Origin of the sequence: Paenibacillus sp. LHD-38, from assembly GCF_031157315.1 — a bacterium.
In the GTDB taxonomy this organism is placed as follows: Bacteria; Bacillota; Bacilli; order Paenibacillales; family Paenibacillaceae; genus Pristimantibacillus.
Window position 1 is genome coordinate 1 of record NZ_JAVIFU010000052.1, and the last position, 46,267, is coordinate 46,267.

A 46,267-nucleotide genomic window follows, 5' to 3' on the forward strand; every position below is an offset into this window, starting at 1 on the left:
TTCCATGGTTCTTCAAGTGCTAATGCAACTTTGAACATATCCGCAATTAAATTATCGTTGCTACTTAATGAGGTCCACATCGTCCTTACCACCCTATTAATATTCTTACCAGGCAGTATGGACAAATTCACTATTAAACAGACATCAGCCATTCACTGTAGCGAGGAAGCCTTTTATTTCCTGTTGGGATATGCCTTCTACCATATCGCATTCGCGCGCGAGAAGGAATATTACGAGAGAAGGAACAAGAAACGGGTGGCTATTCTGTTCTCCTTCGGCACGCTGTGGGCATTCGTGTCCGATTTTCTTGGCTTTGTCTGGCTGTCGATGGGGGAGTGGAAGTTCGATCTGGTGAGCAACGGAACATGGAAACTTAACGCGGTTATTATTTTGGGCCTCGTTGCGGTCATTATTTATTACACGGTTAAGTACGGCTTCCTCGGCATTAAGCTCAGAATCGAGCGCGAGCGGCTGGATTATTCGATGCGGGCGTTGACGATGGGCGTATCCATTTTGAACCATTCCATCAAGAACGAAATCCAGAAAATCAATTATTTGACGGAGAAGACGCAGGGCTTCATTCATTCCGGCCAGTCCGAAAAGTCATTGCAGTCGATCGACCAGATTCATTCGGTGACGGCGCATCTGCTCGATATGGTGGGGAGAATCAAAGAGAAAGCAGACGATATCGTGATTAACGAAGGACGCATCTGGGTGAAGGAGCTATTCGACGCCGTCCTGCATCCGATGCAGCCGCTGCTGGAGAGACGCTCGGTCGAGGTCGTGCAGATCCAGGATGAAGGCGGCGAGCTGACCTGTGATTTGCTGCATCTGAAGGAGACGCTGTCCAATCTGGTCCTTAATGCTGTAGACGCCATGGAAGAGACGGGCGGCACGATTACTCTCCGGGCCATGAGATCCAAGCGGCATTTCACCATAGAGGTAAAAGACAGCGGCTGCGGCATTCCGAAGGAGCAGCTCGGCAAAATTTTCGAACCGTTCTATACGACCAAGAAAAACTCGAGCAATCACGGCCTCGGCTTGACTTATTGCGTATTGGTCATGAGGAAGCACGGAGGCAGCCTGGCCATCGCGGATACCGAGACGGGGAAAGGGACGTCAGTCATGCTTCATTTCCCGATTTGGCGCTACATACAGACAGGCACCGCTGCTTCTGTCATGGCTTCTCCGGCAGCTGCCGTCCAAGAACAGCCGACTTAATCGCCCTTGAAATGCATCAGTTTGTTTTTTATGCTTTTCAGCTGCGATTTGATCGTATTCGTAGACTTATGCAGCTTTTCCGAAATTTGCTGCTTGCTCAGCCCCTCCTTGCGCAGATCGAATACTTCCCGTTCCATGGGTGAGAGCTCCATGAGCTTTATTTCACTGCGCATGATGCGGGCCGCGTCCGCGTGAATCGTCGAGCGGTCTTCGTAAGCCTCCCTGATCGCGCGGACGATGTCTTTGTAGCTTTGCTTCGTAATGTAATTGAGCGCGCCTAGCCTGAACGACTTCATAATGACCTCCCTTTCGGTGAGGGAAGTAAGCATAATGACTTTAATATCTTCTTCCTTGTCAAGCTCCGACAAAATTTCCTTCATGGCTTCCAGCCCGTCGAGATTGTTGCCGGTTAGATTAATGTCCATCAGGATAATGTCTATCGGATGGCGCGAAACCGCCAGTACGGCTTCCTCCTTTGTGCCGGCTACGGCAACAACCTCAATATCCGGCTCCTCCGCCAAATCCGCGCTTAAGTTCTGCTGCCAGAACGGATCGTCCTCCACGAGCATGACGCGTATACTGCCCATCTGTCTTCCCCCAATCCGCATATACCGGTAAGTCAGTATTCTTATTAGTTAAAGATAGTATAGCAAGCACGCATCCTGTCCGGTAGGGTGAATTTTTATCACCCGGCCTAACGGCAGGGGTGATAAAAATTCATCCTCCTCAGGCAAGCCGGCGCCAATGTATACTCCGAATTGTGAACGGCGGGCTGGATAGCGGAATGCGGAAGGCGCCATCAACGAATCGAGTTGAAAACAAAGGAGACGGTGAATATGGTTCAGAAAAAAACGAACGATTCAGCGGTAAAAATGGCATCGGAGAATACAGCGCCCGTACTTAATTATAATGTGCCTGAGCCGACAACCTACAGCGGCCGAACGTATATCGAGCTCGACATTGCGGATAACTGCTTCCTGCCGCCGCAAGCGGGCATTCAGACGAAGGCCGCTTTCGGGGCGGCGTCGCTGAGCTTCGGGACGGCAAGTTCCCCGCAGCTGCCGGTAGAGGAACTGCGTAAGGTGAAGCGCTCCGGCGACCGGATGACGACGCGCCTCACCGAGCTGACGGAGGAGGAAGTGGAGCTTCAGGCGAGGGAAGGGAAGAAGCTCAGCCTGTTCCGTACGATGACGGGCGCATGGTCGCACCGGTTCGTGGCCGATTATGCGATTTCCGTTCCTGCTGCGTCTGAGTTTTCCGAGCCGAAAGCGCAAGCGCTCAGGGCCGCTCTCGCCCCGCTGCCGACGACGGACGGCGGAGATCCGTACCAAACGCCTCCTATTGACGACCAGATGCGGGATGACGATGACTGGCCGCCGGAGGAGGATCCGATTGAAGAATCCGTGTCGGCTTCCTTCACCGCTCCTGCAGCAGGCACGAATATCACGGGTCCGCATACAGGCGCAGTGATCGATATTAAAGGAACGGCAACGGCCGTGCTGGGGACGGTTTCAAGGGTGATGGTCAAGGCAGGCTCGGGCGCGTGGAAGCAAGCCCAGCTTTCCGGAGATAATTGGGTGCTTTCGGGCGTCGTGATAACGGATCAAGGCCAGGTTACTTTACAGGCGGACGCGTACCACTCAAACGAGCAACTCTCTTACATCACCACGAGAAAAATCAACGTGACGCTGGAGCAGGCTCCGGACGTGACGCCGCCGACGATTGTGATCACATCGCCTGCAGCTGGCGCGGTTCTTTCGACCAACAACGGCCCGGCCGCAAATATTACCGTTCAAGGAACGGCGGGGGATAACCGGGGAGTTACAAAGGTTGAGCTGCTTCTTGACGGGCAAAATCCGATCGCGGTCGATACGCCGAACAACTATGCCACTTGGAGCAAAGGGCTGTCGATCCCGGCAGGCAACCATTCGATTATTGCGCGCTGCTACGATGCGGCAGGCTTGAAAGGAGAAACGAGCCTGAACGTGAGCGTGGATACGACCGCGCCTACGATCAGCATTACGTCGCCGGCGCTGAACGCGGCGATCGCCGGCACCTATACGAAAGGAGCCGTCATTGAAGTGTTCGGCACCGCGGCTGACAGCGGCGGCGTGAAGGTCGTGGAGGTAACGCTTAACAACAGTCCGGTTTATGTGCGTGCGGTTGAGAAGGCGCCAGGCGACTGGTCGCAATGGAAAGCGACGGTGAAGGTTGACCTGCCGGGATTATGCGTCATCAAAGCGCGCGCTACCGATATGTCCGGCAATACGATGCAGGCGGCTACCCAGGTGAACGTGACGATTTTGCCGGAAGTCAGCTCGCGGAAAAACCGTATCATCCTAATCGAATCGTACCGCTTATCCTCCTTCCTGGCCAATTACGGCGCGGGGCGCACGCTGAAAACCTTCTCCCTGCTTCCGGGTGAGAAAAGCAAGATCAGCATTCGTACCTATACCCAGAAGGAAGAGACGATGAAGAGCGCATCGACTATTCTCGATTCCGTGACCGACGATATCGCAAGCGAATTCGAGCTGTCGATCGGGGATGAGACCTCAAACAAAACCGGCTACGAATCCAGCAACGATTACAAGCTGGAAGCAAGCGTAGGAGTAAGCTGGGGCGGCTGGCTGAACGCGTCGGCAAGCGCTTCGACGAGCGGCGCGACGAATGCGGCGAGGGAGCAACTGACGAAGAACATCGTCAATTCGACGCAGAAGCATGTGTCCAAAGCGTCCGCCCGCCGCGACATGCAGATCGATACGACCTATGAGGTGAAGATGACGACGACCGACGAGACCTCGATTGTCCGCGAGATCGAGAATATTAATATGAGCAGAACGCTGAATTTTGTTTTCCGCCAAATGAACCAGGAATTTATTACGCTGCTCCATCTGGTCGACGTGCGGATCGGCTTCTACCGCGACGAGAAAATCGAAGGGGAGGGCAACAGCTATTATCAAGAGGTTACGCTGCCTGAGCTGGGTAAGCTGCTTTCGGAAATTATCGTGCCGGAGAAGCGTGATGAAATACGCAATACGATCATGTACCAGCTCATGAACATTTTCGATTATCAGGATATTCACCACTCCTTCGTTGAAGAAGCGGTGCTGAAGGATGCGAACGGAAGCGTCATTCCGGCGTCAAATTACTTGCGCGTCAAGAAGGACTACTATTCCGAATACGCCGATGAATCAACCGGATCGATAATCAAGGTTCCAGGCATCATTATGGCCGCGAACAACCATGTCCTGAGGACGGACGGCATCGTTGTCGATGCGGTGCTCGGCCAGGGCGAGGCGCTTGACGAATACTCGAGCAACCTGCAATTGCAATCGGTCAGGGAGAAGGAGCTGAAAAACGACCTGCTGCAGACGGAGGTCCGGATGAGGGAGCTGGCGCTACAAATTCTCGAATCGAAGGATCAGGCGGCAGCCCAGCTGTATGCGCTGCTTAATCCTCAGCCGGTTGCGGACGAAGAGGAAGAACCAGCGGCTGTAACCGTATAGGAGGAGGCAGGGAGATGGATTTCACCTTTACGCTCAGCGACCGGAACAAGGATCGGCTCGAGCATGACAAGGCGCTTGCCAACAAGGATAAGGCGGCTGTCGTCAATCAGAAGACGGTCGTCAGTGCTTACAAATTCATTTATAAAAAAATCGTGAAGCTGATCGATCTGCCGATTGCCGCCTATGCATTGAACTTTCATAAGGTGCATTTCGAATATTTGACCATCGTGCTCGTCGCCGTAAAAAATACGAACCAGGCGACGGAAGCAATCGCCGGCATGAAGATGAATCTGGACAGCTACGTGTCTATGACGGAGCAGGTGCTGCGTAAGATCGAAGAGCTGCCGGAGGATCCGCTGCCGGGACTCAATCCGCTCGACCATCTGTATCTGTCGCGCGATCCGGAATTTGTGGAGGCCCATGACCGGATTATCGAGGATTACCGGACGGTTGCCCGCGAGAATTTGACCAATATTACGCATTGCGCGAAGCAGGGGCGGGACATTTACACAAGCACGAATACGGAAGCGAAGAAGCTGCTGGACGATTTGATGAAGGTGCAGCCGCAGTCCGATATGGAGAAGCTCATCATCGAAGCGAACAAACGGGATTTGAAGTGGCTCATATTGTCGCTCGACAAGATTAGGACGGTTTACCAGAAGGCCGATGCCGCCGTGCCGAAGGCGCAGCGCATGGCGGAATTCGCGGATCAGTTCGTGAAAATAGCCGGATAAAAGCAAAACAAGGTAGTCTCTTTTTTTTTGCCGGGTGCTTTTGGGAAATATCTTGAGCCCAGATTTATGCGGCGCACGCATTTAACCCGACTAATCATCGTCAGCCGATGTTTTTCTGGTTTTTTCTTGTGAAAGCTCCATAATGCGCTTTTTGATCAAATGGTGAAGGAGGCGTATAGTGGGGGATAACTATGGCTATGGAAAGGCGGATTTTTCGAAAATGTCCCAAAAGCTCCTTCTCCCGCATCTCGGTTTCTTGGTTGTATACCTGTTATGGGGCATCAATATCAGCTCGATGAAAATTGGAGGCCACGAATGGGATCCCGTCATGTTCAACGGGCTTCGCTATGCTCTAATAGCCCCGCTGCTTTGGCTTGTTACCTATTTCCATTTCCGCCAAAAGGGCATCAGCCTCCGCATGGAAAGCCGCGATCTGGGCCGCATTTTGTTCCTCGGCATCCTGTCAGCGATCGGGATGGAGGTGCTGCTGTCCTACGCGCTGCAGTATTCGAACGCGGCTAACGGTTCCGTATTGGGCCGCGGCTTCATGCCCGTGCTGACTGTCATCATCTCGCTTGCTCTCAAGGAAATCCGGTTGTCGTACCGGATTCTGATCGGCCTTCCCTTTGCTTTCGTAAGCGTTATCGTGATTGTGGCAGGTGGCGAGCAGGGCTTGCATTTCGGGCTGGATACGCTTCGCGGGGACGGCTTGCTGCTGCTGCGAAGCCTCTTTGGCGCCTTCTATCTCATACTGATGAGCAGATTGACGTCGCGCTATCCGCTTATGCTGCTGATTTCCTGGGAGATGACGGCCGGCGCCATTTCGCTGCTACCGTATGTACTGTGGAAGGCGGACACCGCCTATTTCGCCGGCATTTCGTCTCACGGTTGGATCAGCCTAGCATATACGGCCATTCTGGCTACCATGGTCGGCTTTACGCTGCACAATTGGAGCCTAGCCCGTCTGGGCCCGTTCAAAGCATCTGTTTACGGGTACACGCTTCCGATCACGGCGGCCGCCTCGGGGTATTTCTTGCTGCATGAATCGCTGACGGTGTATCAGATGCTCGGAGGAATCGGTGTTCTATTCGCCATGTATTTGTTGCAGAGGGATAGGCAGAGACTCGGAAAACCGAAGGCAGCCGAGGCGCAGGCGACATGATGCTTCCTATTTAAGATGTGCGTATCATCAAAGCGGAAAAGCATCGATAAATCCAGGAGAGAAGTATATGATTATCCCTACCTATTCGCCGGAAAATAATCCTATTGGCTATAACAGCACGATTACGGCTAATGCGACTATGGACATTTCGGCTGCTCGGGATGGTTTACTAATGGTCATAACGATGGAGAAAGCTGTCAAACGCGAAGGATATGAAGCCGCTATTGCCGAATGGGAAGCTCTATTAGATCTGTTGCCTGATTATAAATATGACGCGGATGGCGCTTTGCGCGAATGGGCGATGAATGAATATACGGAAAATAATAACCACCGCCATCTGAGCCATCTGTACGTAGCCTGGCCTGCTTATGAAACGCAAAACAATAAAGCGCTCGCTACAGCAGCGAAGATCGCGCTTGATAACAGGGACAAGTACAATACGAAGGACGCGACGGCGGGGCACGGCTGGATGCATAAGGCGCTGGTTAGCGCGCGGCTCAAACAAGGCGAAGGCGTACTTTCTTCGCTGTTGCCCATGATGACGGATGCTGGGTATTACCCGTCTTTAATGACAGACCATGATACGAATCGCAGAAATCATTGCTATTGTACGGATACGTCATTTGGCGTCGTAGCTTCAATTAATGAGGCGTTGCTATTTTCGAACACGGGCGAAATCGAGCTGCTTCCGGCATTGCCTTCCGACTGGCAAGCGGGATCTATAGATGGACTTATGGCAAGAACGCAAGTAGAAGTTAAACACTTATCATGGAATCTGTTGACCGGAACCACAAAAGCTACATTGTTTTCAAGAGTTGACGTTAATACAATCCATTTAAGTGCGAGCGTTCCTTGGACGAGAGTCATCGTTAACGGTAAGGAAGCTCAGGTGCATGAAGGTGAAATGGGCAAATTTATTGTATTAACGCTGAGTGAGGGAATAGATGTTACAGCTGAATTTGTTTAGCGCAATTCCTGAATAAGCAAGCAACCCGGCTGCATTTAAGCAGTCGGGTTGCTTGCATTATATTTCTGCGTATCTTCTTTTAGTAGCGACTGAAAACGATCTTCTTACTGGGGGAGAGTGGGAGAACGCAGGAGGAAAGTCTAACCGAAAGCTAAAAAGCTTACGCTAATATCTCTAGTGCACGTTAATCGGGTACAACAGAACTTCTCCATTTCATGGCTGACGAGTACAGCAGGGAAGCGAAGTAAAACTTATTTTTTGTCGTTACTAAATAAAGTCCTAAGATGCAAATGAAGCTTTTCTTCTGAAAAATAAATTAATTTCCCTATCTGCACTTACAATTGAATCAGAACCATGAATGATATTACTTGCTACGTCAGTTGCAAAGTCGCCGCGGATCGATCCAATTTCAGCATCAACTGGATTTGTTGCTCCAATTAAAGCTCTCGATTGTTTTACTGCGTCATTACCTTCCCACACCATAGCAAATACAGGGTTAGCTGAAATGAACTCCACTAACTCCCCAAAAAATGGTTTTTCTTTTAAATCAGAATAGTGTTTTTCTGCCATCTCTTTCGAAACCAACATAAGTTTGGCATCTATTAGGGTAAAGCCCTTCCTCTCAAACCTCAACACAATATCGCCGATAAGACCTCTTTTTACTCCATCAGGTTTAATCATGATAAATGTTTGCTCCATTGCAATAGCCTCCAATTGTTTATTGTTAAACTTTCCTGAAGAGCGGCCGCATTTCTCCGTCACCTTCAGTGATATTAAGAATCCATCTGGTACTAGTCAAATTCCTTCACTCCTAAGTATTCATCAGAGCAACCTTCTGAGCATTCACTATAGTAACGTTTAACGCGGTTTGTTGGGAGAGTAGCGATTATTGACCCGCATCTTTTACAAATCATATAGCCAAGCTCCAAACCAACCTTCTCCTTTTTGATACCATTAATCACAACGTTTCGGAATTCCATTGAAACTTCGCCTCCTGAAGAAAGTTTTGTTTTTTTGTAAAATGCATCAAAGAATCAACTAAACTACACGAATAACCTACGTTGGCGAAACAAGCAGTTATGTCAAGGCTCCCTTCATTTATATGTTGTAACATAATTCTAATTTATAACGTAATATATATCAATATATAAGTTTATTAAAACGCATTAATTGCACCGATTTTTTTTTAATCGTCACAATAGATGTAAGTAGAGGGGTGAAAGAACCGTTCGATAATTAATGTGAGCACTAATGGATTTGGACCCAAGTGGAAAAAGAGAGCGGATGATCAATGAATTGACCATCCGCTTTATTGCTGCATCCTTTATTCCCCATATTCATATACCTCCAAAGTCACGCTTATCATACCGCACACATGCAAGCACTGATTGCTCTTTAAGCAAGCTGATTCTAATTTTATTTGACATAAAGAATAAAGGTCACCTGTTCAATGACGAAAAGAAGTTTGAGCAGGCTGGCAACTATACATTGAACATACAAAAAGCGCTGGATGTGGCGGAAGAGCTTTATGTTGGCAGAGTCATGATTAAATATTCAACGTTACGGGTGGGCAATATGCCGTATGTTGGTTAAAACTGAACGGCATGGGCGTGAGGTTGTGAAATATGTCGTGGAAGAAATGAACGAGATGAAGATGGTTGTCTTTAACCAGAACTGAAGTCCAGTTCAACGAAAGGAGTCAAGATCGATGATGACAGTTTCTATGCGTATGGGAGAATTATTATTTCCTGATACCACCCTGACTCCTTGCGAGTTCGAAAGCAGGTATCCATCCATTAACGTAACGGGAGATGCGGTTTGCCCCCCTCCCTTTGCATATCGGAGGCTTGTGTACGGTTGCCTGCTATGATTTCATTCTGCATCAGTAATGTATATCCGAACCCCTTTCCATGACTGGCAGCAATGAGGTCTTGTATGACTTTACATCGGTTTGTGTCCACAACGTCAAAAAATTCGACAATACAGGTGAAGATCTCGAAGATTTAATTAGTATCGGGACAATCGGTCTGATTAAAGTGATTGAGAGCTTCCAAACTGGTAAAGGCACGAAGCTCGCGACGTTTGCGGCTCGTTGTATTGAGAATGAAATACTTATGCATTTTCGTTCTTTGAAGAAGACTCGGAAGGACGTGTCTCTTCATGATCCGATTGGCACCGATAAGGAAGGCAATGAGATTACGTTGATCGATATTCTCGGCACTGAGGCGGATGATATCGTGGATAAGGTTCAGTTGAAGATTGAAAAGTCGAAGATATATAAGAATCTCGACACACTTGATGACCGCGAGAAGGAAGTTGTGATCGGCCGCTTTGGGCTGGAGCATGGCGGGGATGAGCGGACGCAGCGGGAGATTGCGGAGGAATTGGGCATCAGCCGGAGCTATGTGTCGCGGATTGAGAAGAGGGCGCTGATAAAGCTTTATCATGAGTTTTATAAGGCGAAGCGGTAGTTGTTGAAGAAAAAGCTTATCTTGGGGGAAAACCTGAAGTCAGCTTTTTTTGCATTGCCCTACTTTGCGACTGCGGCTGAAGATATTGAATAAATATTGATGTTTAGTCGGCTGTATCACAGGCTGACGGAGGCTGTGAACCCCCGCTATACGGTACCAACGGGGAAGCGTTCGATGCGGAGCGGCTCCTATCTGTGCCATCGTTCCTATTGCAACCGCTACCGGGTTGCAGCAAGAAGCAGCAATACGCCGGACATCGCGACGGGGAATATCGGGTTTCGCGTCGTCGCGGATAGCGACAATGGATAGCTTCCTTCTTTATTACCGGGCCCGCAGATACCTGCGGGCTGTTTTGGTATGGTACCGAGCTCAGGTGAACAACTGGGCCGCGTCCTGCTGGTTCCCGTGGGTCATGAAGTCTGTAGGTGACATCGAGGTGTATTTCTTGAATATCCGGAAAAAGTAAGAGGTGTCATAGTAGCCTAAATAGTTTGAGATATTGGAGATGGACATGTCGGAGTTCAGCAACAGGTTACATGCTTCTATCATGCGCAATTGATGGATGTATTTGATCGGCGATTGTCCGATAACCTCTCGGAATATTGCGATCGTATAGTTCGGCGACCGCTGAATCAATCGTGCCAGATCCTTGATCTCAATCTGTTCGCGGTAGTGGTCAAGCAAATAGTGTTTTATCATATCGGCATATTTCGTTTTGATCGGAGTAACCTCGGGCTTCTCCAGTTCTCTTGCGATGATGCCGATCAGCTCTTGCAGGATGCCGTGGCAAATGAAGGTTCTAAAGTTCTCCCCCTGCCGCAGTTCCTCATACAAGCGTTCAAATCTTCGCTGCACGTACTGAAGCCTCCACAGCTTGAATTGTACAAATTTCTTAGCGTGAAGAAAAGGAATGAATGGCATGGAATCAACTTCATAGTTGAAGATGATCGTAAATTTTTGGTGTGGGCCGGAGGGGTGATTTTCTCCGGCGCGACGCGAGCCATGCGGAATAAACATAAAGTCTCCCCGTTCACCGGTATAATCCTCGTTTTCGATCCTGTAAGAAACTTTGCCCTCCGTGACAAGAACAAGCACATTGTAATTGATAACCTCGGAATGCGTACGCCAATTCGGGATGGAATCGTCAAAATGTACAGATTTAATTGTCAGCATGAGCATCACCTGTTTAATGAAAATGGTTGCCTTTATTATAGCATTGATGTTTATCACAATGTAAACGAAAACGTGCTGAAATCTTCAAGTTAGTGTTGAAATGTACATCTTCCGGAGATTATGTACATCGACAAAGAAAAGGCCTGACTCTTATACTGAACATAACGCTGGAAGAAGGCGTTATCATTCTAGTGGGGAAGGGATAACGACACGAAACCAAGGAAGGCACCGGGCAGAACGAGAGCACGGCAAGCGGTGCCGCTGCGGGGGATTCGGGCGAATTCTCAAAGCAGGTGACGCTGCGTATCATGGACTGGAACGACAGCATCAAGACGGTCCGCGAAGAATTTATCAAGAGATTTGTGGAGAAATACCCGAATATAAAAATCGAATACACGCAGCTTCCATCCGAAAACGATGGGAATCCCGGAGCAGTCAAGGGCTAATTACTTGCAGGGAGCTGCAGCAGTTGCAGGGACGAACGACTAATAATCGAAGTAAAGGAGATTGAACGATGCGAGTATTGCTGCTTGATCTTGATTCCACCAGACCTGACCATCTTGGCTGTTACGGGTATCATAGGAATACCTCACCCCATATTGACCGGATCGCCGCCGAAGGCGTCCGCTTCGATAATTATTACACGTCCGATGCGCCGTGCTTCCCCTCTAGAACCGCGCTTATGACAGGGAGATTCGGCATTCATAACGGGGTTGTCGGTCACGGAGGGACAGCTGCGGATGTGCGCCATGAAGGCGAATCCCGCGAGTTCCGCAGCAGGCTGGCCAGTGAAAGCTTCCCTTCCCTATTCCGCAGCGCGGGGATGAAAACCTCACTTGTCAGCCCGTTCGGAGAACGGCACACCGCCTGGACGTTCTATGCCGGCTTCAATGAAATTTACAATACGGGCAAGGGCGGCATGGAGTCGGCCGAGGAGGTGACGCCGGTCGTGCTCGATTGGCTTGAGCGCAATGCCGAGCAGGATGATTGGATGCTTTACGTAAACTATTGGGACCCGCATACGCCATATCGTGCGCCGGAGGAATTTGGGAACCCGTTCAAGGACGATCCGCTTCCGGAATGGATTACCGATGATATATTTGCAACGCACCGGGAAAAGGTGGGACCGCACAGCGCGCACGAGATCAACATGTATAACAACCGTACCTCGCCCCAATATCCCCGTTATCCCGGGGAGCTTATGGACCGGAATGATCTCCGCCGCATGATCGACGGGTACGATTGCGGTGTGCGCCACATGGACGATAACATCGGCATGATTCTGAACGCGATGGAGAAGAAAGGCATTCTGGACGATACCGTAATTATTATAACGGCTGATCACGGAGAGAATATGGGCGAGCTTGGCATCTACGGCGAACATGGTACGGCAGACCAAGCGACATGCCGGATCCCGATGATCATCCGCTGGCCGGGCTGCATAGCCGGACATGTGGATAAAGGCCTTCACTACCATCTGGATTTGCCGCCGACGATGGCGGAGCTGTTGGGACTTCAGCCGGCGCCGAGCTGGGACGGCCGCAGTTATGCCGGCTCGATCCTGACGGGCGAAGATACGGGACGCGACAGCCTCATTATTTCGCAATGTGCACATGTGTGCCAGCGCAGCGTAAGGTTCGACGAATGGCTCTACATCCGCACCTACCACGATGGCTATCATTTGTTCGACAAAGAGATGCTGTTTCATATCAAGGATGACATTCATGAGCTGCACAACTTGGCTTCCGTCCGCCCTGACATATGCAGAGAGGCTGCATACCGCCTGCTCGACTGGCACGATCAGATGATGATGTCGATGGAGCACGATACTGACCCGCTCTGGACCGTCATGCGGGAAGGCGGGCCCTATCATGCCAAGGGCAATCTCAGCGAATATGCCGAAAGACTTATCGAGTCGGGCAGAGAACGTTACGTGGAGGAATTGAGAAAGAGGCATCCACAAGAGAATTAGCAGTGAAAATGTTGAAAGAATAAACGTTTGAAGAAACGCCATCAGTCCTTTTAAATCAATTTTCATGAGAGAGTTGTTCTCTTCAGTGAAAAAGTGATTTAAAGGATTTCTGGTGGCTTTTTTTTGGCAGGAGACAAAAAAATATTTGGTGTTGAGAGCAGCTGCGGGTTTCGTGTCACGACCGGATAAATCAAAGGGAACGGGATCTTATTGCCCGTTCTTATTTTTTTACATCGGATCATGTTCACATCTTTCTACCACCCTCACTTAATACCGAAATGAAATTAAGATAAGTTTTAATATCGGAATATTTGGTAATTCAGTAAAAATACCATGTTTATTTTGATATAAATTCTTTTTAATTGTTTTATCAGTAATCCTTTATCCCGAAATGAAATAAAGATGGTAAAATGGATGTAATGAAAGGGGGCGGTTCCAGTGAAGTGGTTTTTTGCGCATTTTGGTAACCTTAACCAGCTTTTTTGGACGTTCTTCAAGATTGGTCCATCCAGCTTCGGCGGTGGTTTTGCCATGATGCCGATTATCGAACGGGAGGTTGTCGTCAAGCGTCAATGGTTTACAGAAGATGAGATGGCCGATATGCTGTCAATGGCGGGCATGGCTCCCGGAGGAGTCGCTGTGAATGCGGCTGCATTCGTAGGCTATCGGAAAGCAGGCGTCATCGGAGCTGTTGCGGCCATTGCGGGCGTTACACTTCCAACGTTTCTGATTGTGATCATGCTTAGTTTGACTTACCTGTTTTTACGTGACGAACCAAAAGTCCAAGCGGCCCTTAGAGGTATTCATGCCGCCGTCATTGCTTTGATCTTGATGGCTGCCTACCGAATGGCCAAAGTATCGGTGTTTGACGTGTCCACTACTTGCGTGACGACGGCCGCGCTTTTGTCGCTGCTGCTGCTCAGTATTAATCCGCTCTATGTGATCCTCCTCGGCTTAGTCGTGGGGCTGGTCATTGTTAAGAGTAAAGAGTGGATCGGTCTCGAGGTTCGAACCGAGAGAATGGGTATCAATGCGAAGTCATTGCGGGAGCCCGAATACTTTATCTGACGATTGGAGGTGCGAGTCATGCTGTGGGAATTATTTATTACCTTCTTTAAGATTGGCTCCGTTTCATTTGGCGGAGGCTATGCTGTCATTCCATTGATTCAATATGAAATTGAAGCCCACGGCTGGCTGACGAACAGCGAATTTCAGGAAGCGGTTTCACTTGCCGGTATGGCGCCAGGTCCGATCGCAACGAACAGTGCTACCTTGATCGGGTATAAGTCGGCTGGATTGGCTGGGGCTGTCGCGACGACGTTAGGCATGATTCTGCCTTCACTCGCCGCCGTTATTTTGCTGGCCGCCGTATTTTTTCGCCAAAGCCGCAGCAAATGGTTCCGATCAACCTTTTATGGTCTTCGTCCTATCATTACCGGACTTATTATTTATGCGGCCATCTATTTTGGCTTCCTTAATGGGCGTGAGGCGGGATTCACATGGAAGACTTTCGTTACGCTTGCGATATGTTCCGGGTGTATGTTTTTGATGATCAAGTATAAACTTCATCCTATCGCCGTTATCGCTGCAGCAGGGGCGGCAGGAATTATTCTATTCTAAACGAATGATTAATGAATCATGAATACGCATCATATGTGTGGAGGGAGGTGAAGGCGTGGAACAAATGAAATCCTGCTGTGCGGTAAGCAGGCAGCAAGCGAACATTGAGCCCAGTGTTATAGCGGTCCCAGCGCCGTCACAAACTGCCGTTCCGGCGCCGGATCACATCGACTTGGATTGGGTTATCATACCGGGAGGTTCCTTCGAAATGGGAACAATTACTAGCGAAGGGTTTCCAAGCGATGGGGAAGGTCCGGTTCGGAGGGTTGAACTCGAATCCTTCAAAATCACGGCTTGCGCCGTGACGAACGCGCAGTTTCGGGCATTCGTGGATGCAACCGGATATCAAACTGAAGCAGAAAGCTATGGATGGTCATATGTCTTCCATTTGTTGGTATCTGATGAAACGAACATCAGGGTTAAGAACGTACCGCGGCAAGTCCCCTGGTGGCTTGTCGTTGATGGAGCAAATTGGAATAACCCGGAAGGGCCGGATTCGAGCATAGAGGATCGTATGGATCATCCGGTCGTTCATGTCTCTTGGAATGATGCCGCGGCGTTCTGCTCCTGGTCCGGGACAAGACTGCCGACGGAAGCGGAATGGGAATATGCGGCACGAGGCGGTTTACAGGGCAGGACCTATCCTTGGGGAGACCTGCTCAAACCGGACGGCAGGCATATGTGCAATATTTGGCAGGGAAAGTTCCCGATTAAAAATAATGCAAGCGATGGCTATATAGGCACGGCTCCTACTCGGTCGTATGAGCCGAACGGTTACGGACTGTATAATATGGCGGGCAATGTGTGGGAATGGTGTGCGGATTGGTTCAGTCCTGCCTATCACCGCCAAACGTCGTCAGTTAATCCGCGATATACACAGGATACAGGCAAAAGGTCGATGAGAGGCGGTTCGTATCTGTGCCACCGCTCTTACTGCAACCGCTACAGGGTAGCAGCAAGAAGCGGCAATACACCGGACAGCTCAACGGGCAACATGGGCTTCCGCGTGGCCGCGGACCTGATCCCTAAAGCAACTTAAATGCTATCGAAATGGAATAAATGATTCTAGGCAGCCGGTTGCAGCGGCGTATCCTCTAACGGAATAGGAGATTTACGGTAGTTAACGACACGGATTTAAAGATTCATAATGAGCTTTTTTTCTTCATGAATGTGGTTGGGATCTGTATTCCAGAGTAGTGGATCTGGCTGTTAGTAGAATCTTAGGTGGTAGACTATTAATCGTTTTCTGAAGAAACTAGGAGGTACTAATCCATGTATCACGTATTGGTAGCGGAGGATGAGATGTTGATTCGGAACGCGATTGTCGAGATGATTGAGCGGTTCGACCTTGATTTTAAATTGGTTGCACAAGCGAGCGACGGCATAGAGGCTTGGAACCTAATCAATGAATATTGACCGGATGTGGTCATTACCGATATCGTCATGCCCGGTTGGTTCCATCCCGACGACGGCTGCGCTTAAATGATGGGTGGTTTTCAAATTTTGAATCCATAGCAAAAGATTGTGAAACCCCTCCTCGTCATTAGAAAAGGATAAGTAGTCTCCGATGATGATGCCACGAAAATTTACAGCGCGCGCAACATGCATCTGCTGGGCGATGTCGATCCCGACAACTAAATGCTGAGCAGTAATTTTTTCAATGAGTTGATTTTGTTTGTCCTGCGATTTAAACTTCATAGTAGAGCGTCCTCCTGGATGATGGGATTTTTAGGGCTATGACCCGTTGCGTACTCCCATCGTACCGAGGCGCTTCTTTTTTTTGCAAAGCTGATAATTAACGCTCTACAGGAATGCTAACGGGAAACGATAGCTCAATAAAGACACGACGGCAGCCGGCCACACGATCGGCTGCCGTTGCCCGTTGAAGTAACGGGCAGTTACGCGTAACAACGCATTCGTTCAAAATTGTGGTATCATCTAGTAAATGGTTTAGGAGAGTGTTTCCATGGCTGATAGCGTTGAAATCGTAAAAAAATTTTATGATGAAACCGTACATTACGAATGGGACCGGTTGGACCGCCATAAAGTGGAGTACGAACTTAGCAAACGCTACATGAACCGTTACATTAAGCCGAACGACAGCGTATTAGACCTCGGAGGCGGTCCAGGGAAATATTCACTCTACCTCTCTGAGCTTGGCTGCGATGTAACACTTGCCGACCTTTCACAAAACAACGTAGATTTTGCGATGAATAAGGCACAAGAATTTGAGCTGCCTCTTAATTCCATTTGCATAGATAGCCGTGATTTATCAGCTTTTGAAGATGGACATTTTGACCACGTGTTATGCATGGGACCGATGTATCATCTAAAAGAAGAGAACGACAGGGTAAAAACGATAAACGAATGTTTAAAAAAACTAAAACCAAATGGGACTCTTTTCGTGGCATTCGTCTCGTCTTTTTCATTCGTTTGGGATTATCTCATCAGCAATCCAGGCATGATTCTCACGGATGAAAGAAAATCAGAACTCAATATTATTCTTGATGATGTGAATTTTTCTGGGCATGGATTTACGGATAATTTTTTTATCCGTCCAAAGGATGTACTTCCATTTTTCGAAAAATTTGAACTTGAAAAACTACATTTGGTTAATTGCGAAAGCTTTTTATATTTGCGTGAGCCGGAACTTCTTAAGCAATCACCTGAAGTAATAACAGCTTGGTTGGACTTGGCAGAGCAAGTATGTGAACGTGAGGACCTAATGAGTTTAGCTGAACATTTCATGTATATTGGAAGAAAATACAAAGATAAATGAAATTACCATTATTAAGCTCCCTTGGTACGATGTAATTTTCTCACGAATGCTCGCTGGGCTTTTGCTTGTGCTAACGGATAATGTCTAGAAAACGGATGGTTATATTAGCGAAATCGACGATAGAATAGGTGATTGAACTAACGGGACACGACAGTTGTACAAATATGGAGCAGTTTGCTACGGCAGCTGTTCCTTTCTTCGTTAAGGTAACGGGCAGCATAGTTCAATTACGTACATCCAAGTGTTATTATATCGGGGCTAAAGTGACAGATTGTGGGGTTGTTTTATGATAAATTTTCTATATCATTATTTTGATGAATCAACTGGACCTTTTCTAAATTTATCCGATCAAGAACCAGAAAAAGCAGAAAGAATTCTCGATGAAATTCGAGTTCAGAAAAAAGGTTTTGCGAGTAAAAGATCAACGGATTATCTCACAATTCGACGAAGTCTCGAATTAAAGGCTAGAGATTTATTTATATTAAAGGGCGGAAAGCCTACTCGAAGTTATCCTCATTACATGACTGTAGGAGAATGTCCGTGGCTCTTGGAGTGGTTCGATAAAGGTAAAGATCTACGTATACCACTTACAGATTTCGATCCTTATACCATTAGCTTTACTTATGGAGATTTGTTTCCAACTATGAGATATAAGGATGAGAAGATGTATCGAGGTCAGGTATATACATTAAATGAAATTTATCAGGTTATAAATGAATTCGGATTACCACAAAAATGGAATCCTCAGGGGGACAATGGACCAGAAAGGTACATTGAAGTACAAGTATGGGATGATAAACCGTTAACCGCGTGGGTGTCCAACTAACGGAGAACTAAAGCTCCATCTGTAAAAAGAGACTTAACGAGTTGTGTATACATGACAAGAGTCGGCATTTTCATCCTAGAAAATAATTTCGAGTTTGAGGCCAGGGAAGACGCCTCACCCGAAATTAAGCGCATCGTCGATAACGTTAATATAAATGTTCGTCAGGGTCACAATTCAAAACGCATATCTTGATATTCAGTCCGACTGTATTGGACTAAAGCTGACATTCAGCTTATGTGACCTATGGCAAGAAGGAACATTGATGCAAATTAGCGAATACCGATCCAGCCGTGCATGGAATAGAGCGGTGAAGGCGGAAATATATATATTCGGAAGGTTGAACGAATGGTCGGACTGGCGCGATGATGCCGAAAGGGAGTGAGGGCGTTGAGGATCCATATTGCGGATGAAGGAGAGACGCTTAGAACGATCGCTCAAAAAAAAGGTGTCGAAATAGGACAACTGATTTCACTCAATCCGTTTATCCCAAGCATAAATCTCAACATTGCAGGCATCCAGGTGAGGATGCCTGATTCGTTCGTCCCGGTCAGGGCCAATGCTCCGCTTCCTTCCTGCGATCAATTTATCCCACAAGTTTCATTGGAACGAATGGCTCAGACCCATTATGATGTGATTGTCATAGGAACGGGTGCGGGAGGAGGGGCGGCAATCTGGCGATTATGCAACCAATTGAAGGATAGCGGAAAAAAGGTCGGCGTCGTCGAAGCCGGTCCTGTTTTGCTGCAAACCCATGAATATAATCTTCCTATATTAAGCGAACAGTTATCTTTACAAAATGTATCCGTACCGGTCGGGAATACGCTAAGGACGAGGCTGGTTTATGCGCTCGGGGGGAGAACGTTATATTGGTCGCTTGTCAGTCCCCGCATGTACGCCGGCGAACTGGCTCGTTCCCTGTCCCTTTGCGAGAGATGAATTTATATTACAATATTGCCGAACAGATTATGAATGTCACAACGCGTTCGAAGTTTTCTCCCTATATGAATCCGTTCTCACAATTTTTTATGTCCCAACTTTGGGAGAGCGGTTTTCCCGAAGCGACAGTCGGACCGGTGGCTTCTAACTTCGAGCCTGATAAATACGGGTCCATTGTTCATTTCAGTTCCCTTTCTTTTTTGGGAGAAGGCTTTAAGCAGCTGCCGTACGATTTGGCCGTCAATGCCAGGGCGGTACAAATTCACACCGAACAAGGGATAGCGGCTGGCGTTACGGTCATGACACCCGACAAACAAAGCTACTTTATATCCGCCAACAACGTCGTTGTATCTGCCGGCGCTTTCGAAACAGCGAGGTTGCTGCTTTATTCTGGCATTGAAGGAAGAGCGATCGGACACTATTTGACCCATCATACCCATTTGGAATTCAAGTTCAAAACAAGCCCTATGCGAGAAGATTTACCGGAAATCGGGCCGGTCTTTATTATGCTTCCCCAAACCGAAAGCCGACCTTATCAGTTCGTGGTAGGTGTTAAAGTTCAAACGCTGGAGCCTACAGCGGAACTTGAAGTGGGAGGCGGCGTTTTCGGCAAGGTTGAGCCTCGTTTTGAAAACAGAGTGTCGTTGAACCCGCTTTTGAAGGATGACTATGGCGTTCCTATGCTGCAAGTCGATTTTTCCCACAGTGAACAAGATGAGGCAGTCAAGATACAAATGGTGGACGCTGTTCATACGCTCGCTTCTGTCATGGGGGCGGAAACGGAACCTCTGATTACACCTACAGTGGTCCCGGGAGGGGATTTTCATGAAGCAGGAACCTGCAGGATGGGCGATGACCCCGACACATCCGCAACGGATCGGTTCGGGCAAATTCATGGCGTACACGGTCTATATGTCGCGGATAACAGTGTGCTGCCGACTACAGGTGGCACCAACCCGACGCTAACGACCGTGGCCTTGGCCATCCGCACGGCGGATCATATCGCGCGGCAATTGAGAGGGAATGATTAAAATGAATGAACGAGACGCTATTTACGACAGGAAACAATGGGATGAATTGTTTTTATTTTTCGAAAGATTGCTGTGTTTACGAGGGACAAAACGGAAGCGAACCGACACACGTCTCTTTCGAAGGGGGCCTATATTACCATTTTAAAGGATTTTTTTCGCGTTGGAACGGCAAATCCGACATTAACGGCGGCGATGCTGGCCATTCGAACGGCCGATTATATCATGCTGAGGATGGGGTAACGGCGATGGTGAAGGGAGGAGAAAGTAGTGCGTAGAAAAAAGGCACTTATCGTATCGGGGGGGGTTGCGCCTCATCAGCCTCAGGAGGTCGGGGCGCTATTGTCCTGGTTGCTGAGGCGCGAAGGCTTCGAGGTGGAACATTACGGCAGCTGGGACGTGTTCGACGATAAGGAGAAAATCAGCCGGCTCGACCTTATTATCCCTAATTATACGGACGGAACGATTACCAAGAGTCAGCTCGACAACTTTCTGGAAGCAGTCAATGGAGGTACCGGCGTTGCCGGATTACACGGAGGGATGGGTGACGCCTTTCGATGCGAGCAGCGGTATCAATTAATGGTCGGCGGCGTATTTACCGCTCATCCCGAATATCATTTTACCGTGGTTATGAACGATAAGCACCACTTCATTACTCGGGGGCTTCAGGATTTCAACATAACCACCGAGCACTATTATATGCTGATCGATCCTTCAATACACGTGCTTGCGACATCTTATTACGGTACCCACCAGCCGGAGGTATGGCGTCCAACCGTCATGCCGATCGTCTGGATCAAGAGCTACGGTGAAGGTCGTGTATTCTATAATTCGCTCGGGCACACTTCGGACATTGTGAAACTTACCGAGGTGCTTACACTTATGCATAGGGGAATGCTTTGGGCCGCGAGATAAGAGACTCTTCAGCCGGCTCGCTGGCTTACTTACCCGTCTGCCCCCATTTTGCTCTTTTAGAATTTCAAGCAGGCTTAGGCGCTATGGAGACCGGAGCTCAAACTGTTAACAACGCTTCATTTCGATTTGTATCCATAATATTTTGTCCCACGTATTTGTCTCAACCTCGCACTTATATTGTACTATCCCTTCTTGGTTGAGTAACCTAAAACTGAGGGACGGGCAGGATAGCGTAATGATTCTCCTCATTAAGCCTTGCCGAATTATAAATTTGCATACGAGAGACGATTCATAAACCCGGTATTCAGATAACTTTAGCACGACATTTGTACAAGTATCAGTGGTTTGCTTTTAGAGAACGATACTTTGTCGGTAAGCACGGGGAGCAACTCCATATCGTTGTTTAAATATTTTGGAGAAATGGAATTCGTCGTAAAATTGCAGGGCGGCGGCGATTTCTTTCACTGAAGAATTTGTCGTCTCAAGAGCAGCTTTGGCGGAAGCCAGCTTAAGCTCTTGCATATAGCGGCTAGGTGACATACTGGTCCTCGATCGGAAGCGGTTGAAAAAAACGGTCCGCGACAACCCGCTTTGCCGAACCCAATCGTCGATCGGGATCGTCTGGCCGATGGTTTTGTGCATGTGATATAAAATATCGTCTAGTTCGGGGTGGCGGCTTGGGCCGTTGGCAAGTTGCTCTCTTGCGAAGAGCAGCAGCAGCTCTTGGATAACGAGATGGGCTGTGTATTCGTAACCTTTGGGATGGACGATAAGACTGTCGATTAACCGTTCGCATAAGCGGGCGGCTTTTGGTATTTTAGCGGTGGATACCGGTTGACCCACTGGCAATTCCAGCTGATGCGCCATGCCTAGCGTGTCGAAGTCCACAAAGTAGAATTTCCAATCTCCACCCAGGCACTGGTAGGCGCTAGGCATGTTTTCTGGGACGATCATATAGGTTCCGGCTTCAAGCTCATACCTGATCCCCGCCAGCGAAATCGCACCTTTCCCCTCAAAAGTAACGAACATTCCAGGAGCAGTAAAACCATTCGGTTTGGCGACCTGATAGGTATCGTTCGCTTGTACTTTCCAAATCGACTTGAAGAGGCATGGAGAACTCGATTGATGCTCATCCAGCTCATATGGAATATCCATATAGGACATGGCTCACAATCCTTTCTTTGTATTCAGTACGATTATACATGTTTTGGTGAATGTCCTCCATGGATTGGAGAAGAGACTGCTTATACAATGGAACTATCACCGTATAAAGGAGTGTTTTAGATGCTGCTCAAAGTAGGCAACCGCGAATTGGAGCTCGGAGGACCGCATTTAACGGAATTAAGGGATTCAAACCATATTCTGCATGATTTTGACGCCCTGAAGAATCGGATTGCGGAAGATGGCTACTTGCTTATTCGTGGGTTTCATGATAGGGAGCAAGTGCTCAAGGCACGTCGAAGCATCTTGGAGAAGATGGATAAGATGGGTAAGCTGGATAGAGATACGCTGCTTGAAGACGGCATCATGGCGGACGGCAGCAAAACGATCTTCATGGGAGGCACGAATGAAGACTTGCCTGAGCTGCTCAGTGTGCTGAACGGGAATCACATCATGGAATTTTTCGACAAGCTGCTTGGAAAGAAATCACTTACTTATCATTACAAGTGGCTTCGCGCCGTCGGGAGAGGCGATTTCACTGGAGCACATTACGACATCGTGTATATGGGCCGCGGTACACATAACCTGTATACCGTATGGTCACCAATCGGAGACGTGAACTATGCGATGGGTGGTCTCGCCATATGTCTCGATTCACATAACTTTGAGGAGTTGAAGAAGTCGTACGGTTCCAAAGACGCGGATCGCGACGACATCGGCATCGGTCACTTTACGGATGATCCACTCGTCATTACGGAGAAGTTTGGTGGCAAATGGGCGACGACCGAGTTCGAAGCGGGAGATGTGCTGATTTTCGGTATGTTCCTGATGCACTGCTCGTTGGAAAACACATCGAACCAGTACCGGCTTAGCGTGGACACAAGATACCAGTCTTCCTTGGATAAGGTCGACGAGCGTTGGAGCGGCAAAAAACCGCGCGGTCATCATACGTAAACAGTAAGAAGCCGCTCCTTTAATTTCGGGAGTGGCTTCGTTACATTTTAGAAGGGTGTAGAATTAAAGTTTTTCCTAATTTTAGTCTAAGCCACAGTATGCTGTTGTCTATAACACTTGCCTATCCGTTTTCCAAAGAGTGTAATGGAGTAGCAAATGGAAAAAAAGAAAGTAAATATCAAATTCATGTCCGAATTATACAAAAGTACGGCTTTTTCGTTCAAAGACCTGGCGGGATTACATTTGTAAAATGAAACAAGAAATCTAGTAGTTTTTTCGATCGAGATGATGCCATGGGAGGAACCATTTACAACTCCATCTTTATGAACTATAACTGGAACTCTCCGGATGGATGGAAGAACAAGCTCGCTTGTCGTGAATGGATCCTTGGATGCGAAGAATTTCCTGCGTCTGTATAAAACGAATCTGGTCGTCCAATGTGGCCGCAAGCGCTGGGATCGTAAAACTATGGCCTAAGGAACTGACTTTCGAGTCCTATGAATTCGTATTGTCAAAGGGCGAGTTTCTGGCTTCGTTATGGATTACGGTGAAGAGGGTTGTACTGGGTACGTGCGTTAGCATGATCTTAACCATTCTCATCGCATTTCCGCTGTCAAAAGGCGGCAGGGAGCCGAAGTTCAGAACGGGTTACGCGTGGTTCTTCGTTTTTACGATCTTGTTTAGCGGGGGATTGATTCCTTGGTATATGACGGTTCGCGCGACCGGGCTGCTGGATTCCATATGGGCATTAGTTATTCCCGGTGCCGTTCCTGTATTTAACGTCATTCTATTATTGAATTTTTTCAGAGGGCTGCCCAAAGAACTCGAAGAGGCAGCGTTTGTCGACGGCGCAGGTTATTGGACGACGTTATGGCGCATATATGTGCCGCTGTCGATGCCATCCCTCGCAACGATCATGCTGTTCACGATCGTTGGGCATTGGAATTCCTGGTTTGACGGGCTTGTCCTCATGAACTCGCAGCATAACTATCCTCTGTCGAGCTACCTGCAAACCGTCATCGTACAAGCGAGCTTGACCAATATGTCCGCGGAGCAGCTGGCGAACTTGGCCTCCGTGTCAGACCGAACCGTAAAAGCCGCGCAAATTTTCGTAGGCGCGCTGCCGATTCTAGCTTTTTATCCATTCATTCAGAAGTATTTCGTAAAAGGTATGGTAATAGGCGGGGTTAAAGAATAATCGAAGGAGAGATTGCTTGTGGAGACTGGAACGAAACCTTGGACGATTTATGCGATTCATCACTCTCATACCGATGTGGGGTACACGGAGAGGCAAGAGAAGATTAAACAATATCACGTCGGCTTTATCCGGCAGGCGCTTCATATTTTGCGCGAAATTGAGGCGGGCCGCCGTCCGGAATGGAAGGGATTCAAGTGGGTCTGCGAAACGTTTTGGCCGATTGAGGCGTTCCTCGGGAAGGCGACGGAGCAGGAAAAGTCGGAGTTTGCGGAAGCAGTAAGGCGCGGAGATATCGGTCTGTCGGGCACCTACCTCAATATGAGCGAGTTAATCGGCAAAGATCTGCTTGAAGCGATGATCGGCCGTGTCCGCGCTTACGGGGAGTCGATCGGAATGCCGGTGAAGTCCGCTATGACAGCCGATATTACGGGCTTTAGCTGGGGATATGGCGAGGTACTGCTGAATGCGGGCATTCAAAACATGATCACCTGCATCCATACCCATCATTCGATGTATCCCCTTTGGAAAAAGCAGCAGCCGTTCTGGTGGGAGATGCCAAATGGCGAAAGGCTGCTGACCTGGAACGGGGAGCATTACGTCTTCGGCAACGATTTGGGGCTTATTCCCGGTATCGGGGGATCTTATACGATCAAGGATGAATTCGATACGAGCAAGGGTATTACGTTCGAAATCGCGGAAGCGCGCATTCCAAGGTATTTGGAACGGCTTCGGTCGGACGGCTATCCGTTCCATTTCGCGCCTGTTATGATGTCCGGTCTGCCGACGGACAACAGCTCGCCAAATGCCCAGCTTATGGATTTCGTGAACCAGTGGAACGGCAAACATGGCGAAGAAATAAGTATCGTGCCGTGTACGCTGGATGAATTTTTCGAAGCGGTACGCGGTCATGCGGAGCAGCATCCCGATGATATTCCCGTATACCGGGGCGATTGGCCGGACTGGTGGACGGACGGCGTAGGTTCGACGCCGAAGCATGTGCAAGTATTCCGGGAAGCACAGCGCGTTTATCGCAAAGTGAAGAAGCTCGATCCAAACGGAGAGATCGTAACTCCAGAGGCGATGAAAGCGATGGAGTACGAGCTGACGTTGTTCGCCGAGCATACTTGGGGCTACCACTCCTCCGTGACCGAGCCATGGAATCCGTTCGTGCAGGAATTGGGTGTCCGGAAAGAGGCGTTTGCCGCCAATGCGAGCACGCTCGCGCATCGAGCATTGTACGACATCTTGGAGCATAGAGGGGACGCGCTTCTAGCCCCGGACCGACCGATGCGGTTCAAGCTGCATAATCCTCATCCTTTCGCGCAAGAAGACATTGCCCATCTTATTATGGAAGGTTGGTACTACGACCTGATCAAAGATGGCTTCGAAGCCCGCAACGAAGGATGCGGGGAGGCGTACGAGGCTCAGCTAAGAGTGGCGCCGAGGGGCGTCATCGTAAGCGTGCCGGTGACACTGCAGGCCGGGGAAGAGAAAACCTTGATGATCCATCCCGTCCGGGACGGGCAAGCAAAGACAGCCTACCGTGAGGATTACGTAGGGTCTGACCGGATGATGGATATCGACGTATCGCATGCGGAGAAGGCTTTCCGCTTCACCTCGACTTATTTGGATACGCCGTTTGTCCGGATGGAGTGGACGAAGGGCGAAGGGATTACGTCCTGGATCGACAAGCTTACAGGGACGGAAATGTTGCGCTCAGACCGCAATCACCATGCCTTCTCGCCGGTGTATGATATGACCCGCGCCTCAAGCGTTAACAATATGTACGAAGTACGCCGCAAGATGGGGCGCAACCGCAAAGGACCAGATGCCGTCGTCTCGACCGGAGTGATGACCCGTGCGGAAGTGATCGCGCAGGGCGATGTGTATGGCACGGTTCAACTGACGTTCGAGGTGGCGGGATGTTCGCATTATTCTCTGCTTGTTACGGCATATACGGATCGGCCGCGCGTGGATGTGGCCGTTCGGATGCATAAAGACAGCGTATGGGATCCGGAGAATCTTTATATTTCTTTGCCGTTCGGCGGTCCGATCATGGACGGCGAGCAGCAGCTGTGGATGGATAAGATGGACGCGCTAGCCCGTCCGCGCAAGGATCAACTGCCGGGCAGCCTGGCCGATTATTATTGCATCGGGGAAGGCGTCGCTTATGTGGGAAGCCAAAGCGGGCTGGCGATCGCCATGCCGGATACGCCGCTTATTCAACTTGGCACCCTTGAACACGGGTTCCGCTTACTGAACGGTGACAAGAAGCTGGAGCATGATCCGGGCCATCTCTATTCCTGGGCCATGAACAATTATTGGGAAACGAACTTTACGGCAACGCTGGGCGGCTTCTATGAATTCCGATATTTAGTCGCATGGGGCGAAGCGCTTGATAAGCCGGAGTCGGCGCTGACCGCTTGCCGCAGCATGAATGCCGGCATCCTGGCTTGGAGAACGAAATGATGAAGGTGAAGAAGTATTTGGACGCTTCTATCACGACGGAAAAGAGAGTGCACGATCTGCTGGGACGCATGACGCTCGGAGAAAAGATCGGGCAGCTTATCCAGCCCTTCGGCTGGCAGGCCTACGAACGGACGGAAGACGGCATCGAGCTGACGGAAACTTTTCGTTCCTATATCGAACGCGGGGGCGTCGGCTCATTGTACGGCGTTTTGCGGGCCGATCCTTGGACCGGGGTGACGCTGGAGACGGGATTGTCTCCTCGCGAAGGGGCAGAAGTCATTAACCTGATTCAGAAATACGCGATTGAGCATACGAGGTTGGGTATTCCGATACTGTTCGGGGAGGAATGCTCCCATGGGCATATGGCCATCGGAGCAACGGTATTCCCGGTGCCGCTTGCGATGGGTAGCAGCTGGAATGCGCCGCTGTTTCGAGAAGTGTGCCGCGCGATTGCGGCGGAGACGCGGGCCCAAGGGGGCACGGTCACCTATTCCCCCGTCCTCGACGTTGTCCGCGATCCTAGATGGGGACGGACGGAAGAGACGTTCGGCGAGGATCCGTATCTCATCGGCGAGATGGCGGTAGCGGCAGTCGAAGGCTTGCAAAGGGAGTCTATCGCTTCCGATGATGCCGTTATCGCCACACTCAAGCATTTCGCCGGCTACGGCGGCTCCGAAGGCGGCCGCAATGCCGCTCCCGCCCGAATCGGCGCAAGGGAGCTTCTGGAGAAGGATTTGTTGCCCTTCGAGCGGGCGGTGCAAGCAGGAGCGCTGTCGATCATGACGGCCTACAACGAAATCGACGGCGTGCCATGCACGTCGAATTATGAGCTGCTCACCCACACTTTGAGGGAGCAATGGGCATTCGACGGATTCGTCATTACGGATTGCGGAGCGATAAATATGCTTTCCGGTGGCCATCAAGTGGTGGAGAGCGATGAGGATGCGGCATGCGCGGCTTTGCTTGCGGGCGTCGATATGGAAATGTCGGGAGACAGCTTCGGCAAGCATCTGCTGCATGCCGTACAAAATAAAAAGGTCTCGATAGACGATATTGACCTTGCCGTGAGCCGTATCCTTCGCCAGAAATTTGAGCTAGGCTTGTTCGAACGGCCGTACGCCGACCCTGACCGGGCCTCGGAGATTATCGGCCAAGAAAGCCATATCAAGCTGGCGCGACGGATGGCGCAAGAAAGCATGATATTGCTCAAGAACCGCAATCAGGTGCTGCCGCTGTCGCCCGCGCTGGGCAAAATCGCGGTCATCGGGCCTAACGCGAACAATATTTATAACCAATTGGGTGATTATACATCGCCGCAGCAGCGCGGAGGAATCGTGACGGTACTGGACGGCATTCAGCGCAAATGCGCCGGCCAAAGCGAGGTCATGTATGCGCCGGGCTGCCGCATTAAAGATCCGTCGACGGAAGGTTTCGAATCTGCGGTCCAAACCGCGCAAGTCTCGGATGCGATCATCGCCGTGGTAGGAGGTTCCAGCGCAAGGGATTTCGGTGAAGGCACGATAGATCTGAAGACGGGAGCCGCGATTATAACGGATCAGTCAGGCCTAAGCGATATGGATTGCGGAGAAGGCTTTGACAGAGCGGAGCTGGGATTGTCCGGCGTGCAATTGGATTTGCTGAAGGAGATTCATAAGACTGGCAAACCGTTTATCGTCGTCTATATTAACGGACGGCCTGTCGTAGAACCGTGGATCGACGAACATGCCGATGCGATTCTGGAGGCCTGGTATCCCGGACAGGAAGGCGGCAGCGCGATCGCGGACATTCTCTTCGGCGACTTAAACCCGTCCGGAAGGCTGACGATATCCATTCCGAAACACCCCGGACAGCTACCGATTTACTACAATACGAAGCGGACCAGAGGCAAACGGTATGTGGAGACGGACTTGCAGCCGAGATATCCGTTCGGCTACGGCCTCAGCTACACGTCATTCCGGTATGACGATATCGCGTTAAGCAAACCTAATATGCGGCCGGACGAGAGCTGCACCTTGAGCGTAAACGTCACGAATACCGGCGGTATGGCGGGACAGGAAGTCGTGCAGCTGTACGTGACGGACGTTGTCAGCTCCGTAACGAGGCCTGCTTTGGAATTGAAAGGCTTCCAAAAAATTCAATTGGAGCCGGGAGAATCGACGACCGTCCGGTTTACGATCACGAAGGAACAATTGCAGTACGTCGGAAGGGACTACCGCCGCATCGTCGAACCGGGACAGTTCCGCATCCAAGTAGGCGGCCACGCGGAATTGCTCCTTGGGACCGACCTGTACGTATTGCCCCCCCGAATAAATATGGAGAGAGAGGATGAAACATTAGTATGAAATCCCATCGTTTGCCGCAAATCGATATGTCCGAGCTAAAGCTGCCGCCCTCCATCGTAAAGGCGATTGAGGAAGCGGAGAAGCAGCTCGCCCATCGGCCAAAGCTTAGCCAATTGTTCCGGAACTGCTTCCCCAATACGCTAGAGACGACAACAAAGCTGATGGAGGACGGGTCTACCTTCGTATTAACGGGCGACATTCCCGCCATGTGGCTGCGGGATTCCGTGGAGCAAGTGATTCATTACGTGCCGTTCGCTAAGGAAGACGCCGAGCTGCAGCGCATTCTGGAGGGCGTCATTAAACGCCATATGTTTTATATTCGTATTGATCCGTATGCCAACGCATTTAACGAAACGGCCAATGACTGGCATTGGAACTCCGCAGACGAAACGGAAAGCTCGCCGTGGGTGTGGGAGCGAAAATTCGAGCTCGACTCCATGTGCTTCTCCTTCCGTCTTGCCTATCATTATTGGAAGGAAACGGGCCGGACGAGCATATTCAATGAACAATTCAAATCTTCTTTGCTGGCGATGCTGGACATTTGGCAGATCGAGCAGCGGCATGGCGAGCTCTCGACGTACCGGTTCCAGCGCCATAACGGAATCATGATCGATACGCTGCGGAGGCAAGGGCGCGGCATGCCGGTGGGCGAAACCGGAATGATATGGTCGGGCTTCCGTCCTAGCGACGATGCTTGCGATTTCCATTTCAATATTCCGTCCAATATGTTCGCCGCCGTAACGCTCCGCGACATGGGGGAAATCGTCCGATACGTTTACCGGGACGAGAAGCTTGCGGCCCGCATGGCCGAAATGGAAGAAGAAATCCGGCATGCCATTGAATTGTACGGCATCGTGGAACATCCGAAGTACGGACGCATGTATGCTTTCGAGACGGACGGCTACGGTAATCACGTCCTGATGGATGATGCCGGTACGCCAAGCCTGATATCGGCGCCCTATATCGGCTTCACTGATGCAAGCGATCCTATCTATTTGAATACGCGCGCTTTCATATTAAGCGAAGACAATCCTTATTATTACAAGGGCGACAGCCTTAGCGGCATCGGCAGCCCTCATACGCCGCCGGACTTCGTGTGGCATCTCGCTTATTCCATGCAAGGTTTGACCGCCGTGAACCCGGATGAAATCAGGGAAATGATCGATATCATGGAGGCGACGGACGCCGACACCGGCTTTATGCATGAAGGTTTCCACAAGGGCGATCCCGCTAACTTCACGCGGGATTGGTTCGCCTGGTCAAACAGCCAGTTTGCCCATTTGGTGTGGAAGGCCTTACAAAAAGGCATTATATAGAACCGCAGCAAGGCCACCTGACCGGGTGGCCCTTTTTATCAAACGTTTGGCGTCGATTATTGAAGGAGGAATGATCCATGTTTAATAAATATCCTATAAATCCGGTCCGGCAACCGTTCTCGGAACAACCCATTTCCAAAGGTTACGAGGCCTTGACGGAGCAAATCATGGCGAGCTTGGACGAGAAGGCGTACTCTCCCGTCCTTATTATTGTGGACGGCACGCACGGCGCGGCGCGGACTTTCAGTCCTTCATTCGGCATGCCGCTTCCGCGATCGAGAAGCAAGGCTGGAGCTTGAACGTTCAAAGCACGGCGGGCTACTTGAAATCGGGCGAGACGCTGCGCGAGCAGTTCGATCGCAACATTACGGAAAACAGAGCATTCGGTTACGTGACGGAAGCGGGAATCGAGGCTTATTTCGCATCGGACGCAAGAGTAACGCTTGCGAATCGGTTGGAGGAGCTAAGCGGGAAGACGGCGGCCATCGTGTTTGGTCCCGGCGCCTATTGGCTTGCGGGAGAGAGGAGAGACGCTTTCTTATTTCTGGATGTTTCCAGGGAATATCAGCAAATCCAGCATAAGAAGCAGCTGCTCAATTTCGGGATGTCGTGGAACCGCGATTCTGTCGAAAAGTACAAGATCAGCTATTTCGTGGAGTGGCCGATACTGGAAAATTATAGAAAATGCATTTTCCAAGACATCGGTTTCTACGTGGACATGAACAACCCGGAAGTGCCTGTATTCTCCGCCATCCAAGGCATGGCGGAGATGATCCGGAACGTGGCCCAAAGTCCGCTACGCGTCAAACCGTTTTTCGCTCCTGGGGTTTGGGGGGGGGGGGGCAATATTTGAAAGATATGGCCGCCCTGCCAAAAGAGTGGGTGAACTGCGCATGGGGCTTCGAGCCGATTGCGCCTGAAAATTCCATTCTGATCGGTTGCGGCGATGACGTGATCGAAGTTCCGTTCCTGATCGTCATGGCTCTTGAATATAAGGCCATCATGGGAGAACGTCCGGTGTCGTTGTTTGGCGATTATTTCCCAGTCCGGTTCGATTTCCTAGATACGATGGACGGGGATAATCTGTCTTGCCAAGTGCATCCGAAGCAGGAATACGTGCGCGAACATTTCAACGAATTTATGACACAGCAGGAATCATACTACATTATGGAATAGAAAAATGACGCCAAGGTTTACCTCGGACTTACGGAGGGCACGGAGAAAGAGAAGTTCCAAAACGCCGTCATGCGGGCGCAAGAGACGGGAGTGCCGATGATGTTTACCGAATACGTTAACGAATTCGACGCGAACAAAGGTGATTTGTTCCTCATCCCGCCGGGAACCGTTCATTGTTCGGGCATCGATAATCTCGTGCTTGAAGTTTCTTCCACGACCTGGTGGTTTACTTCAAGCTGTACGATTATTTGCGCAAAGACCTGGATGGCAAACCACGTCCCATCAACGCGGATCACGGCTTCCGCAATATCGATTTCGACAAAACGACGTCGTGGGTTAAGGAAAACCTCATCCCCGTGCCGCAACTGCTGCAGAGCCAAGGTGGCAATGAGGAGTATTTGCTGGGCCAGCGCGAAGATCTGCTGTTTTACGTAAGGCGGATCCATCTGCAGACGGAATGGCATGACCGGACGGACGGCGAGTTTGTCATGTACAATCTCGTGGAGGGAGAGAGCGTGCGCATCGTTTCCCTTGCGGATGAATCGGTATTCGTCGATTTGAACTACGCGGAATCCTATATCCTGCCTTCCGTATTCGGGGCATACAAAATCGTGAACCTGACGGAAACGCCGTGCAAGTTGATAAAAGCTGGAGTATCCCCGGAATGGAACCTGAGCCTTCTTGAGCGCTAATCTAGTACTTGCGCTGGACGTGGGCGGAACCTATGTTAAAGGATGCGTCGTTGAACGCGGGGAAGTTAATGGAAGGCACGATCTCGCAGTATGCCGCAAACGCCAAGGATTCGGAGGACGCCATCATTTGCGGATTGGCGTCGATCCTCCAGGACCTGCTTGAGAAATATAAGCGGCTCCCGGATGCCTCCGAGCCCGATGCTATCGGCATCGGCATGTCCTTCCCCGGGCCGTTCGATTATGAGCGAGGCATATGCAGGATTCAAGGGCTTGATAAATTCGAATCGCTGTACGGCGTGAATGTGAAGGAGAGGCTTCTGCAAACGTTGCGGGCAAGCAGATTTGGGGGGATGACCGAAACCTTGGACATCCGGTTCCAAAACGAAGGCCGGTTGTTCGGTTTGGGCGCCGGCAAGCGCTATCCGGAGGAACGGGTCTTGGCTATTACGCTCGGAACCGGCATCGGTTCGGCCTTTATCGATTGCGGCAATCTCGTCACCAAAGGCGGACGCGTACTGCCGGAGGGCTATTTGTACAACTTGCCTTATCGAGGTGCGCCTGCTGATGAAAGTTTCTCGCGACGGGGTATCCTGAAGCTATTCCGGGATGCCGGCTGCCTGCATGAAGGCATGGATGTGAAGGAGCTGGCGGAGCTTGCCCGGCAAGGCGGGGATCGCGAGAGGGAGCTGTTCCTGGCATTTGGGGAAGAGCTGGGGCAATTCCTTCTGCCGGTTCTGATAGACTTTTTAGCCAATCGTCTCATTATCGGAGGCCAAATCGGCAAAAGCATCGATTTGTTCGGTGAAGGCCTTATTCGTAAGCTTGCGCCATGTGGTAACCAGGTCGAAGCGCTCGACAATGCGCTGCATCATACGTTTATCGGCGCGTCCTGTATGTTCAACACATAAGAAATACCGGCCCGCTACGGGATGTCCCAGTGAGACGAACAGTATCCTGGAACCAAGCACAGAAGTAATTACAGCGGCAGCCCCCCTTATTACTAAAGAAGGCGGATTAAGCAAGATTTATAAAAATCTTGATATATTGGATGACCGCGAGAAAGAGGTTGTGATCGGCCGTTTCGGCCACGAACATGGTGGAGACGAGCGGACGCAGCGGGAGATTGCGAAGGAGCTTGGCATTTCAAGGAGCTGCGTATCGCGGATCGAGAAGAGAGCACTGATGAAACTTTACCATGAATTTTATAAGGCAAAGAGGTATATATTTAAAAATTGTCCGTTTTTGAAGTAAGTATGATGCTGGTCAAGTCCCTTTATTATAGACATTGAAAAAAAAACCTAGGCAGAAAGCTGACGTCTGTAAGCAACGAGCGTCTTTTTTTTTATTTTTTCTGTGGTCGCTTGTTATTATAGAAATACAAATATTCTTCAATTCGCCTTTGTGCCTCTTCTCTACACGCCTGTTTCCTTTTTAAAGGCTTTCTCAAAGGTTTGAAGAACCAGTTGATTATCATTCCGAAGGCTCATATGAGAAGCTACGAGTTCTCTGTTATATAAATCCTTAATGGCAGATAAATATAGCCATGTATCGAATACGCGGTATTGAGTGACTCTGTTACCCACTTTTGGTTAGGCTTATCCGCTTTAAAGTCACGCTGAAGCAGGTTTTCCGCAACACGCGCACCTACAATGGTTTTATAGGTCTGATGTCGTTTCTGACGCATCTTAGAGCGTATCTAAGGGGTGCACTACACTGCATGCAGGACGTTTTTTTTGCGGTTCAGCCGCTTTAACCGAGGAATAATAGAGAAAGCACAGCTGCAGATTCCTTTCGGGCTGCTGTTAAATCGGTTCATACAATGGTATAAAGAATAGGTGTAGATTTAAATAACGTGCAGCATGCAGGAGAAGGAGTGATTATGATGGGGTACATCCGCGAGACGCTGGGCCGATGGAATTCGATCCGCAATAAAATCTTTTTCTCCATCCTGCTGTTTCTTATCATCCCTTTTCTGCTCACGTTTTATTTCATGGACAAGCCGCTCGAAACTGTCATAGAGCGAAAAATAGGTAGCTCGGCGCAGGATGCGCTTTTTTTGGTCAACTTTAATGTGGAATTGTTCCTCGGGGACATGCTTGAATCGGCCGTAAACATTACGCTTAACCCTGACATAACCAATCTTCTCAAAGATCCCGAATCCATTAGTTACTATGAGAAGCTGCGACTGAATGACACGGCTTTGAACCGGTTGTTCAGCTCTTATTTTACAAATACGTATGTGACGTTATTCGACCGTTCCGGCAATTGGCAGAGTACGAGCTATTTGCTTGACGAGCAGCTGCAGCAATTTACCGGAGCCGATTGGTACAAAGAAATGATGAGCAAGCCCTTTCAAATCAAATGGATGTTTAACGATAAAGAGCTTTTATATACCGATCGCAAGCCGATTATTACGATGGTCAAAACAATCACGGAGCTCCAAACGAGCGAAAATATCGGTATGATCGTATTTAGCGTTACGGAGGAGGATATCCGCAAATATTTAACTGGACTTGAAGGCGTGGTCTATCTCGTCGACAAGAAGGGGACCGTAGTGTCGAGCCCTTCTAAAGAGATGATCGGAAAAAGCCTAGCGGACGAAAGCTATTTGCCGAAGGTGGCCAAAGGCTCCAAAGGGCAAGAGATTATCGAGAAGGACGGGAAAAAGTGGTTCGTCAATTATGATACTTTGGAAATAAACGGATGGAAAATCGTACAGTTAGTGCCATATGATACCATATTCAAAGAAATTTTCGATATCCGCCGCACCAACATATTTATTTTTACGATTATTTTTATTGTGTTCACCATCATTACGCTGTCCATTTCTTACAGCATTTCCAAGCCGCTCAAGCTGCTGAAAAAGCGGATGCAGGAGCTGGAGAATAAACAATTTTATTCGGCCATATCCATTACGGGACCGAAGGAAATATCCTCGCTTCTAGAAACTTACAATAAAATGGTAAAGGAGATTTTCAGCTTATTGCTGCGGGTGAAGGAGGAATACAAGCAGAAGGAAGATATGCGTTTCCGCGCGCTGCAGGCGCAAATTAATCCGCATTTTTTGCTAAATACGCTTAACAATATAAAATGGATGGCTTATATTCGCAATAACAGCGAGGTAGGGGACATGATCTCCAACCTCGGCGGCATCTTGGAAGGAAGCATCGGACGCGGCGGCAGTTTGATACCGCTGAAGCAGGAGCTCGATTATATCGACAATTATATCGGTTTGATGAAAATGAAGTTTCAAGAAAAGCTGTTGGTGGAAACGGATATACCTGAAGAACTTATGGAACAGGAAGTTATCAAAATTATGCTGCAGCCGATTATCGAGAATTGCATCGTGCATGGCATTGAGCCGATGACCGGACCTGGCCGCATCGCCATTCGTGCCCGTTATGAAGGCGATCATTTTAATTTGCAAGTGTCGGATAACGGGGTAGGTATGGAGGCGAAGAGGCTGATGGAAATCCGAAGCCGCTTGGCGGCAGGATCGGCGGAGCCGCCTCCCGAGCGAATCGGCGTTAAAAACGTGCATGACCGGATCAGGCTGCAATATGGGGAATCATTTGGCCTTCGTATCGTTAGCGTGCCTGATGAAGGAACGACAGTAGAATACCGGTTGCCGATTAAAAAAGTGGAGAAAGGGATTGGCGATGAAACTAAAGGTGATACTGGTTGATGACGAGCTTCTCGTACGATTGGGCATAAAATCGTTAATTGATTGGGACAAGCATGATTTTGAATTTATCGGCGATGCTTCGGATGGTGAAAAAGCGCTTGAGCTGATGGAATATAAGGTGCCGGATATTTTGCTGACGGATATCGTGATGCCGCGCATGAACGGGCTTGAGCTCATCGAAATCGTTAGAAAACGATACCCGGATACGTTAATCATCGTGCTGAGCAGTCATAATGAATTCGAATACGTGCGGAAGGCGATGAAGCTTGGCGTAGAGGATTATTTGCTGAAAACGTCGATGAAGCCAGCGGAGCTGCTGGATCTCCTCATCGAAGCCGCGAGCAAAATAAAAGGCAGGCAAGGAAAGCAAGCCAGCCAAACGGATCAGTCTGACACACCGGAAGCGCGGATTGACGCCGTCACCCGGCAGTTGCAGATGCTTCTGTTAAACGACGACCTGCCAGATGTTGTGGATATGAAAAATTTGCGGCAGGTATCGGTTCTGTTCGTCCTTCATGTGCGGCATGTTCGAGAAGGCGGAGCGGAGCTGTCGGCGCTCCAACTGCTGAAGCATTTGATTGAGTCCGAATTGCAGCCTATTCTGGACAGCCGGCCGATCGCGGTCGGAAACCGGGAAATCGTTGTGCTGCTGGCGCTGCCGGAGGACAAGCTTCCGGAATTAGACATGCTCATAAGCAGCCTAATCAGCGCATCCAGCCAGCTGCTCGGTATTTCGTTGCGTGCCGAAGCTAGCGGTCCAATCCTTGAATGGGAGGAAATCCGCAGCCGATATTTAAAAACGAAGGAGAAGCTGATCGATCAGGGCGTTCATGAAACAGCCCGCGACGATATCAGGAAGCTTCTTGATTATATAAGGGCTAACTATACGCAAGATATTTCTTTAAAGCATGCGGCCGAAATGATCAATATGAGCGAAAGCTATTTGAGTACGATCTTCAAGAAGGAAACCGGCTCCGGCATTACGGATTGGATCAATTCGCTGCGGATAGAGCAGGCGGCGGCCTACCTCGTCGACACCAATCTCCCCAGCTACTTGATTGCGGAGCAAGTCGGGTATGAGAACATTAATTATTTTGGCCGGCTATTTAAAAAAATCAAAGGGGTCAGCCCGCAAAAATATCGCGCTATTCATCAAAAATAATAGCTGTTTTCATTTCTCCCCTGCTGCTGAGGGGGGATTTTTTTTCAGTCGCATCTAAAAATTTTGAACATTACAATTAAAAATAGTGAATAGTTCGCCGTTTTCCAAAAATGTTGAATAAAAAACGAAAATTCCGTTCCTGTTTTGAGCGATTGTACGAAGCTATAATTTGCTTACAGCCTTCCCAGGCAAGCATTTGGAAGGTCAGGACACCAAAGAAGAGGGAGGAGAATGGAACATGATCGTCGGGTCGCTGAGACATTGGACGACGCAGCGGGAGTCCGCGCACCCTGTGCTCCGCAAAGCTATCGATTATTTGGCTGAGACCGATTTTGAAGGGCTTGAAGAAGGGAAGCATCCGATCCAGGGCGATGATATGTTTGCCCTGCTTATGGCGATTACGACAAAGCCAAAGGAAGAGCAGCCCGCCGAGAAGCATGAACGGTTCCTCGATATCCACTTATTGCTTCAGGGAGAGGAGACGATCGGCTGGCAGCTGCATAGCGAGAACAGCGAGCCAACCGAGCCTTATAATCAGGAGCAAGATTTCGCGCTATTTGTGGAGCTTAAGGATGAGACGCTGATTCAGCTGAAACCGGGTATGTACATGGTGCTGTTTCCGGATGACATTCACCGGCCGGGTCTTGCGACAGCCCATGCCTCGAATGTGCGGAAGGTTGTCGTCAAAATCAATCAGGATTTACTTTAAAGACTTCTAATGAGATGACCACTATGAAAAAAGGGGGCTTTATCCATGTTAAAAAGTCGTAAGTTTTCTTTGATTCCAGCATTCATTCTAATCCTCGCGCTGCTGGCGGGCTGTTCTGGAAATTCAACCGGTTCCGATTCCAATAAAAGCGAGAACGATGGAGCAAGCGGCAAGAAAGAGAAGGTTGAGCTTTCCTTATGGCTCACGCCGCAGTGGAAAGGCGTCTTCGATGCGACAGAATCGAATGCCGACTATGACAGCTTCTTCAACTATGCGGCTGATAAATTTTCGAAGCAGTACAGCAACTATGATGTAAAAATAAATGTTCAGGTCGTTGCCGGCGATCAGCGGGACGAGATGCTCAACGTTAACCTAAACGGCGGAACACCTCCCGACATTTTCTTTGAAAGCGTTTTCGCGATGGGTGACTACGCACACCGCGGCGCGCTGGTACCGCTTAATGACATCGTAGACGATGCGGCAAAAAGCGATATCGCGCAGGGCTACTGGGATAACGTAACCTTCGGTGACGGGATTTACTTCTATCCGTTCTCCCAAAATCCCGGAACGCTGGCTTATAACGCCGATATGTTCAAAGCGGCAGGGCTGGACAAATTTCTCGGAAACGAAAATGAAATTAAAACATGGACCTTGGCAGAATACGAGCAAATTTTGGAAGGCCTGAAAACAAAGCTGCCGAAGGACAAATACGCGAATACGTACCCGATGGCGCTTTACGCATTGAACAACCAAGGCGACACCTGGAATCTTGCTTATCTTAGAATGTTCGGAAACAAGTTTTTTGACGGGCAAGGAAACATTACGGTTGATAATGAGAGCGGTGTCAAAGCGGCGGAATGGCTGAAGAAGATTTACAGCTCGGGCTACACCAATCCCGGCGCGGAATCGGTATCCTCCAATGACGCAAACGCGATGTTCCAAAATCAGCAGCTCGCGATCAGCTTTACGAATGCGGTCCTGTTCAACAATGCCAAAGCGGATATGGAAGCAGGCAAAGCACCGAAGTTCGATCTCAGGCTTGCCAACATCCCGTCCGAAGGCGGAGATCCGCTATCGTTCACTTATGTGGTCGGCGCAAGCGTATTCCAGACAGGGGACGATACCCGCATTCAGGTTGCCAAAGATTTCGTGAAATTTTTCTCCAGCGATGCTGAGCTGGTTAAAGCTTCCAAGAACAGCATTCCGGTAAGAAGCTCCGTCGCAGCTGAGTTCAAAGACCAATATCCGCTATTTGCGGCGTATGATGCAAACGCTTCATATATGTTCAACTTCACAGGCAACGTTCCCGGTTACAGCGAGCTTAGACAAGTGCTTTATCCAGAGCTGCAAGCGATCTACATTGGCGAGAAAACAGCTGCGCAAGCGATGAAGGACTATCAAACCAAGGGCAATGCCGTTATTCAAAAGGCGAAGGAAAGCTCGACGCTTTACAACTAGAGACCTGCCTGCAACCGAAATCATGTTTCGATGCTTTGATCGCCCCAGCTATGGTCAAGGCATCGAATAAGAAAGGTAACGGATATCCATGAAACTACGCAATCATTACTGGAAAGAAAACGTGACCGGCTATCTGTTTATAATGCCTCAATTTCTATTGTTTCTTGTGTTTATCGTGTATCCGATTCTCGAAGGCATACGGCTGAGCTTGTACAAGATTCAATATCAAAAAGAGACCTTCGTAGGTTTAGACAACTACATCACCTTGTTCAATGATCCTGTGTTTTTCAAATCGATTTATAACACCATCATATTCGTTGTTTTTATTGTCCTTCTGACCGTAGGTTTTTCTTTATTCGTGGCTTCGGCCGTCTTCGACAAAAACGCGAAATACGTATCTTTTATCAGAGGCAGCTATTATATTCCGGTTATGGTATCGATGGTCGTCATGAGCATGGTATGGGGCTTCTTGCTAAATCCCGCCAACGGGCTTATCTCTTATGCGGCTCGCGAGATGAATTTCAGCACCTTTAATTTGCTAGGCAATAAAACGACAGTATTGCCGGTCGTCATCTTCGTCACCTTCGCGACTAATGTGGGCCAAGCCATCATCTTGTATATTGCCTCCATGATCGGCGTGCCTAAGGATCTGTTCGAAGCTGCCGAGGTGGATGGCGCAAGCCGTACGAAAGTTATTTTTCAAATTTTGATTCCTCTTGTCAAACCGACAACGATATATATAACGATTATTAACATTATCGCCGTTCTGAAGATTTTCGTCGTCATCCAGATGCTGACAGGCGGAGGCCCGAATAATGCTTCCGTCACCATGATGTATTATCTCTACAACAATGCGTTCAAGTATAATCAGCTCGGCGTCGCTTCTGCGGTAGGGGTTATCATGTTCTTCATTACATTGTTATTGTCGGTGCCTCAACTCAGAGCGATGTTCAAGGATAAGTGAGGGATAAACCATGCTTCAGACGAAAACAAAGAAAAAGCGGGAAACGTACGACGTAATCGCGAATATCATCATCATTTTGTTCGCTATTCTCAATCTTTTCCCATTATATTGGCTATTTACAAGCTCGCTCAAAAACAGCTCGGACGTGCTTAAAATGCCGCCGGATTGGTGGCCGAAGACGTTTACCTTCTCGAATTATACGGAAGTGTTCAACAGCCAGCCCGCGCTGCGCTGGACCTTAAACAGCTTGTTCGTTGCGGGATTAACGACCGTACTGGTCGTAATCGCCAGCTCAATGGCCGCGTATGCTTTCTCCAAGCTGCAATTCAAAGGCAAACAAGTCATTTTTATTATTTTCATATCCAGCTTAATGGTCCCGAAAGAGGTCATGATCGTTCCGTTATTTCGAATTACGCAGGAGCTTGGCTTGGTCAACAGCTTGTACGGCATGATCTGGCCGAACGTGGCGACGGCATTTGGCGTGTTTTTGCTGAAGGGATTTTTCGACAGCGCTCCTGATGCGCTGCGGGAAGCAGCAAGAATCGACGGGGCAGGAGAAGTCAGAACATTCTTGCAAATTTTGCTCCCGATCATCAAGCCGGGCATCGGCGCGCTATTCATTTTGAACTTCGTTCAAGTGTGGAATGACTACTTGTGGCAGCTGGTTATCGGCCAGGATAAGGAAATGAAAACGTTGATGGTCGGGGTCGCCACCTTGATGCAGGATCTGAATCCTAACTTCGCTTACAAGATGGCCGGCGCAACGGTCGCCGCCATTCCGATGCTCATTATCTTTATCCTGTTCCAGCAATATTTTACGAGGGGCATATCGATAGGAGCCGTAAAGGAATGAAGCATTATATAGGCATTGATATAGGCGGTACGGAAATTAAATATGCGGTGTTTGGCCTTGGTGCGGAGCTGCTCTATCATGATTCCGTCAAGACGCCTAAAGGGCAGGCGAACATTCGGATTCCTGAACAGGCGGCCGGCATTATCGCTGAACTGCTGGAAAAGTACGAAGGCATTCAAGGCGTCGGCATAAGCACGGCAGGGGTTGTTGATCCCGCAAGCGGAGAAATTGTTTTTGCGGGTGGCACCATTCCGGAGTATAAAGGAACGAATCTTAAAACGATGATTCAGGACCGATTTGGTCTGCGCGCCATCGTCGCCAATGACGTGAATGCCGCAGCATGCGGCGAGAAATGGAAGGGTGCGGCTCAGGGCAGCGATCATTTTTTTTGCATGACGCTTGGAACGGGCGTAGGTGGGGCTCTATTTTGCGAGGGAAAGCTTGTCGTGGGCAGCCATTTCCGGGCCGGGGAGATCGGGCATTCCTTGTACGATAAGAGCACCCGGACGACCTATGAGCAAAGGGCCTCGATGACTGCATTATTAAACAAAGCGTCGCTTGTTTTGCCGGAATTCACGGGGAGCGGGCATGAGCTGTTTGCAAACGCCCGAATGGGCAGCGAATGCTGCAATGCCATTATCGATGGCTGGGCCGAGGAAATCGCAAGAGGCCTCGCTGAAATAATTTTGCTTGCCGATCCTTCCTTGATTCTGATCGGCGGCGGAGTTTCGGAGCAAAAGGCGTTTCTGCTGGACAAAATCAAGGCTCGGCTTGATGAGTACCTGCCAGCTAATTTTTCTAAGACGGAGCTAAAGGCGGCAGAGCTTGGCAATCGGGCTGCGCTATATGGCGCAGTATATCCTTATTATAATGATGAGACGGAGTGGGATAGCAATGAAAACAGACATCATCTCTAACTATAAAGGTATTTATGTAGCGATGTATTCGGTTTACGATGATGCCGGAAACGTGGATGCTGCACGCGTGAAGAAGCTGGCAAGATATTATGTATCGACGGGCATTAAAGGGCTTTATGTCGGCGGCAGCTCAGGCGAAGGCATTTTGCAAACGGCCGAGGAACGCAAAAAAGTACTCGATGCGGTAATGGAAGAGGTAAAAGGGGAATTAACGATTATCGTGCATGTGGGAGCAAATTCGACGCGTGAGAGCGTAGAGCTATCGAGACATGCCGAGCAAGCCGGAGCCGATGTCATTTCAGCCGTTCCTGCCATCTACTATCGATTATCGGAAGCGGCGGTCGAGAATCATTGGCAGCAAATGATCGACAGCACGGAGCTCCCGTTCATTATTTACAATATTCCGCAAACAACGGGCTTTAACTTGTCGATCCCGCTGCTGAAGAAGATGGCGCGGCAAGAGAAGGTCATCGGCGTGAAAATGTCGGGGGAGAGCACGTTTGAACTGCAGCAATTCAAAGAGGCCGGCGGCGAAAACTTCCTCGTGTTCAACGGCCCTGACGAGCAGTTTTTGGCGGGCAGAATCATGGGAGCGGATGGCGGAATCGGCGGCACGTACGGGGTTATGCCTGAGCTGTTCTGCGAATTGAACCGTTTGTATGCGCAAAATAAGCTGGCAGAAGCACAAGCGCTCCAATATAAAATCAATGGCATCATCAAGAAACTGCTGGGATATCCATCCCTATACGGCGCATGCAAATATATACTCAGCATTAGAGGCATTGAAACGGGCGAGCCGCGCTTCCCGCTATTGCCTGTCCGGGAAGAGGATCATGCTTCATTAATCGAGCTGAACGAAGAAATCAATGAAGCGATTGCCTTTTATACGAAGGAATAGAGGGGATAGACGAAAATGATGGAACAAATCAGCGGCGGGTTAGTCGTTTCATGCCAAGCACTGGATCATGAGCCTCTGCATAGCCCGTTTATTATGTCAAAGCTGGCATTGGCGGCCAAGCAAGGCGGCGCGGCAGGGATAAGGGCGAACTCGAAGGCGGATATTATCGCGATTAAAGAGGAGGTTTCGCTGCCTGTAATCGGGATCGTCAAACGGGACTATGCGGGCAGTGCAGTTTTTATTACCGCAACGAAGAAGGAGATCGATGAACTGCTCGAAAGCGGCTGCGAAATGATTGCTATGGACAGCACGGTACGCGAACGTCCTGACGGCGTGACACTAGCTGATCTGGTAGCCTATTGCAGGAAGAAAAATCCGGCTATTCTGCTGATGGCGGATATTTCAACGGTGGAAGAAGCGGAAATCGCGCAGCAAATGGGCTTTGATTGCGTATCTACGACGCTTCATGGTTATACGTCTTATACGTCGTCTACCAAGTTGTATGACAATGACTTTGCCTTTTTGAAGTCCGTGCTGCAAAAGATCCGCATCCCAGTCATCGCGGAAGGAAACGTGCTGACACCCGAAATGTATAAGCGCTGCTTGGAGCTTGGAGCAGCTTCGGTCGTCGTTGGCGGGGCGATTACTAGACCAAAAGAAATTACGGCGAGGTTCGTAGCTGCTGCGAAGAGCTAAAAAAAAGTTTAACGGAAAGAGGACTGGCGAGTAAGCATCGTCAGTCCTCTCATGCTGCTCCGCTACTCCTCGCGGATGACAGCAAACTCCTGCAGGAATAAGCGCTCTACAAAATCATCCTGATCCAGCTGCAGAGCAGCAGCTCCAACAATAATTTGAATGCGGTCGCTGCTGGCGAAAGCTTTCGGCAGGTCATGGTAGAAACGCCATGCCTTATCATATCGTTCCACGCTTATAAGCAGGTTTAAATATTCTTCAGCAAGCGCATGGTCTGGAAAGGACCTTCGAGGATGTGGATGCCGGCAAGTATTATGCGCCCTTTATTGCTTTTGCAAGCGAGAATGGAATAGTAAAAGGGCTAGGAGCCGGTAAATTCGCTCCGAATCAGGACGTTACACGAGAAGAAATGGCTCAAATGATTGCAAATTTCATGAAGTATGCAGGCTTTTCGGTAGCTGAAGCAGATACAAGGCACACTTTTAGAGATGACCAAATAATATCAGCCTGGGCGTTGCCTGCTATTCAGCAATTGCACCGTTATGGAATCATCAATGGTAAGCCTGACAACCAATTTGATGCCAAGGGAAAAGTGACCAGAGCGGAAGTCGCGAAAGTAATTTCAAACCTGATCGAGCTGAGCGTTCAATAACTTAGGTAAAATAAGTATGGAAGACCGAGTGCGTCCGCATTCGGCCTTTTTTTATTGGGCAGTGAACAAGCCTTTAAGATTCTATTAAGAATAAGGTAATCGATTGCTTGTTACAATCAAATCGACTATAGAAAAAGGAAGGTGCTTGTAACTTGCATAACCCATTTTTGAATCGTTCAGAGAAAATAAAGTAATAGACTGAAAAATAAAGTTGATACAATAGTAGGTTGGGAAATACTGATGTGAACTGATTGATAACTCGTAATATATTGTAATTAAAGCTAAGGTTTTATTGAGCAAATCATCAGAAGATTGTGCTTTTCATTGCTGGGACTTTAGTTTGAAGAGGCTTTTTTTATGAACTATCCTAAAGAGTTAATAGTTAAAATGAAAGTTGAATTTATTTACGACACCAGTATAGGGCAAAGTGTTGAATGGTAACCACGTTAATAGCAAGTATTATGTTGAGCTTTCCCCTCAGCGGTGGAGGTATTTTCATTCGAATATAGAGGATTGGTGTTGGTTATAGTATTATGGATAATAGAACAACTGCCTCAATAGATAGTTATTAATATAGAACAAGGAGTAGTACATGGCCTGGAGCAAATTGAAACAAAATCTGGAGAGTTTTCTCTGTCCTGCGTTATATGGAAGGGTCGAATACCGTGCAACGAGCTACCGTTATTTACCCGATAAAGCAGGGCTTTGTTATATTGCAGTAGATAAAAAAAACGTACTTAATATGAGTGATACAACTAACTTAATCAGATGGTATCAGACGGAGCTGGAAATTAAGAATGATTCAGATATCCAAATTCCTATCAACAATGAAGAAATTGAAGCAGTCAGAAAAGATACCAAGGGGATAGTTCCGGAGGATCGTCTAAAAGTAATTGCAAGAAGTAGAAAAAAATCAGAATATGCAAAGGAGCTTTTGTCGGCACAGTCATCATTAAGTAAATCAAATTTTATCGTTATAGCTAATAAGTTTTTATCCACTTCTATAGAGGAAAGCATAGAGAGCAATGATATCTTATTGAATATTCTAGCTTTGGTGGACAGACGAGTTGGAAAAAAGCGAATTTTAAATATGAACGAGAAGATGAAGTTAAAGCATCCAATTGTGCAGTATTTTTATGAACTACGGCTTAGTACGTTATGAAAATAAATTACTCATTCACCTTTACCAGGGGCTGGCCAGATAAGATTAGTAGCTGAGATGTATTGGCGGAAATAGTAAAGAGGGGCGAAGAACCCCTCTTTTTGCTTTTAGAAATGTCATCGTACAATGATGTTATTTAAACAAAAAAATCAGATTAATTCCCTGCTATCTTCGAAACTGTTTCGATTCAAATAAAAATATATTAAATTATCTCTAAGTTCAATCTCCCTTTTGAATCCTAATTTCCTCAATAAACTAATTGACCTTTCATTCTCTGGTTCAACAGTTGCATCAACAATCGTTAGTCCCAATTTGAAAACAATCAGAAAAGCAAGTTTCAGTGATTTCATGGGCTTGGTACAATTTAAATATGATTTATCAGTAGCGTTGCATTAAACCTAACATAGGTTTCAAGTGATTTATTTTGTGCTAAATTGTGCTAAAAATGTAAATTTTACGGCGTACATGGCAGAAAAAAATCTCCTAAAATTAGAGG

47 protein-coding genes and 3 pseudogenes are annotated in these 46,267 nt (G+C 48.8%); 42 read left to right on the forward strand and 8 right to left on the reverse strand.

The window, feature by feature from the left end; genetic code table 11:
• Positions 1 to 1,221 (forward strand): sensor histidine kinase (locus tag RCO25_RS28750; RefSeq protein WP_308999513.1); only part of this gene is annotated, 1,221 nt, incomplete at its 5' end.
• On the opposite strand, the gene RCO25_RS28755 is transcribed toward RCO25_RS28750, so the two are convergent.
• Positions 1,218 to 1,808 (reverse strand): response regulator, encoded by a 591-nt coding sequence (locus RCO25_RS28755; RefSeq protein WP_308999514.1) that lies wholly within the window; start codon positions 1,806 to 1,808, stop codon positions 1,218 to 1,220. The genes RCO25_RS28750 and RCO25_RS28755 overlap by 4 nt on opposite strands.
• Before the next feature lie 249 nt (positions 1,809 to 2,057).
• Here RCO25_RS28755 and RCO25_RS28760 point away from each other — a divergent pair, with 249 nt between their 5' ends.
• The 4 genes from RCO25_RS28760 (at position 2,058) to RCO25_RS28775 (ending at position 7,590) form a co-directional block, all read left to right on the forward strand.
• Entirely contained in the window at positions 2,058 to 4,727 is a 2,670-nt protein-coding gene (locus RCO25_RS28760; RefSeq protein ID WP_308999515.1) for an Ig-like domain-containing protein, read from the forward strand.
• 14 nt (positions 4,728 to 4,741) lie between these two features.
• The gene (locus RCO25_RS28765; protein ID WP_308999516.1) at positions 4,742 to 5,461 is read left to right on the forward strand and encodes a hypothetical protein; all 720 of its coding nucleotides are present in this window, start codon (positions 4,742 to 4,744) and stop codon (positions 5,459 to 5,461) included.
• Positions 5,462 to 5,639: 178 nt separating this feature from the next.
• Positions 5,640 to 6,623, forward strand: a complete 984-nt coding sequence (locus tag RCO25_RS28770; protein WP_308999517.1) for a DMT family transporter — start codon at positions 5,640 to 5,642, stop codon at positions 6,621 to 6,623.
• 67 nt (positions 6,624 to 6,690) lie between these two features.
• Positions 6,691 to 7,590 carry a glycosyl hydrolase family 95 catalytic domain-containing protein gene (locus RCO25_RS28775; protein ID WP_308999518.1) on the forward strand — a complete coding sequence of 300 codons (900 nt, stop codon included), beginning with the start codon at positions 6,691 to 6,693 and terminating at the stop codon, positions 7,588 to 7,590.
• Between the two features lie 279 nt (positions 7,591 to 7,869).
• Here RCO25_RS28775 and ndk read toward each other — a convergent pair whose 3' ends face one another.
• Both ndk and RCO25_RS28785 read right to left on the reverse strand, forming a co-directional pair.
• Entirely contained in the window at positions 7,870 to 8,289 is a 420-nt protein-coding gene (gene ndk / locus RCO25_RS28780; protein ID WP_308999519.1) for a nucleoside-diphosphate kinase, read from the reverse strand.
• A 92-nt stretch (positions 8,290 to 8,381) separates the two neighbouring features.
• Positions 8,382 to 8,570, reverse strand: a complete 189-nt coding sequence (locus RCO25_RS28785; protein ID WP_308999520.1) for a GapA-binding peptide SR1P — start codon at positions 8,568 to 8,570, stop codon at positions 8,382 to 8,384.
• A gap of 304 nt (positions 8,571 to 8,874) precedes the next feature.
• On the opposite strand from RCO25_RS28785, the gene RCO25_RS28790 reads away from it, so the two are divergent.
• From RCO25_RS28790 to RCO25_RS28800, 3 genes and pseudogenes are all read left to right on the forward strand, one after another.
• Entirely contained in the window at positions 8,875 to 9,183 is a 309-nt protein-coding gene (locus RCO25_RS28790; protein ID WP_308999521.1) for a hypothetical protein, read from the forward strand.
• 317 nt (positions 9,184 to 9,500) lie between these two features.
• The gene (gene sigK, locus RCO25_RS28795) at positions 9,501 to 10,061 is read left to right on the forward strand and encodes an RNA polymerase sporulation sigma factor SigK (protein ID WP_308999522.1); all 561 of its coding nucleotides are present in this window, start codon (positions 9,501 to 9,503) and stop codon (positions 10,059 to 10,061) included.
• 102 nt (positions 10,062 to 10,163) lie between these two features.
• Positions 10,164 to 10,370 (forward strand): annotated as a pseudogene (locus RCO25_RS28800) (SUMF1/EgtB/PvdO family nonheme iron enzyme); the annotation flags it as partial.
• A gap of 60 nt (positions 10,371 to 10,430) precedes the next feature.
• Here RCO25_RS28800 and RCO25_RS28805 read toward each other — a convergent pair.
• Positions 10,431 to 11,234 (reverse strand): helix-turn-helix domain-containing protein, encoded by an 804-nt coding sequence (locus RCO25_RS28805; RefSeq protein ID WP_308999523.1) that lies wholly within the window; start codon positions 11,232 to 11,234, stop codon positions 10,431 to 10,433.
• A 308-nt stretch (positions 11,235 to 11,542) separates the two neighbouring features.
• On the opposite strand from RCO25_RS28805, the gene RCO25_RS28810 reads away from it, so the two are divergent.
• The 6 genes from RCO25_RS28810 to RCO25_RS28835 all read left to right on the forward strand — a co-directional run bounded on the left by RCO25_RS28810 (position 11,543) and on the right by RCO25_RS28835 (position 16,242).
• On the forward strand, positions 11,543 to 11,680 hold the full coding sequence (locus RCO25_RS28810) for a hypothetical protein (RefSeq protein ID WP_308999524.1): 138 nt from the start codon (positions 11,543 to 11,545) through the stop codon (positions 11,678 to 11,680).
• 68 nt (positions 11,681 to 11,748) lie between these two features.
• On the forward strand, positions 11,749 to 13,206 hold the full coding sequence (locus RCO25_RS28815) for a sulfatase family protein (protein ID WP_308999525.1): 1,458 nt from the start codon (positions 11,749 to 11,751) through the stop codon (positions 13,204 to 13,206).
• Between the two features lie 438 nt (positions 13,207 to 13,644).
• Complete coding sequence (locus RCO25_RS28820; protein WP_308999526.1) at positions 13,645 to 14,274, forward strand: chromate transporter; 630 nt, start codon at positions 13,645 to 13,647, stop codon at positions 14,272 to 14,274.
• An 18-nt stretch (positions 14,275 to 14,292) separates the two neighbouring features.
• Positions 14,293 to 14,826 carry a chromate transporter gene (locus RCO25_RS28825; protein ID WP_308999527.1) on the forward strand — a complete coding sequence of 178 codons (534 nt, stop codon included), beginning with the start codon at positions 14,293 to 14,295 and terminating at the stop codon, positions 14,824 to 14,826.
• 55 nt (positions 14,827 to 14,881) lie between these two features.
• Complete coding sequence (locus tag RCO25_RS28830) at positions 14,882 to 15,865, forward strand: SUMF1/EgtB/PvdO family nonheme iron enzyme (RefSeq protein ID WP_308999528.1); 984 nt, start codon at positions 14,882 to 14,884, stop codon at positions 15,863 to 15,865.
• A gap of 233 nt (positions 15,866 to 16,098) precedes the next feature.
• Positions 16,099 to 16,242, forward strand: coding sequence for a response regulator (locus RCO25_RS28835; protein ID WP_308999529.1), 144 nt, complete (start codon positions 16,099 to 16,101; stop codon positions 16,240 to 16,242).
• Between the two features lie 27 nt (positions 16,243 to 16,269).
• Here RCO25_RS28835 and RCO25_RS28840 read toward each other — a convergent pair.
• Positions 16,270 to 16,524: pseudogene (locus tag RCO25_RS28840) on the reverse strand (IS110 family transposase); the annotation flags it as partial.
• A gap of 268 nt (positions 16,525 to 16,792) precedes the next feature.
• Here RCO25_RS28840 and RCO25_RS28845 point away from each other — a divergent pair.
• From RCO25_RS28845 to RCO25_RS28870, 6 genes are all read left to right on the forward strand, one after another.
• Complete coding sequence (locus RCO25_RS28845; RefSeq protein ID WP_308999530.1) at positions 16,793 to 17,605, forward strand: class I SAM-dependent methyltransferase; 813 nt, start codon at positions 16,793 to 16,795, stop codon at positions 17,603 to 17,605.
• A gap of 286 nt (positions 17,606 to 17,891) precedes the next feature.
• A complete protein-coding gene (locus RCO25_RS28850; protein ID WP_308999531.1) occupies positions 17,892 to 18,431 on the forward strand; it encodes a hypothetical protein in 540 nt (179 codons plus the stop codon).
• A 387-nt stretch (positions 18,432 to 18,818) separates the two neighbouring features.
• On the forward strand, positions 18,819 to 19,367 hold the full coding sequence (locus RCO25_RS28855) for a LysM peptidoglycan-binding domain-containing protein (RefSeq protein WP_308999532.1): 549 nt from the start codon (positions 18,819 to 18,821) through the stop codon (positions 19,365 to 19,367).
• A complete protein-coding gene (locus RCO25_RS28860; RefSeq protein WP_308999533.1) occupies positions 19,298 to 20,398 on the forward strand; it encodes a GMC oxidoreductase in 1,101 nt (366 codons plus the stop codon). The genes RCO25_RS28855 and RCO25_RS28860 overlap by 70 nt, the downstream gene beginning before the upstream one ends.
• Before the next feature lie 5 nt (positions 20,399 to 20,403).
• On the forward strand, positions 20,404 to 20,673 hold the full coding sequence (locus RCO25_RS28865; protein WP_308999534.1) for a hypothetical protein: 270 nt from the start codon (positions 20,404 to 20,406) through the stop codon (positions 20,671 to 20,673).
• On the forward strand, positions 20,666 to 21,310 hold the full coding sequence (locus RCO25_RS28870) for a ThuA domain-containing protein (RefSeq protein WP_308999535.1): 645 nt from the start codon (positions 20,666 to 20,668) through the stop codon (positions 21,308 to 21,310). The genes RCO25_RS28865 and RCO25_RS28870 overlap by 8 nt, the downstream gene beginning before the upstream one ends.
• 351 nt (positions 21,311 to 21,661) lie before the next feature.
• On the opposite strand, the gene RCO25_RS28875 is transcribed toward RCO25_RS28870, so the two are convergent.
• Entirely contained in the window at positions 21,662 to 22,474 is an 813-nt protein-coding gene (locus tag RCO25_RS28875) for a helix-turn-helix domain-containing protein (protein ID WP_308999536.1), read from the reverse strand.
• A gap of 120 nt (positions 22,475 to 22,594) precedes the next feature.
• Here RCO25_RS28875 and RCO25_RS28880 point away from each other — a divergent pair, with 120 nt between their 5' ends.
• The 11 genes and pseudogenes from RCO25_RS28880 to RCO25_RS28930 all read left to right on the forward strand — a co-directional run.
• Positions 22,595 to 23,425 (forward strand): phytanoyl-CoA dioxygenase family protein, encoded by an 831-nt coding sequence (locus tag RCO25_RS28880; protein ID WP_308999537.1) that lies wholly within the window; start codon positions 22,595 to 22,597, stop codon positions 23,423 to 23,425.
• A 391-nt stretch (positions 23,426 to 23,816) separates the two neighbouring features.
• Positions 23,817 to 24,623: a carbohydrate ABC transporter permease gene (locus RCO25_RS28885; RefSeq protein WP_308999538.1), complete on the forward strand. Its 807-nt coding sequence runs from the start codon at positions 23,817 to 23,819 to the stop codon at positions 24,621 to 24,623.
• Positions 24,624 to 24,641: 18 nt separating this feature from the next.
• Complete coding sequence (locus RCO25_RS28890) at positions 24,642 to 27,092, forward strand: glycoside hydrolase family 38 N-terminal domain-containing protein (protein ID WP_308999539.1); 2,451 nt, start codon at positions 24,642 to 24,644, stop codon at positions 27,090 to 27,092.
• Positions 27,092 to 29,434 (forward strand): glycoside hydrolase family 3 N-terminal domain-containing protein, encoded by a 2,343-nt coding sequence (locus tag RCO25_RS28895; protein ID WP_374992185.1) that lies wholly within the window; start codon positions 27,092 to 27,094, stop codon positions 29,432 to 29,434. The genes RCO25_RS28890 and RCO25_RS28895 overlap by 1 nt, the downstream gene beginning before the upstream one ends.
• Positions 29,431 to 30,750 (forward strand): glycoside hydrolase family 125 protein, encoded by a 1,320-nt coding sequence (locus RCO25_RS28900; protein WP_308999541.1) that lies wholly within the window; start codon positions 29,431 to 29,433, stop codon positions 30,748 to 30,750. The genes RCO25_RS28895 and RCO25_RS28900 overlap by 4 nt, the downstream gene beginning before the upstream one ends.
• A 77-nt stretch (positions 30,751 to 30,827) precedes the next feature.
• Positions 30,828 to 31,049 carry a hypothetical protein gene (locus RCO25_RS28905; RefSeq protein ID WP_308999542.1) on the forward strand — a complete coding sequence of 74 codons (222 nt, stop codon included), beginning with the start codon at positions 30,828 to 30,830 and terminating at the stop codon, positions 31,047 to 31,049.
• Positions 31,046 to 31,603 (forward strand): hypothetical protein, encoded by a 558-nt coding sequence (locus RCO25_RS28910; protein ID WP_308999543.1) that lies wholly within the window; start codon positions 31,046 to 31,048, stop codon positions 31,601 to 31,603. The genes RCO25_RS28905 and RCO25_RS28910 overlap by 4 nt, the downstream gene beginning before the upstream one ends.
• A complete protein-coding gene (locus RCO25_RS28915; protein WP_308999544.1) occupies positions 31,600 to 31,926 on the forward strand; it encodes a hypothetical protein in 327 nt (108 codons plus the stop codon). The genes RCO25_RS28910 and RCO25_RS28915 overlap by 4 nt, the downstream gene beginning before the upstream one ends.
• Positions 31,927 to 32,174: 248 nt before the next feature.
• Complete coding sequence (locus RCO25_RS28920; protein ID WP_308999545.1) at positions 32,175 to 32,618, forward strand: hypothetical protein; 444 nt, start codon at positions 32,175 to 32,177, stop codon at positions 32,616 to 32,618.
• A gap of 32 nt (positions 32,619 to 32,650) precedes the next feature.
• Positions 32,651 to 33,526, forward strand: a complete 876-nt coding sequence (locus tag RCO25_RS28925; protein WP_308999546.1) for an ROK family protein — start codon at positions 32,651 to 32,653, stop codon at positions 33,524 to 33,526.
• A gap of 109 nt (positions 33,527 to 33,635) precedes the next feature.
• Positions 33,636 to 33,869: pseudogene (locus tag RCO25_RS28930) on the forward strand (sigma-70 family RNA polymerase sigma factor); the annotation flags it as partial.
• Between the two features lie 91 nt (positions 33,870 to 33,960).
• Here RCO25_RS28930 and RCO25_RS34965 read toward each other — a convergent pair.
• The gene (locus tag RCO25_RS34965; protein ID WP_374992183.1) at positions 33,961 to 34,092 is read right to left on the reverse strand and encodes an IS3 family transposase; all 132 of its coding nucleotides are present in this window, start codon (positions 34,090 to 34,092) and stop codon (positions 33,961 to 33,963) included.
• A gap of 405 nt (positions 34,093 to 34,497) precedes the next feature.
• Between RCO25_RS34965 and RCO25_RS28935 the strand changes: the two genes are divergently transcribed.
• The 9 genes from RCO25_RS28935 (at position 34,498) to RCO25_RS28975 (ending at position 43,960) form a co-directional block, all read left to right on the forward strand.
• Positions 34,498 to 36,303: a sensor histidine kinase gene (locus tag RCO25_RS28935; protein ID WP_308999547.1), complete on the forward strand. Its 1,806-nt coding sequence runs from the start codon at positions 34,498 to 34,500 to the stop codon at positions 36,301 to 36,303.
• A complete protein-coding gene (locus RCO25_RS28940) occupies positions 36,278 to 37,465 on the forward strand; it encodes a response regulator transcription factor (protein WP_308999558.1) in 1,188 nt (395 codons plus the stop codon). Before RCO25_RS28935 ends, RCO25_RS28940 begins: the two co-directional genes overlap by 26 nt.
• 238 nt (positions 37,466 to 37,703) lie before the next feature.
• Positions 37,704 to 38,174 carry a NanQ anomerase/TabA/YiaL family protein gene (locus tag RCO25_RS28945; protein WP_308999548.1) on the forward strand — a complete coding sequence of 157 codons (471 nt, stop codon included), beginning with the start codon at positions 37,704 to 37,706 and terminating at the stop codon, positions 38,172 to 38,174.
• A 45-nt stretch (positions 38,175 to 38,219) separates the two neighbouring features.
• Positions 38,220 to 39,632: an ABC transporter substrate-binding protein gene (locus RCO25_RS28950; protein ID WP_308999549.1), complete on the forward strand. Its 1,413-nt coding sequence runs from the start codon at positions 38,220 to 38,222 to the stop codon at positions 39,630 to 39,632.
• Between the two features lie 88 nt (positions 39,633 to 39,720).
• Positions 39,721 to 40,596 carry a carbohydrate ABC transporter permease gene (locus RCO25_RS28955; protein WP_308999550.1) on the forward strand — a complete coding sequence of 292 codons (876 nt, stop codon included), beginning with the start codon at positions 39,721 to 39,723 and terminating at the stop codon, positions 40,594 to 40,596.
• A 10-nt stretch (positions 40,597 to 40,606) separates the two neighbouring features.
• The gene (locus tag RCO25_RS28960) at positions 40,607 to 41,449 is read left to right on the forward strand and encodes a carbohydrate ABC transporter permease (RefSeq protein ID WP_308999551.1); all 843 of its coding nucleotides are present in this window, start codon (positions 40,607 to 40,609) and stop codon (positions 41,447 to 41,449) included.
• A complete protein-coding gene (locus tag RCO25_RS28965) occupies positions 41,446 to 42,366 on the forward strand; it encodes an ROK family protein (RefSeq protein WP_308999552.1) in 921 nt (306 codons plus the stop codon). Before RCO25_RS28960 ends, RCO25_RS28965 begins: the two co-directional genes overlap by 4 nt.
• Positions 42,344 to 43,264: a dihydrodipicolinate synthase family protein gene (locus RCO25_RS28970; protein WP_308999553.1), complete on the forward strand. Its 921-nt coding sequence runs from the start codon at positions 42,344 to 42,346 to the stop codon at positions 43,262 to 43,264. Before RCO25_RS28965 ends, RCO25_RS28970 begins: the two co-directional genes overlap by 23 nt.
• A 15-nt stretch (positions 43,265 to 43,279) precedes the next feature.
• The gene (locus RCO25_RS28975; RefSeq protein WP_308999554.1) at positions 43,280 to 43,960 is read left to right on the forward strand and encodes an N-acetylmannosamine-6-phosphate 2-epimerase; all 681 of its coding nucleotides are present in this window, start codon (positions 43,280 to 43,282) and stop codon (positions 43,958 to 43,960) included.
• Positions 43,961 to 44,022: 62 nt separating this feature from the next.
• On the opposite strand, the gene RCO25_RS28980 is transcribed toward RCO25_RS28975, so the two are convergent.
• The gene (locus RCO25_RS28980; protein WP_308999555.1) at positions 44,023 to 44,190 is read right to left on the reverse strand and encodes a hypothetical protein; all 168 of its coding nucleotides are present in this window, start codon (positions 44,188 to 44,190) and stop codon (positions 44,023 to 44,025) included.
• A gap of 62 nt (positions 44,191 to 44,252) precedes the next feature.
• Here RCO25_RS28980 and RCO25_RS28985 point away from each other — a divergent pair, with 62 nt between their 5' ends.
• Both RCO25_RS28985 and RCO25_RS28990 read left to right on the forward strand, forming a co-directional pair.
• Positions 44,253 to 44,609 carry an S-layer homology domain-containing protein gene (locus RCO25_RS28985; protein ID WP_308999556.1) on the forward strand — a complete coding sequence of 119 codons (357 nt, stop codon included), beginning with the start codon at positions 44,253 to 44,255 and terminating at the stop codon, positions 44,607 to 44,609.
• Positions 44,610 to 45,201: 592 nt separating this feature from the next.
• Positions 45,202 to 45,771, forward strand: coding sequence for an SF0329 family protein (locus tag RCO25_RS28990; RefSeq protein ID WP_308999557.1), 570 nt, complete (start codon positions 45,202 to 45,204; stop codon positions 45,769 to 45,771).
• Positions 45,772 to 46,267: the final 496 nt, after the last annotated feature.

Bases quoted from the DNA above. Each gene is read 5' to 3' on its own strand.
- RCO25_RS28755 (WP_308999514.1), bottom strand. From the start codon at position 1,808: ATGGGCAGTATACGCGTCATGCTCGTGGAGGACGATCCGTTCTGGCAG.
- RCO25_RS28760 (WP_308999515.1), top strand. From the start codon at position 2,058: ATGGTTCAGAAAAAAACGAACGATTCAGCGGTAAAAATGGCATCGGAG.
- RCO25_RS28765 (WP_308999516.1), top strand. From the start codon at position 4,742: ATGGATTTCACCTTTACGCTCAGCGACCGGAACAAGGATCGGCTCGAG.
- RCO25_RS28775 (WP_308999518.1), top strand. From the start codon at position 6,691: ATGATTATCCCTACCTATTCGCCGGAAAATAATCCTATTGGCTATAAC.
- ndk (WP_308999519.1), bottom strand. From the start codon at position 8,289: ATGGAGCAAACATTTATCATGATTAAACCTGATGGAGTAAAAAGAGGT.
- RCO25_RS28785 (WP_308999520.1), bottom strand. From the start codon at position 8,570: ATGGAATTCCGAAACGTTGTGATTAATGGTATCAAAAAGGAGAAGGTT.
- RCO25_RS28790 (WP_308999521.1), top strand. From the start codon at position 8,875: ATGATCAATGAATTGACCATCCGCTTTATTGCTGCATCCTTTATTCCC.
- sigK (WP_308999522.1), top strand. From the start codon at position 9,501: ATGACTGGCAGCAATGAGGTCTTGTATGACTTTACATCGGTTTGTGTC.
- RCO25_RS28805 (WP_308999523.1), bottom strand. From the start codon at position 11,234: ATGCTGACAATTAAATCTGTACATTTTGACGATTCCATCCCGAATTGG.
- RCO25_RS28810 (WP_308999524.1), top strand. From the start codon at position 11,543: ATGGACTGGAACGACAGCATCAAGACGGTCCGCGAAGAATTTATCAAG.
- RCO25_RS28815 (WP_308999525.1), top strand. From the start codon at position 11,749: ATGCGAGTATTGCTGCTTGATCTTGATTCCACCAGACCTGACCATCTT.
- RCO25_RS28825 (WP_308999527.1), top strand. From the start codon at position 14,293: ATGCTGTGGGAATTATTTATTACCTTCTTTAAGATTGGCTCCGTTTCA.
- RCO25_RS28835 (WP_308999529.1), top strand. From the start codon at position 16,099: ATGTATCACGTATTGGTAGCGGAGGATGAGATGTTGATTCGGAACGCG.
- RCO25_RS28845 (WP_308999530.1), top strand. From the start codon at position 16,793: ATGGCTGATAGCGTTGAAATCGTAAAAAAATTTTATGATGAAACCGTA.
- RCO25_RS28850 (WP_308999531.1), top strand. From the start codon at position 17,892: ATGATAAATTTTCTATATCATTATTTTGATGAATCAACTGGACCTTTT.
- RCO25_RS28865 (WP_308999534.1), top strand. From the start codon at position 20,404: ATGAACGAGACGCTATTTACGACAGGAAACAATGGGATGAATTGTTTT.
- RCO25_RS28875 (WP_308999536.1), bottom strand. From the start codon at position 22,474: ATGTCCTATATGGATATTCCATATGAGCTGGATGAGCATCAATCGAGT.
- RCO25_RS28880 (WP_308999537.1), top strand. From the start codon at position 22,595: ATGCTGCTCAAAGTAGGCAACCGCGAATTGGAGCTCGGAGGACCGCAT.
- RCO25_RS28885 (WP_308999538.1), top strand. From the start codon at position 23,817: ATGCGAAGAATTTCCTGCGTCTGTATAAAACGAATCTGGTCGTCCAAT.
- RCO25_RS28895 (WP_374992185.1), top strand. From the start codon at position 27,092: ATGAAGGTGAAGAAGTATTTGGACGCTTCTATCACGACGGAAAAGAGA.
- RCO25_RS28900 (WP_308999541.1), top strand. From the start codon at position 29,431: ATGAAATCCCATCGTTTGCCGCAAATCGATATGTCCGAGCTAAAGCTG.
- RCO25_RS28905 (WP_308999542.1), top strand. From the start codon at position 30,828: ATGTTTAATAAATATCCTATAAATCCGGTCCGGCAACCGTTCTCGGAA.
- RCO25_RS28925 (WP_308999546.1), top strand. From the start codon at position 32,651: ATGTTAAAGGATGCGTCGTTGAACGCGGGGAAGTTAATGGAAGGCACG.
- RCO25_RS34965 (WP_374992183.1), bottom strand. From the start codon at position 34,092: ATGATAATCAACTGGTTCTTCAAACCTTTGAGAAAGCCTTTAAAAAGG.
- RCO25_RS28935 (WP_308999547.1), top strand. From the start codon at position 34,498: ATGATGGGGTACATCCGCGAGACGCTGGGCCGATGGAATTCGATCCGC.
- RCO25_RS28940 (WP_308999558.1), top strand. From the start codon at position 36,278: ATGAAACTAAAGGTGATACTGGTTGATGACGAGCTTCTCGTACGATTG.
- RCO25_RS28945 (WP_308999548.1), top strand. From the start codon at position 37,704: ATGATCGTCGGGTCGCTGAGACATTGGACGACGCAGCGGGAGTCCGCG.
- RCO25_RS28950 (WP_308999549.1), top strand. From the start codon at position 38,220: ATGTTAAAAAGTCGTAAGTTTTCTTTGATTCCAGCATTCATTCTAATC.
- RCO25_RS28955 (WP_308999550.1), top strand. From the start codon at position 39,721: ATGAAACTACGCAATCATTACTGGAAAGAAAACGTGACCGGCTATCTG.
- RCO25_RS28960 (WP_308999551.1), top strand. From the start codon at position 40,607: ATGCTTCAGACGAAAACAAAGAAAAAGCGGGAAACGTACGACGTAATC.
- RCO25_RS28965 (WP_308999552.1), top strand. From the start codon at position 41,446: ATGAAGCATTATATAGGCATTGATATAGGCGGTACGGAAATTAAATAT.
- RCO25_RS28970 (WP_308999553.1), top strand. From the start codon at position 42,344: ATGAAAACAGACATCATCTCTAACTATAAAGGTATTTATGTAGCGATG.
- RCO25_RS28975 (WP_308999554.1), top strand. From the start codon at position 43,280: ATGATGGAACAAATCAGCGGCGGGTTAGTCGTTTCATGCCAAGCACTG.
- RCO25_RS28990 (WP_308999557.1), top strand. From the start codon at position 45,202: ATGGCCTGGAGCAAATTGAAACAAAATCTGGAGAGTTTTCTCTGTCCT.